General features: G+C 26.4%; 74 protein-coding genes and 2 pseudogenes (1 of these 76 only partly in view). 13 read left to right on the top strand and 63 right to left on the bottom strand.

All coding sequences use genetic code 11. The features are described 5' to 3' along the window. The 15 genes and pseudogenes from NG901_RS13390 to NG901_RS13325 form a co-directional block, all read right to left on the bottom strand. Positions 1–412 carry the 5' portion of an alpha/beta fold hydrolase gene (locus NG901_RS13390; RefSeq protein WP_252215524.1) on the bottom strand. The gene continues 404 nt to the left of window position 1, outside the view, so the window shows 412 of its 816 coding nt (coding positions 1–412); the start codon lies at positions 410–412; its stop codon lies off the left edge, out of view. A gap of 261 nt (positions 413–673) precedes the next feature. Then, on the bottom strand, positions 674–1,288 hold the full coding sequence (locus NG901_RS13385; RefSeq protein ID WP_252215522.1) for a DUF3267 domain-containing protein: 615 nt from the start codon (positions 1,286–1,288) through the stop codon (positions 674–676). A 377-nt stretch (positions 1,289–1,665) separates the two neighbouring features. Next, on the bottom strand, positions 1,666–2,331 hold the full coding sequence (locus NG901_RS13380; protein ID WP_252215519.1) for a 3-oxoacid CoA-transferase subunit B: 666 nt from the start codon (positions 2,329–2,331) through the stop codon (positions 1,666–1,668). Next, positions 2,332–2,985, bottom strand: a complete 654-nt coding sequence (gene ctfA / locus NG901_RS13375) for a butyrate--acetoacetate CoA-transferase subunit A (RefSeq protein ID WP_252215517.1) — start codon at positions 2,983–2,985, stop codon at positions 2,332–2,334. An 86-nt stretch (positions 2,986–3,071) separates the two neighbouring features. Continuing rightward, positions 3,072–3,497 carry an aldehyde dehydrogenase family protein gene (locus NG901_RS13370; protein WP_252215657.1) on the bottom strand — a complete coding sequence of 142 codons (426 nt, stop codon included), beginning with the start codon at positions 3,495–3,497 and terminating at the stop codon, positions 3,072–3,074. Positions 3,498–4,258: 761 nt separating this feature from the next. Continuing rightward, the gene (gene adc, locus NG901_RS13365; RefSeq protein WP_252215515.1) at positions 4,259–4,999 is read right to left on the bottom strand and encodes an acetoacetate decarboxylase; all 741 of its coding nucleotides are present in this window, start codon (positions 4,997–4,999) and stop codon (positions 4,259–4,261) included. A gap of 397 nt (positions 5,000–5,396) precedes the next feature. Continuing rightward, positions 5,397–5,897 (bottom strand): hypothetical protein, encoded by a 501-nt coding sequence (locus tag NG901_RS13360; RefSeq protein ID WP_252215513.1) that lies wholly within the window; start codon positions 5,895–5,897, stop codon positions 5,397–5,399. 104 nt (positions 5,898–6,001) lie between these two features. Further along, positions 6,002–6,514: a GrpB family protein gene (locus NG901_RS13355; protein WP_252215655.1), complete on the bottom strand. Its 513-nt coding sequence runs from the start codon at positions 6,512–6,514 to the stop codon at positions 6,002–6,004. A gap of 19 nt (positions 6,515–6,533) precedes the next feature. After that, a complete protein-coding gene (locus NG901_RS13350; RefSeq protein ID WP_252215511.1) occupies positions 6,534–7,076 on the bottom strand; it encodes a GNAT family N-acetyltransferase in 543 nt (180 codons plus the stop codon). Positions 7,077–7,190: 114 nt separating this feature from the next. Continuing rightward, positions 7,191–7,526, bottom strand: a complete 336-nt coding sequence (locus NG901_RS13345; RefSeq protein WP_252215507.1) for a hypothetical protein — start codon at positions 7,524–7,526, stop codon at positions 7,191–7,193. Between the two features lie 142 nt (positions 7,527–7,668). Then, positions 7,669–7,800: a hypothetical protein gene (locus NG901_RS17195; RefSeq protein ID WP_286673915.1), complete on the bottom strand. Its 132-nt coding sequence runs from the start codon at positions 7,798–7,800 to the stop codon at positions 7,669–7,671. 42 nt (positions 7,801–7,842) lie between these two features. After that, positions 7,843–7,944: pseudogene (locus NG901_RS13340) on the bottom strand (metallophosphoesterase); the annotation flags it as partial. A 116-nt stretch (positions 7,945–8,060) separates the two neighbouring features. Further along, entirely contained in the window at positions 8,061–8,582 is a 522-nt protein-coding gene (locus NG901_RS13335) for a cysteine hydrolase family protein (protein ID WP_252215505.1), read from the bottom strand. 92 nt (positions 8,583–8,674) lie between these two features. Further along, a complete protein-coding gene (locus NG901_RS13330) occupies positions 8,675–9,541 on the bottom strand; it encodes a DUF2262 domain-containing protein (RefSeq protein WP_252215503.1) in 867 nt (288 codons plus the stop codon). Between the two features lie 132 nt (positions 9,542–9,673). After that, positions 9,674–9,994 carry a TfoX/Sxy family protein gene (locus tag NG901_RS13325; protein WP_252215501.1) on the bottom strand — a complete coding sequence of 107 codons (321 nt, stop codon included), beginning with the start codon at positions 9,992–9,994 and terminating at the stop codon, positions 9,674–9,676. 241 nt (positions 9,995–10,235) lie between these two features. Between NG901_RS13325 and NG901_RS13320 the strand changes: the two genes are divergently transcribed. After that, complete coding sequence (locus NG901_RS13320; protein ID WP_252215500.1) at positions 10,236–10,562, top strand: hypothetical protein; 327 nt, start codon at positions 10,236–10,238, stop codon at positions 10,560–10,562. 109 nt (positions 10,563–10,671) lie between these two features. Here the strand turns inward: NG901_RS13320 and NG901_RS13315 are convergent, their stop codons facing one another. Together NG901_RS13315 and NG901_RS13310 are read right to left on the bottom strand one after the other, a co-directional pair. Then, positions 10,672–10,959 (bottom strand): stage II sporulation protein P, encoded by a 288-nt coding sequence (locus NG901_RS13315; RefSeq protein WP_252215499.1) that lies wholly within the window; start codon positions 10,957–10,959, stop codon positions 10,672–10,674. Beyond that, positions 10,925–11,035 (bottom strand): hypothetical protein, encoded by a 111-nt coding sequence (locus NG901_RS13310; RefSeq protein WP_252215653.1) that lies wholly within the window; start codon positions 11,033–11,035, stop codon positions 10,925–10,927. The genes NG901_RS13315 and NG901_RS13310 overlap by 35 nt, the downstream gene beginning before the upstream one ends. A gap of 142 nt (positions 11,036–11,177) precedes the next feature. On the opposite strand from NG901_RS13310, the gene NG901_RS13305 reads away from it, so the two are divergent. Further along, a complete protein-coding gene (locus NG901_RS13305) occupies positions 11,178–11,387 on the top strand; it encodes a helix-turn-helix transcriptional regulator (RefSeq protein WP_017353070.1) in 210 nt (69 codons plus the stop codon). After that, positions 11,380–11,847, top strand: a complete 468-nt coding sequence (locus NG901_RS13300; RefSeq protein ID WP_252215651.1) for a DUF6773 family protein — start codon at positions 11,380–11,382, stop codon at positions 11,845–11,847. Before NG901_RS13305 ends, NG901_RS13300 begins: the two co-directional genes overlap by 8 nt. Here NG901_RS13300 and NG901_RS13295 read toward each other — a convergent pair. From NG901_RS13295 to NG901_RS13225, 15 genes and pseudogenes are all read right to left on the bottom strand, one after another. Next, entirely contained in the window at positions 11,840–12,007 is a 168-nt protein-coding gene (locus NG901_RS13295; protein WP_252215498.1) for a hypothetical protein, read from the bottom strand. The two genes, NG901_RS13300 and NG901_RS13295, sit on opposite strands and share 8 nt — an antisense overlap. 1 nt (position 12,008) lies before the next feature. Next, complete coding sequence (lepB, locus tag NG901_RS13290; protein ID WP_252215496.1) at positions 12,009–12,557, bottom strand: signal peptidase I; 549 nt, start codon at positions 12,555–12,557, stop codon at positions 12,009–12,011. Positions 12,558–12,606: 49 nt separating this feature from the next. After that, positions 12,607–13,053: a hypothetical protein gene (locus tag NG901_RS13285; protein WP_252215495.1), complete on the bottom strand. Its 447-nt coding sequence runs from the start codon at positions 13,051–13,053 to the stop codon at positions 12,607–12,609. Continuing rightward, the gene (locus NG901_RS13280) at positions 13,050–13,253 is read right to left on the bottom strand and encodes a helix-turn-helix transcriptional regulator (RefSeq protein ID WP_061314725.1); all 204 of its coding nucleotides are present in this window, start codon (positions 13,251–13,253) and stop codon (positions 13,050–13,052) included. The genes NG901_RS13285 and NG901_RS13280 overlap by 4 nt, the downstream gene beginning before the upstream one ends. A 274-nt stretch (positions 13,254–13,527) precedes the next feature. After that, positions 13,528–13,917 (bottom strand): carboxymuconolactone decarboxylase family protein, encoded by a 390-nt coding sequence (locus NG901_RS13275; protein ID WP_252215493.1) that lies wholly within the window; start codon positions 13,915–13,917, stop codon positions 13,528–13,530. A gap of 60 nt (positions 13,918–13,977) precedes the next feature. Next, a complete protein-coding gene (locus NG901_RS13270) occupies positions 13,978–14,130 on the bottom strand; it encodes a hypothetical protein (RefSeq protein WP_252215490.1) in 153 nt (50 codons plus the stop codon). Next, positions 14,118–14,567 (bottom strand): annotated as a pseudogene (locus NG901_RS13265) (VOC family protein). Before NG901_RS13265 ends, NG901_RS13270 begins: the two are co-directional and overlap by 13 nt. A gap of 256 nt (positions 14,568–14,823) precedes the next feature. Continuing rightward, the gene (locus NG901_RS13260) at positions 14,824–15,381 is read right to left on the bottom strand and encodes a flavodoxin family protein (RefSeq protein ID WP_252215487.1); all 558 of its coding nucleotides are present in this window, start codon (positions 15,379–15,381) and stop codon (positions 14,824–14,826) included. Between the two features lie 21 nt (positions 15,382–15,402). Then, complete coding sequence (locus NG901_RS13255; protein WP_252215477.1) at positions 15,403–15,972, bottom strand: transglutaminase domain-containing protein; 570 nt, start codon at positions 15,970–15,972, stop codon at positions 15,403–15,405. Between the two features lie 56 nt (positions 15,973–16,028). Further along, positions 16,029–16,661 carry an RpiB/LacA/LacB family sugar-phosphate isomerase gene (locus NG901_RS13250; protein WP_252215475.1) on the bottom strand — a complete coding sequence of 211 codons (633 nt, stop codon included), beginning with the start codon at positions 16,659–16,661 and terminating at the stop codon, positions 16,029–16,031. A 614-nt stretch (positions 16,662–17,275) separates the two neighbouring features. Continuing rightward, a complete protein-coding gene (locus tag NG901_RS13245; RefSeq protein WP_502800137.1) occupies positions 17,276–17,596 on the bottom strand; it encodes a GNAT family N-acetyltransferase in 321 nt (106 codons plus the stop codon). Positions 17,597–17,884: 288 nt separating this feature from the next. After that, on the bottom strand, positions 17,885–18,934 hold the full coding sequence (locus NG901_RS13240; protein ID WP_252215472.1) for a galactose ABC transporter substrate-binding protein: 1,050 nt from the start codon (positions 18,932–18,934) through the stop codon (positions 17,885–17,887). A gap of 61 nt (positions 18,935–18,995) precedes the next feature. Beyond that, positions 18,996–21,089: a serine hydrolase domain-containing protein gene (locus NG901_RS13235; protein ID WP_252215470.1), complete on the bottom strand. Its 2,094-nt coding sequence runs from the start codon at positions 21,087–21,089 to the stop codon at positions 18,996–18,998. Positions 21,090–21,616: 527 nt separating this feature from the next. Beyond that, complete coding sequence (locus tag NG901_RS13230) at positions 21,617–21,817, bottom strand: GNAT family N-acetyltransferase (protein WP_252215467.1); 201 nt, start codon at positions 21,815–21,817, stop codon at positions 21,617–21,619. A gap of 17 nt (positions 21,818–21,834) precedes the next feature. Continuing rightward, the gene (locus NG901_RS13225; protein WP_252215466.1) at positions 21,835–22,176 is read right to left on the bottom strand and encodes a hypothetical protein; all 342 of its coding nucleotides are present in this window, start codon (positions 22,174–22,176) and stop codon (positions 21,835–21,837) included. Between the two features lie 332 nt (positions 22,177–22,508). Between NG901_RS13225 and NG901_RS13220 the strand changes: the two genes are divergently transcribed. After that, a complete protein-coding gene (locus tag NG901_RS13220) occupies positions 22,509–22,952 on the top strand; it encodes a hypothetical protein (protein ID WP_252215464.1) in 444 nt (147 codons plus the stop codon). A gap of 215 nt (positions 22,953–23,167) precedes the next feature. Here the strand turns inward: NG901_RS13220 and NG901_RS13215 are convergent, their stop codons facing one another. Then, entirely contained in the window at positions 23,168–23,656 is a 489-nt protein-coding gene (locus NG901_RS13215) for a GNAT family N-acetyltransferase (RefSeq protein ID WP_252215460.1), read from the bottom strand. A gap of 396 nt (positions 23,657–24,052) precedes the next feature. Further along, on the bottom strand, positions 24,053–24,511 hold the full coding sequence (locus NG901_RS13210; protein WP_252215458.1) for a hypothetical protein: 459 nt from the start codon (positions 24,509–24,511) through the stop codon (positions 24,053–24,055). Positions 24,512–24,929: 418 nt separating this feature from the next. On the opposite strand from NG901_RS13210, the gene NG901_RS13205 reads away from it, so the two are divergent. Continuing rightward, entirely contained in the window at positions 24,930–25,256 is a 327-nt protein-coding gene (locus NG901_RS13205; protein WP_252215455.1) for a hypothetical protein, read from the top strand. A 160-nt stretch (positions 25,257–25,416) separates the two neighbouring features. Here NG901_RS13205 and def read toward each other — a convergent pair whose 3' ends face one another. The 6 genes from def to NG901_RS13175 all read right to left on the bottom strand — a co-directional run bounded on the left by def (position 25,417) and on the right by NG901_RS13175 (position 28,641). Beyond that, positions 25,417–25,866 carry a peptide deformylase gene (gene def / locus NG901_RS13200; RefSeq protein WP_252215453.1) on the bottom strand — a complete coding sequence of 150 codons (450 nt, stop codon included), beginning with the start codon at positions 25,864–25,866 and terminating at the stop codon, positions 25,417–25,419. Beyond that, entirely contained in the window at positions 25,867–26,103 is a 237-nt protein-coding gene (locus NG901_RS13195; protein ID WP_252215450.1) for a helix-turn-helix transcriptional regulator, read from the bottom strand. A gap of 112 nt (positions 26,104–26,215) precedes the next feature. Then, entirely contained in the window at positions 26,216–26,638 is a 423-nt protein-coding gene (locus NG901_RS13190; RefSeq protein WP_252215448.1) for a GNAT family N-acetyltransferase, read from the bottom strand. A gap of 243 nt (positions 26,639–26,881) precedes the next feature. Beyond that, positions 26,882–27,148: a hypothetical protein gene (locus NG901_RS13185; protein WP_353735864.1), complete on the bottom strand. Its 267-nt coding sequence runs from the start codon at positions 27,146–27,148 to the stop codon at positions 26,882–26,884. A 307-nt stretch (positions 27,149–27,455) separates the two neighbouring features. Then, on the bottom strand, positions 27,456–27,998 hold the full coding sequence (locus tag NG901_RS13180) for a hypothetical protein (RefSeq protein WP_252215444.1): 543 nt from the start codon (positions 27,996–27,998) through the stop codon (positions 27,456–27,458). A 76-nt stretch (positions 27,999–28,074) separates the two neighbouring features. Next, positions 28,075–28,641, bottom strand: a complete 567-nt coding sequence (locus NG901_RS13175; protein WP_252215442.1) for a DUF4303 domain-containing protein — start codon at positions 28,639–28,641, stop codon at positions 28,075–28,077. A 299-nt stretch (positions 28,642–28,940) separates the two neighbouring features. On the opposite strand from NG901_RS13175, the gene NG901_RS13170 reads away from it, so the two are divergent. The 3 genes from NG901_RS13170 (at position 28,941) to NG901_RS13160 (ending at position 31,409) form a co-directional block, all read left to right on the top strand. Next, the gene (locus NG901_RS13170; RefSeq protein ID WP_003371939.1) at positions 28,941–29,222 is read left to right on the top strand and encodes an autorepressor SdpR family transcription factor; all 282 of its coding nucleotides are present in this window, start codon (positions 28,941–28,943) and stop codon (positions 29,220–29,222) included. Positions 29,223–29,226: 4 nt separating this feature from the next. Then, a complete protein-coding gene (locus NG901_RS13165) occupies positions 29,227–29,865 on the top strand; it encodes an SdpI family protein (protein WP_252215440.1) in 639 nt (212 codons plus the stop codon). A 311-nt stretch (positions 29,866–30,176) separates the two neighbouring features. After that, positions 30,177–31,409 carry a cation:proton antiporter gene (locus NG901_RS13160; protein ID WP_252215438.1) on the top strand — a complete coding sequence of 411 codons (1,233 nt, stop codon included), beginning with the start codon at positions 30,177–30,179 and terminating at the stop codon, positions 31,407–31,409. 26 nt (positions 31,410–31,435) lie between these two features. Here the strand turns inward: NG901_RS13160 and NG901_RS13155 are convergent, their stop codons facing one another. The 11 genes from NG901_RS13155 to NG901_RS13105 form a co-directional block, all read right to left on the bottom strand. Beyond that, positions 31,436–32,092, bottom strand: coding sequence for a pentapeptide repeat-containing protein (locus NG901_RS13155; protein ID WP_252215436.1), 657 nt, complete (start codon positions 32,090–32,092; stop codon positions 31,436–31,438). Between the two features lie 83 nt (positions 32,093–32,175). Then, positions 32,176–32,601 (bottom strand): hypothetical protein, encoded by a 426-nt coding sequence (locus NG901_RS13150; RefSeq protein WP_252215433.1) that lies wholly within the window; start codon positions 32,599–32,601, stop codon positions 32,176–32,178. Then, the gene (gene mntA, locus NG901_RS13145; protein ID WP_252215430.1) at positions 32,594–32,965 is read right to left on the bottom strand and encodes a type VII toxin-antitoxin system MntA family adenylyltransferase antitoxin; all 372 of its coding nucleotides are present in this window, start codon (positions 32,963–32,965) and stop codon (positions 32,594–32,596) included. Before mntA ends, NG901_RS13150 begins: the two co-directional genes overlap by 8 nt. A gap of 241 nt (positions 32,966–33,206) precedes the next feature. Further along, complete coding sequence (locus tag NG901_RS13140) at positions 33,207–34,223, bottom strand: hypothetical protein (protein ID WP_252215427.1); 1,017 nt, start codon at positions 34,221–34,223, stop codon at positions 33,207–33,209. 285 nt (positions 34,224–34,508) lie between these two features. Continuing rightward, on the bottom strand, positions 34,509–35,792 hold the full coding sequence (locus NG901_RS13135; protein WP_252215424.1) for a sensor histidine kinase: 1,284 nt from the start codon (positions 35,790–35,792) through the stop codon (positions 34,509–34,511). A 121-nt stretch (positions 35,793–35,913) separates the two neighbouring features. Beyond that, on the bottom strand, positions 35,914–36,600 hold the full coding sequence (locus NG901_RS13130) for a response regulator transcription factor (protein ID WP_252215422.1): 687 nt from the start codon (positions 36,598–36,600) through the stop codon (positions 35,914–35,916). Positions 36,601–36,897: 297 nt separating this feature from the next. Next, on the bottom strand, positions 36,898–39,528 hold the full coding sequence (adhE, locus tag NG901_RS13125; protein WP_252215413.1) for a bifunctional acetaldehyde-CoA/alcohol dehydrogenase: 2,631 nt from the start codon (positions 39,526–39,528) through the stop codon (positions 36,898–36,900). Between the two features lie 463 nt (positions 39,529–39,991). After that, positions 39,992–41,056: a DUF4179 domain-containing protein gene (locus NG901_RS13120; protein WP_252215411.1), complete on the bottom strand. Its 1,065-nt coding sequence runs from the start codon at positions 41,054–41,056 to the stop codon at positions 39,992–39,994. A gap of 4 nt (positions 41,057–41,060) precedes the next feature. Further along, positions 41,061–41,615, bottom strand: a complete 555-nt coding sequence (locus NG901_RS13115; protein WP_252215409.1) for a sigma-70 family RNA polymerase sigma factor — start codon at positions 41,613–41,615, stop codon at positions 41,061–41,063. 340 nt (positions 41,616–41,955) lie between these two features. Next, positions 41,956–42,486 (bottom strand): 2'-5' RNA ligase family protein, encoded by a 531-nt coding sequence (locus NG901_RS13110; protein ID WP_252215407.1) that lies wholly within the window; start codon positions 42,484–42,486, stop codon positions 41,956–41,958. A gap of 20 nt (positions 42,487–42,506) precedes the next feature. Further along, a complete protein-coding gene (locus NG901_RS13105) occupies positions 42,507–43,790 on the bottom strand; it encodes a DUF4179 domain-containing protein (RefSeq protein ID WP_252215405.1) in 1,284 nt (427 codons plus the stop codon). 179 nt (positions 43,791–43,969) lie between these two features. On the opposite strand from NG901_RS13105, the gene NG901_RS13100 reads away from it, so the two are divergent. After that, a complete protein-coding gene (locus tag NG901_RS13100; RefSeq protein WP_252215403.1) occupies positions 43,970–44,587 on the top strand; it encodes a hypothetical protein in 618 nt (205 codons plus the stop codon). Positions 44,588–44,601: 14 nt separating this feature from the next. Here the strand turns inward: NG901_RS13100 and NG901_RS13095 are convergent, their stop codons facing one another. Beyond that, a complete protein-coding gene (locus NG901_RS13095; RefSeq protein ID WP_252215401.1) occupies positions 44,602–45,249 on the bottom strand; it encodes an FMN-dependent NADH-azoreductase in 648 nt (215 codons plus the stop codon). A gap of 316 nt (positions 45,250–45,565) precedes the next feature. Here NG901_RS13095 and NG901_RS13090 point away from each other — a divergent pair, with 316 nt between their 5' ends. Next, positions 45,566–45,913 carry a TIGR04076 family protein gene (locus tag NG901_RS13090; RefSeq protein WP_252215398.1) on the top strand — a complete coding sequence of 116 codons (348 nt, stop codon included), beginning with the start codon at positions 45,566–45,568 and terminating at the stop codon, positions 45,911–45,913. 188 nt (positions 45,914–46,101) lie between these two features. Here the strand turns inward: NG901_RS13090 and NG901_RS13085 are convergent, their stop codons facing one another. From NG901_RS13085 to NG901_RS13050, 8 genes are all read right to left on the bottom strand, one after another. Continuing rightward, positions 46,102–47,463, bottom strand: a complete 1,362-nt coding sequence (locus tag NG901_RS13085) for a sensor histidine kinase (protein ID WP_252215395.1) — start codon at positions 47,461–47,463, stop codon at positions 46,102–46,104. Next, positions 47,451–48,113, bottom strand: coding sequence for a response regulator transcription factor (locus NG901_RS13080; RefSeq protein WP_252215392.1), 663 nt, complete (start codon positions 48,111–48,113; stop codon positions 47,451–47,453). Before NG901_RS13080 ends, NG901_RS13085 begins: the two co-directional genes overlap by 13 nt. 120 nt (positions 48,114–48,233) lie before the next feature. Beyond that, positions 48,234–48,992 (bottom strand): lantibiotic immunity ABC transporter MutG family permease subunit, encoded by a 759-nt coding sequence (locus tag NG901_RS13075; protein ID WP_252215389.1) that lies wholly within the window; start codon positions 48,990–48,992, stop codon positions 48,234–48,236. Positions 48,993–48,997: 5 nt separating this feature from the next. Then, positions 48,998–49,744: a lantibiotic immunity ABC transporter MutE/EpiE family permease subunit gene (locus NG901_RS13070; protein WP_252215386.1), complete on the bottom strand. Its 747-nt coding sequence runs from the start codon at positions 49,742–49,744 to the stop codon at positions 48,998–49,000. A 3-nt stretch (positions 49,745–49,747) separates the two neighbouring features. Further along, entirely contained in the window at positions 49,748–50,452 is a 705-nt protein-coding gene (locus tag NG901_RS13065; RefSeq protein ID WP_252215383.1) for a lantibiotic protection ABC transporter ATP-binding protein, read from the bottom strand. A 351-nt stretch (positions 50,453–50,803) separates the two neighbouring features. Then, complete coding sequence (locus tag NG901_RS13060; protein WP_252215380.1) at positions 50,804–51,544, bottom strand: M48 family metallopeptidase; 741 nt, start codon at positions 51,542–51,544, stop codon at positions 50,804–50,806. 67 nt (positions 51,545–51,611) lie between these two features. Beyond that, the gene (locus tag NG901_RS13055) at positions 51,612–51,920 is read right to left on the bottom strand and encodes a hypothetical protein (protein ID WP_252215378.1); all 309 of its coding nucleotides are present in this window, start codon (positions 51,918–51,920) and stop codon (positions 51,612–51,614) included. Positions 51,921–52,021: 101 nt separating this feature from the next. Further along, positions 52,022–52,504, bottom strand: a complete 483-nt coding sequence (locus tag NG901_RS13050; RefSeq protein WP_252215376.1) for a flavodoxin family protein — start codon at positions 52,502–52,504, stop codon at positions 52,022–52,024. Between the two features lie 402 nt (positions 52,505–52,906). Between NG901_RS13050 and NG901_RS13045 the strand changes: the two genes are divergently transcribed. Then, the gene (locus NG901_RS13045; RefSeq protein ID WP_252215374.1) at positions 52,907–53,179 is read left to right on the top strand and encodes a hypothetical protein; all 273 of its coding nucleotides are present in this window, start codon (positions 52,907–52,909) and stop codon (positions 53,177–53,179) included. Positions 53,180–53,288: 109 nt separating this feature from the next. Here NG901_RS13045 and NG901_RS13040 read toward each other — a convergent pair whose 3' ends face one another. Then, positions 53,289–54,290 carry a C40 family peptidase gene (locus NG901_RS13040; protein WP_252215372.1) on the bottom strand — a complete coding sequence of 334 codons (1,002 nt, stop codon included), beginning with the start codon at positions 54,288–54,290 and terminating at the stop codon, positions 53,289–53,291. A gap of 275 nt (positions 54,291–54,565) precedes the next feature. Then, on the bottom strand, positions 54,566–54,940 hold the full coding sequence (locus NG901_RS13035) for a hypothetical protein (RefSeq protein WP_252215369.1): 375 nt from the start codon (positions 54,938–54,940) through the stop codon (positions 54,566–54,568). Between the two features lie 364 nt (positions 54,941–55,304). Here NG901_RS13035 and NG901_RS13030 point away from each other — a divergent pair, with 364 nt between their 5' ends. Further along, positions 55,305–55,571 (top strand): hypothetical protein, encoded by a 267-nt coding sequence (locus tag NG901_RS13030; RefSeq protein WP_252215366.1) that lies wholly within the window; start codon positions 55,305–55,307, stop codon positions 55,569–55,571. A 265-nt stretch (positions 55,572–55,836) separates the two neighbouring features. Next, positions 55,837–56,232: a thioesterase family protein gene (locus NG901_RS13025; protein ID WP_252215364.1), complete on the top strand. Its 396-nt coding sequence runs from the start codon at positions 55,837–55,839 to the stop codon at positions 56,230–56,232. A 167-nt stretch (positions 56,233–56,399) separates the two neighbouring features. On the opposite strand, the gene NG901_RS13020 is transcribed toward NG901_RS13025, so the two are convergent. After that, on the bottom strand, positions 56,400–57,221 hold the full coding sequence (locus NG901_RS13020) for a rhomboid family intramembrane serine protease (protein ID WP_252215361.1): 822 nt from the start codon (positions 57,219–57,221) through the stop codon (positions 56,400–56,402). Between the last annotated feature and the right edge of the window lie 214 nt (positions 57,222–57,435).

Genomic DNA, 57,435 nt, shown 5'->3' with positions numbered 1-57,435 from the left:
CATATGGAAAATATGAACGTTTTATAAGACTAGGAGCTGCTGCTGCAAAAAGTGCAAGTTTAGACACTCCATATTCATTATGTCTGGCCATGTATCTAATAGCAATGGCTCCCCCAGTAGAATGTCCTGCTAATATAAAATTTTTTAAATTAAGTACTTCAACTACAGCTCGAACATCATCTGATAACCTATCGTAGCAATATCCTGTAAAAGGCTTGTCTGATTGTCCAAATCCTCTCTGATCTATGCCAATACATCGATATCCCATTTTAGGTAGCTGATTAAACTGATACTCAAACAGTTTATGACTTCCAGGCCACCCATGTAGAAATATGATTGTCTTTTTGCCCTCTGGATTAAGATCCTCTACATAAACTTTTACATCTGATTCTACTCTAACATAATATCCCATTCAAATACCTCTTTTAATAAAATTTCTTCATTATCAGCTTATTCTCTGTGGAACAAATAGGTGAATCACATATTTGATTTTAATATAATTTCGTTCAAGCATTTACTAACACAGTGATACATATCTCTATAATTTTCACTTTCACTTGATGGATTATGAATCAGTTACTCAATCATACACTAAAATTCCTGTGAATCTTTTTGTATTATATTGTCAAAGAAATATCCTACAATAACAAGTAATTTTTCTTATTTTTCCAAACTACTTAAAATATGTTTCAAATCCATTATTTAATATATAAGCTCCATTTGGGACTTGTGCTGTTATCAAACACATATTTAAACAATCTACACATGACCCCATTGCATTCAATAAGCAAAGAAAAATTGTATACCCATTTAACCACCCAAGTGCATTTAAAATAAATGGTAATACAATAGATAAAAGTAACAGTGGCATAATTGAAATAATCAAAAATCTGCTTTTCTTTATTTTTTCAGAAGTGGCAACAAATCCGCAAATGCCATTTATTCCCCAATATGTTTTATCTGATTTTAAAACATTTGGAATAAAACAAGCATGTAAGAATTCATGTATTGTCATAAAAATAAAGATAACAGGGATAAATAATAATGTTACTAAATGTAATTCCAATGTAATGTTGAATCCTTCATTGCTTTTTAAGAAATCTTGTAGTGGTGTATATAAGTTATAGAAAATAAACATTTCAATTGCGCCATTTATCAACATAAATGGTGTGGATAATAAAATAGTCCATGTAAAATTAGATGGCTCTTTTATTTTTTTCCAATTGTTTAATGTAAGTTTTTCACTTAACGCCTTATCTGTATGTGGAAGTTTTTTTATGTATTTCATTTAAAGCAATTCCTTTCATTAACAGCTCGTCTACAATTTACTAAGCCATATGTAACCTTTATTTAATTATATCATGTATTTAATACCAAATTATTCAATTCACAAAGAACATTTTTTATTACTTCTAATATCATATATTTTACCTATATCTTATGTAAATTGTTTATTTAGGATAATTATAACATATTGTAAATATCACATTATTATATTGTTTTACCAACTTATTATTATAATAAAAGTATTCTGTAATAAACGCTTTATTCATATTGGATTTATGTCTAAATATATAAACATAAATCCAAACTAAATAGTGGATAATTTTGTTTTTACATAAAATTATCTAAACTCTCATAAAAAAAGCCATCATGTTATAAATTTTATACAGCCATACGTTTTATATCATCTGGAATAATTAAATTTGCTTCTGTTAAAGATTTAATTTCATCGATTGTTGTATAATCACTAATCTCCCTTAAAAATAATCCCTTATCTGTTACTTCAATTACACAAAATTCTGTAATAATTAAGTTTACTTGTGATTTTGCAGTTAATGGTAATCTACATTTTTTAAGAATTTTAGGTTTTCCCTTTCCAGTATGCTGCATGGCCACAATTACTTTTTTAGCACCTGTTACTAAATCCATAGCGCCCCCCATACCTGGTACCATTTTACCTGGAATAATCCAATTAGCTAGACTACCTTCCTCATCCACTTCTAAAGCTCCAAGTACAGTAACATCAACATGTCCACCTCTAATTAATGCAAAGGACATAGAACTATCAAAAAATGCTGCTTCTGGTAATGCTGTTACACATTGTCCACCTGCATTTATTATATTTGCATCTTCATGTCCTAATGTTGGTACTGCCCCCATTCCAATCATTCCATTTTCAGATTGAAAGAATACATGCTTGTCTTTTGGTACATAATTTGCAACCAATGTTGGAAGTCCTATTCCAAGATTTACAAGTTGTCCTTCCTTTAATTCCTTTGCAACTCTTTTTGCAATTATTTGTCTTGCCAATTTACTATCTGTAATCATTTAAATTGCCTCCTTTATTATATAATTTACTAATACACCTGGAGTCATTATATCTTCCCTATTTAATTCTTCAAATTTAACTAAATTTTCAGCTTCCATTATTACAGTATCAGCTGCCATTGCAATATAAGGATTAAAGTTTTTTGTAGTTCCTTTATAACAAGTGTTTCCGAATTCATCTACTATACTTCCCTTTACTAGTGAAACATCTGCTTTTAATGGAAGTTCTAATAAATATTCTTTACCATCAATTAAAATCTTACGTTTTCCCTTTTCTACAATTGTTCCTATTCCTGTTGATGTTAGTACTCCACCTAAACCAGAACCTGCCGCACGTATTCTTTCAATTAATGTTCCTTGTGGAGAAAGTTCCACCCCCATTTCCCCACTATTCATTCTCCTTCCGGTCTCAGGATTTGTCCCTATATGAGAAGCTATTACCTTTTTTACCTGACCATTTACAACTAATTTACCTATGCCTTTATCTGGATATCCGGTATCGTTTCCTATTATAGTTAAATCTTTTACATTTAAATTTACCAACATATCAATTATGGTTTCAGGACTTCCACAATCTAAGAAACCACCAATCATAATTGTCATTCCATCTTTAAAAATAGACTTTAGATCTTCAAGCTTAACTATTTTATTCATGTTAATATCTCCTTCTTTTTTTTAGAATATATAATACTTCATATAAAACTGCTAAATATATTGAAATGATTGTATTGATCTATCATCTAACCTGCAAGTACACATCTTCTTTGTTTTGTAAAATTCCTTGCAGAAGTTATAACTTCACCTGTAGGTCCTGCAATAGTAAAAGTTGTAAAGCCTTCTGTACCTGGAGTATATTTATCTACCAATTCATGCTTTAATATTTTATCTTCATATCTTCCCATGTGTGTTTCATCTACAATCATTTTTGCTAATATTTCTTTATTCTCCAATGTAGCCTTTCTTATACCTTTTATAATTCTTTCCCTATCTTCTTTTGTATAATAAAGACTTAATTTCTTTTGTACATAAATTGCCTTTGTAATAGGATTTTCAACTTTTTTAAATACTCCTAGATATGATTCTTTATTATTAGATTTGTCACCTTCAGTTCTTTTTGTAATTTTTAAATCTTTTGTTTGCGATAATACTGATAAGTTTCTTTCCATATTGCTCCTCCTCATAGTTATAAAATTTTCACACAAAAACCTATAAGAGCTTTTGATTTCTATCTTTTATTAATTAGACTATATTTTTAAACCATGTAATATTGTATTATAATGGAGAGTTGGCATTTGAATTTAATTAAAACAAATTATTAATTAAAGCTTTTATTAATTTTTACTATATTGAACTACTTTAGTAAAAATTTCTATAAGATTAAAAAATTTAAGTTATTTGGATATATGGTGCTACTTGGAAATAGTAAGATGTTATAAAAAAGCTTTATTAATTCTAAAAATACTGTAGTTGTTTTATTTAATTATCTCTCTGTAAATTTATTGAAATATTTGTATAAATAGTATATTATCACTAAATTATCCAAAATCAATATTTAAATTCCATAAAATTACTCACAGCTAGATAAAACGTTAACAAAACGAGAGTTGGTTATATATTTTGATATCATAAATTCTAAAGAACAATTATAGGAAAATTAAAAATAATATCGAATTTTTCTATTTTTTCTGAAAACCTTTTAATAGATATTAATAATTTTAAGAATTCGTAGTATAAATTGTAGTTTGATAATTCTTTATTATTGTTTTCAAAAATGGCTATGTTTTAAACATTTATTAAAATTTCTCTAATTTTGTAAATACTAAAAAAAGAATATGATCTCTATACTAAATAGAAATCATATTCTTAACTTAGATTTTTTAATTATTTATAACAGTTTGTAATTTATTTTATTTATTAATATATTAAACTACTTTTTAAGATAATCATATATAACATCGGGAGATGGAAGTGTTAAGTCTGTGAGAATATGAGAACTTGAAACTATTTCTTTTACAGGTAAGTCATTAAATGGTGCCATAGCATGATCAAATAATTGTAATCTTGCAGGACCAGTCCATGCCTCATGTACAGTAATGTCTTTAATTTGTGCAGATATTAGCTCACATATTCTTGGAGTTCCATCATAGTTAGGTATAATTTTTAACATAAAATTAGGACGACAAATTTGTTCCTTTGCTTCATTTAAATCTAATTGTTTATGCTTATATCCCATAGTTGCTATTGCTACTCTTAATTTTCCATAGTCTAATGTACCAACTAGTGTGTCTGAATCAACAAATAGCTTAGGATAACCAAGTTTTTTAGGATACGCACTAAGTTCTCTTCCAACGGCAATAGCTGGCTGATTATCTAAATACATCATATGCAAATAGTCACCCTTTTTACCATTATAGCTTACTGGTATAGCCTGTCCACATTCTGTATAAGATCCTAATCCACTTGTGTCAGGCATAGCCATCATTTCAAATCTAACTAAAGGATCATCTCCTAATTCTAAAGGTTCTGGTACAATTTTACGTAAAGCATCAGCATCAGTATGGTATATAATATTAAAATATTCACGGTTATGGAACCTGTAAGGTCCTCTTGGGAATGCTGGAGCTGTTAGTGGTGTTGTAATTTGTTTAGATACTTCACTTTTTAACATAACTATTCATCTTCTTACCTTAAATATTTGACATTCTCATTTTAACTTAATTGTATTTTTAAATTATAATGTCATTATAGTATAAATGCTATAGATAGATACTAAATCTTAATACTACAATTTCATATTACTCTAAAACACAGCTTATAATTAAAATTGAGATTTAAGATTTATTAAATGGAAATGAATCTTTGGATATGTCATTACCCTTTAAAAAGATTAATACATAATGTAACATATTAGTCTTATTAAAATATATCATAATATCCATTTAAAGTAAAATAATAAATTAATTTACAAATAAAACATCTATATTTTAAGTTAATAAACTTTATTGTTCCATTCATATAGTTTCCAAATCCATATTCTTGCCAAAGTTCAATAATTCAGATTATAATTATTCTATTTCCATTGCTAATTCTTCTAAAGAATATTTTTTATTGCATTTTGAACAATAATAAAAAATTTTAACTTCATATGTTTCTACATCTGATACATACCCATCTATATTTGTATTCCTTACTATACCTTTATACTCTTCACTAGTATTTTTTTTCATTTTTGCTCCACAAACTTTACAATTTTTCTTATATACTAAAAAATATTTTAATTCTCCAAATCCAAATGACCATTCTTTTCCTTTTACTTTTGGTACATTACACCTTGCATAAAACATATTGCAAACCCTAACTCCAATAAATATTAAAGTTCCCATAAGTGCAGTTGCCCCTAATATCGTCAAAAGCAGCAAACCATATTGACTAAGCGTTAATCTACGTGTATTTTCAAACAACACTTTCTTTATATAGTTGATTCGAAAAATATAGAGTATAAATGTGAATTTCAAGATTTTCTTATATTCTTTATTGTTTATTATCTTCTTTATTAAATTATTCATAATTATTTTGTTCTCCCTGTTACTTCTTATAACTTTACTTAAATTGTAAGCCTTTCTCTTTTAACTGTTTATTTAATTTATAACACTCAATCTTAACTTAAAACTTATTTTTCTAATCCACATTTCTTATATATTTCTAAAATTATTGGTTGTTTTCCTTTAATATAAGAATCTATATCTTCAGGATATTTTAATGCCATCTTTTTTTTAATAACACTATACCTATCTTTATCTTCTTTATGCTTTCTTAGATAATCTCTAAAAGTAACATGACGATATAATTCTTTATTGTCTTTACCACATACATATAAATGATGTACCATCAAATGTGGTTTATTTGAATATTTAAACGCTTCTCTACCATATATTCCCAAGTCGCCTTCATGAATATAACCAAGGGTTTCCAATGCTTTTTTAACTTCATCAAAATTTCTATCAATCACAATATCAATATCTATAATTGGCTTTGCTGATAATCCTTCAACTGATGTACTACCAATATGCTCAATTGAAATAATTTTTCCAGATAAAACTGCTAATAATTCATCTTTTATACTTTTAAAACTCTCTTTCCATTTTGGATTATAATCTTCTACTATTACATGTTTAGTTATCATCAAAAATTTTCCTTCCAAATTAGAATTTATATAAATCTACTAATTTAATCCAATATCTTTGAGTTATAGTATTATCATTTGGGTCAAATACTTCGTTTTCTAATACTCCACCATTTGAAATAATAGTCTTAGCAGATGCAATATTCTCTTTATCACAAGTAATTAGAACTTCTTTTATGTTCAATTCAATGGATTTTTTTAATGCCAATTTTAACATTTCTGTTGCATATCCTTTTCTTCTTTCTAATTTTCTAACACTATATCCGATATGCCCTCCAAAATTTAATAAATATTCATTTAACCTATGTCTAATATCAATCATTCCAATTAATTTTCCACTTTCATCTAAAGCGAGATATGTTGTCGCTGGTACCAAACCATCTCTAACAGTTTCCTCATTTAAATTGTCCTTAAAAGCCTTATACCACTCTTCAAATGATTTTGAATTTGCCAATCCTGCTGAACCATCTATACTATCTCCATTTTTAATAAACTCTTTTTTATAGTCCATTAAAATTTCTTTATATTCGACATTTGGCAAAACTAATTTCAGTCTATTCATTTTATTACCTCCAAATCCATTATTACTTGTAACACTTTAAAATAATTATTGTTCGTACTTAATTAAACTATTCTACAAATTTACTATTTATATACTCAACCTAAAACTATTGTTTTAATTAGTGTCTATGGCTAACTTATCAAAAACTTTCATCACATATGGGTTTCCATCTTTTTGCTTTGAATAAAAAATAAAAGTTTCCCAAAAATCTAAATTTATAATAAACTGATACTCTCCTATTGAAAATTCCTGCAAATACTCATCTTGCATAGCCAGATTCATATCAATTGATCCTTCTAAAACTTTATTTTTATATAAAAATTGTAATACTTCTATTAATTTATTTATATCCTGATGATTTGCACTGTACTTTACAATGGAAATCGTATCACTTCCTGCAACTTTATGTACTTCCCAACCATTATTAGCTTTTTTAATTATCTTATACATGCTATATCACCTACAACTTACTGTTTGTATTTTAATAAATTATATCATATATTGTAAATTAAGGAATTAGATCTCTGTACAAAAATAAAAAGTCATAACAATTAAAAATCATTACAACTTTTTATATTTCTAATCAACTTATTTAACTTTGATAGTATCCCAACTTATGAAACCTATACCATTCATTAATTTTATCTTCAGGTTTAGCATTTAAATATAACATAATTTCTTTAGCAAATTCTAATGTATTGCTTGAATGTTTTCTATTATTCATATAACCAAATCTACAATACAATCTAAAGCACTAACTTGGAATATTATATATTCCACTTGTATACTTAGGAAATATTCCTTGATTTGGAGCAAATAATCCACCTATCCCAGGAATTCTAACTTGTCCTCCATGCCCTTGAAATATAGCACTCACCATCTATTTCTTCTATTTTGTCCATATCACTTAACATAAGGTTTCTATAATATACTCTATACCTCTCCTTCTCTATTTATAAAGTTTTGACAGATTTAAATTAAAATCTATCTCATCATTTTGAGTGTTTGTTCCAGAGGAATACATTCTGCATATCTACCATTCCAAATAAATTCATTATAATATCTGTATGTTTGCTGTGCTGACATAAACTTATTGTCAACTGTTGTATTTGAATAAGCTGGAACTATCATGTGAAATCCATGTTCAAATCCACACTTTATAGTAGCATCAATACAATAATCTATTTGAAGTCCTACAATAATTATATCCTTTTCGCCTTTACTTATTAAATATTCTAACAAACCAGTATCTTTAAAAGCACTATTTACTTTTTTATCAAATATTTTTTCTTCTTTAGATGGTATAAATTTTTCATATATTTCAAAACCTTCAGTTCCTTTTGTTAATTCATTTTTAGCACCATCATCATGGCGTACATATATTATTTCTATATTATTTTGCCTCGCTGTAGCAATTATTTTTTCTACATTTGACACAAATTCATTGAATTTATATAAATTTTCATTTGTTATTAATTTCTGTGTATCAACAACTAATAAGACCATTTATTTATCCCCCTTACAAATTGGAATTTGTATAACTATTATTTATTTATAACTTAACATAAAAATTAATAATAATTTTCTATCCAACCATTTTATATTTCAGCATACTCAAACTCGCCATTAATATTGCCAGATATATGTATACAGTGTCCACAAAACATATCTCCATCTAGGCATTCTATATAAAATTCTCCATTTGACTCAATACTTATATAAACAATCTTCATAAGATTCATAAATCTTTCTTTTGTGATTTCATCATATTTATAATACTCATCTTCTTCATCAAATTCTTCGTCAAAAGATTCATAATACTCTTCCTTACCTTCTTTAAACCAGTCATTTACAAGATCCAAGAGTTCATCAGCAGCATAACTATGGATTTTTGCATCCCACTCTTTCTGGTTATTATAAAGTGTATGAGCAGTTGAAAGATAGTCCTTTATAACATTTTCATCTTTATCATAATTAAATGATAAACTAACCCCTGAATTCATCCAGTTAATTGTTGTATCAAAACTATTAGTTGCTTTTTCAAATGTAAATTTTCCAAGAACTTCATCTTTATAAAATACAGGTTTTAATTCTTCGCGTAAAATATTTTCTAATTCAGAATCTTTATAACATGTATCAATAATTTGAATAAGCATAAAATCATGTTTAGAATTATCTTTAGACATACGTACCTTTAACCTTATAATAGAATTTCTATTTACTGTTTTTTGAAGAATCTTTAACTGTTCATAATCAACTAAAGCTTCAAGACAGTATTTTTCTTGTACTACAGGTTTATTGCTGTCATATATTTTCCAAGCTATCACATACATAGATGCGCTCCACATAATATTATCGCATCCTTGTCCTCCTCCAAAGCCTGATGGACCTGTTACAACAGCTATTTCAATAATTTCTTCTGAAAATCTACTTTCAAATCTTTCAATTTCAGATTGTTTACTCATTATAATTCCTCCATAAATTCTGAATAATAAATATAATATCACGTAGATAAATCACTATTTATCTGTTGATTATATAAATCAAGTTTTATTAAAGATAATTTTATATTAGCTTAATAAATTTAAATTTAAAAATTATTTTTTCTTTTTTACCTTTGGAGTAGGAAGTTCTTCATACATCTCCGTAATCAATCTACATAAGAATTCTTTGTTATCAACATTATCAATCAAAAGCATTGGTTTTGCACCATCATAAGGCAATTCCTCAGTTGCCTCTGTCATCAACTGTCTACTCACTTTGGTTATCTTAACCAAAAAACGATCATCATATATTCCTCCAAAAATCTTTCCTTGAAAATATAAAATATATTCTCCCATCATTTTTCTATAAGAAATATTGTTCAATATATCTAATTGTTCAATAATGAAATCTAAATATTCTTGACTAGAAGCCATATCTTATTTCCTCCACAAATTACTATTTGTCTGTGAATTATATAAAAAATATTTTATTCACACTTTATTTAAATCTACTATTCCGAATTAATTATAACATATATTGTAATTTAAATATTATTCATATATTGATTAATTATATTTATTATGTATATAATTAATCAATATATGAATAAACAAAGGGGAGGGGATCTCCATAAAAAAGAAAAATATAATTATAATTTTCTTTCCAGCAATATTAATGAGCCTATTAACAGTAATCTCATTTACTAATATGGATGTCTACAATACAAAGGGAATAGATTTTAAAGGACTTTTTATAATATCATTACTTTTACTATTTCCATTATTATTTTTAATACAAGGAATTTTATGTGCTGTAAATAATACAAATATAGTTAATCTAATATTTTCATTTGGAGTGTCTATATTAGATTATATAATATTAATGAAAATATATTTAAATGATTCAGCATTTGAATATGTTTTAATTTACTCAGTATTATGGATAATTGGATATACAATAACTTATATTGTTAAAAAAATAAAATCATCTAAAAGTAACTAAATTTACATAAGTAAAATTCTTAAAGTGGACAATCATGTGATTGTCCACTTTAATCATAATTCATTTATCAACATTGCTTTAAAATACACCCTAATTTAAAAACATTTAATTAATATTCATAACTATTCTTTTGAGTTTTCTTTAAAGCTGAAACAAGTACATTTACGCACTTTTCTATATCACTGTCACTAGACATGTTATTTCCCAAATTAATAAGTAACGCATTTTTAGATAAATCCTGATTAAAGCATAACTTACCACGATTATACGAAATTATTTCTGCTTTAATTTCATTTGAACTATTTATATTTTGTAATAAATTTTCAGAAAATATCTTATTGTTCTCATAATAAGGACTATTTTTAGCAAGAACTAATGTTATATTTTTTTGTATCACATTTAGTACTATTTACTGCATCTCCATGTATATCCAATAAAATATTATTTGAATAATCTTTAACATCTGCTTTTATTAAATCACGTGAATTTTGATATGATTCAGTATATTCTTTTGGTGCCTTGCACTTGATAAAATTAAAATATTTATTTATATATGTCGTATATATTTGACATAAAGTAATTTTTATAATAATATAGAAATATGGAGGTGATTATATGGGACGAAATATTCCTATAAAAGTTGCTCGTGCTCAACTTGATATGACGCAAAAACAACTTGCTGAAAAAGTTGGAATTTCTAGGCAAACAATGAATGCTATTGAACAGGGCGATTATAATCCAACGATTAAGCTATGCCGAGCCATTTGCAGAGCATTGGGAAAAGGACTAGATGATTTATTTTGGGAGGAAGAAAATGATGAATAAAAGAAAAAATAAATTAGATGAAATGCAAGAACAAAAACTTTTAAAAATTGAACGAAATGGCATGTGGTTTGCATTTTGGGGACTCTTTGCCACTATCCTCATTCAATCATCAATTGGTAAAGGAGATATTATAGGTGAGTTGATTGTATTCATGTGCCTTTCTATATACATTGTTTTTGCATGCTTGAAAAATGGAATTTGGGATAGAAAATTAGAAGCAAACATAAAAACTAATATAATTGTCAGTTCAATATCAGGTATTTTATGTGGTATAACATTTTTTATATCCTCATATTTAAAATATCATAAATTGCTAGGTTCAATCGCTACAGGAATAATTATGTTAAGTTCAGTTTTTGCTTTAGCTTTTGTTACATTAACTGTATTTTCATCAATCTATAAAAAAAGAATCAAAAAGATTGAAGAGAGTTGTGAATCAAAATCTGATGAGGCTAATTAAAAAAACATAAAAGGACGGTAATTAATTTCCATCCTTTTATGTTTTTAACTATATTATTTTGCCTCGCTGTAGCAATTATTTTTTCTCCATTCTCTTCAAACTCACTAATCAAACTTTCCCACTCAGTTTTATAACTACTTGTTAATGTAATAAATTTCAATTTAATACATCCCCTGCTGTAAATAATCCGTGCAATAAATTAAAAATCCTAAATTATCAAAAGGATAAAACCTAAAGATAGCTTTTCCTTGAATATCTTCTTTATCTATATAAGGATTATTCCAACGTCGTGCATCACATGAATTTGCACGATTATCACCTAAAAAGAAAAACTTATCTTCTGGTACATCAAATACTCCATCATATTTTTCATTATTTTTCACATAATCTTCTTTAATATCAGTTCCATTTATATTTGTAATACCATCATGTATTACAATATGATCTCCAGGTAATCCAATAACTCTTTTAACAAGCCTTTTTCCTAATTCATCTGAATTAAATACAATAATATTTCCTCTTTCTATATTTTCTGTATTGTATATCCTCGTTACAATTAGCTTATCCCATTTATTTATTGTAGGTACCATTGATGTAGACGGAACATATACACTTAAAAATAAATACTGTTTTATTAAAAGTGCTACTGCTATTGCCAAAAATACTGGTACTACCCAATCTTTTAAAAATTGTTTCTTATTAATATTCATAATTTATTATTCCTTTCACCTTTAAATTTACGTTTCAAGTTTCTTATGTTTATAATCTTTTATTAAGATAATTAAATACAAAAATCCCACAGAAATACTGAAAAACAAGTAAAATAACAAAAGTGATAACAATATATGTTGATAGTGGTTTAAAATCTCCAACCATATTAATTATAGAAAATATTATTATTAATATAGAATATATAAGCAGCATTATTTTATAAGTAATACATCCACTTTTATCTCTTATCATAATCTTTCTCTCATCTTCTAATTCTATCTTTTCAATCTTCAATCTTTTATTATACTCATCCTGATTTTTTGGTTTTGACCAGTGCATATATTTCAAAATAGAAACTATTCCACAACTAACACCAGCACCTCCAAATCCACATAATAATCCTTCAAATTTAAATTCAGTAAAGAGAGCAACTGCAATGAATGTAATTCCACATAGCAAATACCCAATACCTGTATATAACACAGATTTCTTCATTTATTCTCCTCCTCATAAATAAAAATTTCTTCTATACTCATATTAAAATATCTAGCAATTTTAAAAGCTAATATAATTGATGGATTATACCTTCCATTTTCAAGAGAGCCAATTGTTTGCCTTGAAACTTCAAGAGCATTAGCTAAATCTTCTTGCTTTATTCCTCTTTGCTTTCTTATTTCTTCTAAACGATTTTTCAAAGTACTCCTCCTTTCTAGGGAAAGTAAACTTTCCATAATTATTATACAAATTATTCCATTTAATGTCAAGCAAACTTTCCATAAAAAATAGCAGACTATATTCTAAGTCTGCTAAATACTATATAAATAGTCTTAATTATATATTTAGATTTTCTCTTAAACTCCCCTGCAAATTACTATTTAAATTTACTTATTTTAACTTATCTAAAAAAATCGCACATTTATTTCTAAATAATACGACTTTTCAATAGATGTTTTATTTTTGATTATAATATTATGTTTGACTTTCATTAGTTAAATTTATATCATGTAATCTTTTTTCTGCTGCTTTAATTACTTCAACACCTGTTTTGCATAATACATTAATTCCTTTAACAATAGTTACAATTACAAACGCCTCTACTAATTCTTCCATTGTTAATCCTGCTTCTATAGCAGCAATAGCATGTGACTTTGCTCCACTTACTTCATCATCTAAGCTATCTAATATAGTAAAAATTAATTCTCTAGTCTTTTTAGACAAATGTCCACTTTCAATGGATTCACGCATCATTAAATATCCATTTAATCCATTTGGAGAATATTTAGAAAGCACCTCTGCAAATGGTGGGTTCCACTTCAATTCACTTTTATAATAGTTAAGTATACTTTCAAAATCATTCATAATTAAATTACCCCTTACTTCTATCTTATTTATTATTAGTTCTTCTATTATCTTCTTATTTCAAAAAGCATTATTCTCATATTTATTAAATATTTTATTATTTACAACAGATAACTCATTTACAATATCTGCTTCATGACTTTCATTGAATGCCTTAAATAAAGCACATTTATCACTTAAATTATTAAACTTGTAATTTGCTATTGTAAGCATGATTTTATATAATGAAATGGTACCTCTATTCTTACTGCAATCTCTTCAGCTGAAAGTCCATTTTTAGCAAACCTTTTAATAACAATTGTAATATTTTCTCCCACCTCAATTATATGCTTATCCAAATCATAAAACATTACTACTTGTTGCCTCCATTTATGCTCAATTAATCCATGTACATAATCTATATCATTAAAGGTATTTAGCTTTTTAATAAAAGCATCCATATCATCTTCTTCAAAGTATCATTCAAATGTATTATTTTTATCTTTATGAATAAAACCTTTCTACATTTCTAATGTTTGTAAAGCAATACCTCCTGTTAAAGTTACATTTGCACCAAAATCATCAATAACATCTAATCCTAGTATCTTATTATAAAACCTTTTAGATTTTTCTATATCTACTACAGCTATTAAAGTACTTGTGTATCTCATATTACAAGTTTCTCCTTTCAAATTACCATTTATCTATTGGTTAATTATAACATAACTTGTAAATATAATATTATTCAGTTTCATAAGCAAAAATAAAGAGTCATAACAATTAAAATCATTACAACTCTTTGTTTTTGCTTATAATTTTATATTTGACTTTTTAAAACTTATTTTCCTACTAAGTAAATTCTAAAATTGAAATATATCGTTTAAATTTCTAGATATATCGTTAAAAATCGTACTTACGCAACTATCTTTATTCTTTTGGATCATTAAAAAATTTTGTAATACCATTTATCCCTTTTATAGCATTAATATCAGTAATTGCTGAATTACTATTTGTATTATGACTATATACAAGTGGAAATATGTCATGTGAATTCATATTATGAAGTAAAGTACATGCTGTTTCATATGGTTTGTTTATGCTTCCATCTCCCCCACCAACGACAATAACGGCACCTTTTTTAGGCTTTTTAATTGGAATCTCTTTACGAAAGAACTTTCCACAGAAATAAGTTTGAAGCCTACTTCCAACACTCAGCAATGCTCCTGTTAATTCTGAAAAATAAATGGGAGATGCAATTAAAATATTGTCACACTCCTGTATATACTTATAAATTTCCTGCATTTCATCATTAACACAACACCCTTCATTTTTCCAACAAAACCTACAGTCAATACACGGATTTATTTTACAATTATATGCATTAACTATTCTATACTCACCATTTAACTGCTTAACCAATTCATTTATTAAACTAACAGTATCTCCATCTTTCCTTGGAGAACCATTGAATATTAATGTTTTCATAATATCCCTTTCATATTTTAATTATAAATTTAGATTTTCTCTTAGCCTCTTATTTCCTCTTAACTCATTAACATGATTAATGTACTTATTAAACTCTTTAAAAGATAACCCTTCTTTTACTTTATAAAATTCTGCTATTGGACTATCTTTTCCACCTCTTAATTCTCTGTAATAATTAACAATATGATTAATTGCTACTTCCTCATTATCATATTCATATATACCTTTTTTCTCAAAATTAGGGTGTTCCATATGATAAACCTTATTGTTTAAATAGTAAAGTAAAAAACAATGCATATGTTCATCATTTTCTAAGTTAAAATAATCATCAGGTTCATAAATTCTACAACAAAACATTTTATTTTTGACCTTTAATTTGTTTAGCAAATTATGCATTAAAGAAACCTGTTCAATGCATGTCCCTAATCCGCTATCTATTGTTTCTTCTATAGATGATATTTTATATATTTTTCTAAAATCCTTCATGGTTTTAATATGTTTTTCACCATTTATATCAATCCATCCATACTCTATGTGATCATTCATATACTGAAATATATCTTTAGGAGATTTTATTTTATTAATATCCATATATCTCTCCAATTCCCCCTCATTCAAATTACTATTTTAATTATTAAAATTGAAATTTAACGATATAATCGGAGTAGTGCTTTCAATTCTTCATTTTCACCATTTTTAATAACATAATAGTAAATATTATCTCGTTGAAGTACATGTTTCATGAAATCTAGATTTACTTTTGGTAGCACTTCTACAAGGCTTCTTTTCGTAATATTGTTTAAAACTTTTAACATTTTGGTGTCTTTTTGCTTTCTTACTGAATCTTGCTTAGGATATCCAATTCCAAATGGTTCATCAAATAGTTTTTCTAATGTACATTGCAGATTAATTTCACCAGCCCATCCAAAATTCAATCCAAGAGGAAATGAAACAGCATTACCATTATTAATCCTACCAAATAAATATGCATCTGATGGATTTTCAATATATCCACACAGAATATTTGGCAAACTATTACAAGCTAACATCATTCCTTGCCCAGATGAACACCCAGTAACTATGAAATCTATAGATTTACTTTCTAATAAAATGCTTATACAAATTGCAATTTCAATATAAGAATATTCACCTTCTTCATCTTGAAAAACACCAAAATTAATAACCTCATATCCTTTATCTTTTACAACCTTTTTTACACAATTATATAACAAATCATTTTTATTTTTTTGAGAACTAGCTTGTATAATACCAATTTTCATATAAAATACCTCATTTAAATTACTATTTATATTCTGGTTAATTATAACATAAATTGTAAATATAATATTATTCATTTTTTTGTAAAAAATAAAGAGTCATAACAATTAAAAATTATTACAACTCTTTATGTTACTAATCCCCTTATTTAAATACATTATCAAGTTATCATTAATATTAATTTTATTGATTCAATTTTCACTTACCATTACGAATAAATTGTAAATTTACTGTTTATCTTTAAAAATCAAAGATAGTAATTTAGTATTTATCTATAACAAGGCTGTGATTTTTCCACCTATTGTCAAGTATTTTCTATATTTAAATTATATTTTTTTCCTGCCAACAAAATGATAAATACTAGCAGACTCAGACAGTTAAATAATCAACTTTATAAATTAACTGAAAAATATTTAGTTATAATGGGAAGTATCGCTAATGAAATAATCAAATCTAAGAAAGTGGAGGCAAAATAAATTCCTCTATTTTTTTATAAGGTAGATACTTTCTAGATACTATGGCTGCCGCTACACTAGCAACAATATAACTAATAAGAATAGCTACCCAAATACATGATAAACCAAAATTAAAATATGGTGATATTGATTTAATTTTCCTATTTCTCCATAACATAGTTTATTAATATAATACCTTTTCTCTCAATCTGCTGTTCTTTAATAACTTTATAACCTCGTTTTTCAAAAAAAGGTTTTGCAGTAATTGAAGCATGGGTACTAATTTTATCCGTGCAAACATATTTTTCCAGTTTATCGCAAATTGCTGTTGCAATTCCTTTGTTTTGGTAATCCTTATGAACAAACAGTCTATCTAAATATCCATTATTATCGATATCTCCGAATCCGACTATAACATTATCTTCAATGGCAACAACTGTAAAATGTTCTAAAAAGGATTTATTCCATTCCTTTAAATCTATACTTCCCGTTGCTCATACATTTAACTGTTCTTCTGTATAGTCTTTTGCATTGACTAAATGAACTGTATTGTAAAATAATTCGGCTAATACCATACAATCTAATGGTTTATATTTTCTTATAATCATGTCTTTTCCTTTCCGAATACCGATTTGCCAGATTAATATACTTGAATTGGCAGTTTAGTATTATGTTTATATTGTAAAACTATGAAATTAAATAATAATAATTAACTACTTTTTATTTTTTAATAATTCTAATTGGAGAAAAAATTTAAGGAGTAAATATTTTTATTCCTTTTTATATTCTTTGTAAGGCAACCGAATTACAGCTCCTGTATCATCAAATTTATAATTTGTATTCTCAATAGGAGGCTTTCTATAAGCTAGATTCATTCCAACCTTATAAAGAGCTTCAGCATTAGCACCAGGATCTTGGATAACTGTACCTGTCATATATCCTTTATTAACCAATTCAATAGCTTCTGGTATTCCATCAATTCCAACAACTGGAATAGTCATTGATTTATTACCTTTGTTATAGCCATATTTTTGTAAGGCTTCAACAGCACCTATTGCCATAGAATCATTATTTGAAATTATAGCTTCAATTTTGTTGCCATATTTTAAAAATAGAGATTCAATAGCCTCTTTAGCTAAATCTTTACTCCACTCACCATTGACTGATGCAAGTTCTTCTGTTTTTATTCCAGCTTCATTAAGTGTTGAAAGAGCATACTTTGTTCTTTGATTTACTATTGGGTCACCAATTCTACCTTTTAACATAATATACTGCAATATGTTATCGCGATTTTTATCTATAGTTTCTTTATGATCCATCCATTCATCAGCAAGAATTTTTCCCTCTAGAATACCAGAGTTTTCACCAGAACTTGCTATAAAGACACCATAACGTCCAATAAACTTTATTAAATTTTCATCTGGCTCTCCAAATAAAATTAATGGAATATTTTCTTTAATTATTTTATATAGAGTATCTCCTACTTCATCTAATTTTAAAGTATGTAAATTCACAATTAAAAGATCAAAATTTTCTTTAATAGCTTTATCAATACTTTCATTTTGTATAGCTTGATTTTCTTTTGCATTAAAAAAAGTAAATTCAACTTTATCTTGATTTTCTTTTTGAATAGTTTCTAAATTTTGTTTTACAAGAGAAAGATAGTCATCAAAACTATGTAGGAATACTCCTATTTTAATAGGAGCTCTTTTATTAAAATTTGAATTAGCACATGCATTATTTTTAGAAATTTCTATTGGTAAAACCATTATAATAACTAAAATCATAATAAATATTAATAATTTCTTTAAAATTTTCATTGCAATCCTCCATAATATTTATTTAATTAATCTTATAATGTGTTTTTAATGAGAAAATATTCTACTCTATTGTAATATCAATTTTACTACCTTTTTCACCGCCAAACATTATATAACCACCACCTGATAATGTTGCAGTATTATTTTTAGTTAATGCGCTTTGATTTGTACATACACCGTCTTTTGTATATACTAAAAATCCACTATTTTCAGGTAATTCTACTGTAAGTTTTTTTCCTTCTAAATTATCATTGACCTTATACCATATATTGTATCCATCATCTTTTATAGTACAACTGCTGTTACCTTTTATGATTTCTTTTAGACCATCTTGACTAATTAATATATTTTCAGCTGCTTTCATATATTCAATATTATTTTCTTTAAAGAAATTACAATCAAATGTATCCCTTCCTGCCATTACAGGAACTTCAATAACACTAATAGAATTATTTGCATCTATGATTTTGTTAGACATTTGATAACCATTATTAAAATTAACAGTTATAAAAGCTGGCAAAGCACTAAATATTTCAGAATTATACTTATCTGTTAGATTAAAATATTTATTGTTATTTCTATCTTCCCAGGCTTTACTTACTTCTGCTGTCAACTTATTTTCCTCTAATTTTTGTCCCATATATTGTGCCACTGCTGTTTCTCCAACTCCTGGCAATTTTATATACGAATCAGATCTTAAGTAAATCTTACCGTCCTTACTTTCAAAAGTAATTTTTTCACTACCATCTTGTTTCAAAAATACTCCGTTACCATTATAAATATATTCTGTATTCTGTGCTTTCGCTAAAAGTGATGTATTTGAAACTGTCATTGTACCATTTTCATTCATCTTTACATTGATAATTTGTCCTGATGCACCATATGTTCCTTCATACTTTTTAATATCATCATCTATTAAGGTTTTAGTTGGCTTATCAAAAGATTTATCACTTTTTATTTCTTGAATAATACCCTTTTCTTTTAAAGCATCAAGTAACATATTGCAAGCTAAGACCTCATTATATAAGCTACTTCCACCTGTTGAGGATACTGCTGCAACCATATTATACTCTGGTAATATAACAGTAGCATTGTGATAAAGTAATGTATCTCCGCCTTTTGCAATAGCTTTTATACAATATTGGCTAAATGGAAATATATCTGTTCCATCAAAGCCAAGTCCATAGTTAAAAATATTTTCAGTATTATCTATGTTATCTAACCACAAACCGTTTTTGTATTCACCACTTATCATCTGATTAACAGAATTTGCTGAAAGCAATGTACCATTCTTTGTGAATATATTCCCAAATTTACACAAGTCTTGTGTTGTTGAATATATCCCACCTGCACCAATTATGTTTGTACTATCTGGTGGTGTATCTACTGTAGGTGCAATTGTACTATAAGTTTTTGCAAGCTTATCTCTATTAAATCCATCTTGTGTAGTTTTTGTATTATCCATTTTTAATGGGATTGTTATATTATCATGAATGAAATCTGTAAAGCTTTGTCCACTTACTTTTTCAACCAATATTTCCGCAAGTGTAAATCCATCATTACAATACACAGAAAATTTACCTGGTTCAGCTTTTAATCTTTGAGTTTTTAATTGCTCTAATAATTTATCATGGGCAATTGTATCATTATCATCCCATAAGATTGTTCTTGAATATGCACTCCCCATAATTCCTGATGAATGATTAAGCAACATTCTAGTCGTTATTTTTTTATATCTTTCATCTTTCATTACAAACTCTGGAATATAATTTACAATAGGCTTGTCTAAATCAACTTTTTTCATATCTACTAATTTCATTATAGCAGCTGCTGTAAAAGTCTTAGATGTTGAACCAATCCCATACATAGTATCACTAGCTATACTCCTATTACTATTTTTACTATATACTCCACTACTTCCTGATGATATTATATTACCATCATCCATAATTGTATATTGAACACTTGTTACACCATACTTTTCAACAAGCGTATTTGCCTTTTCTTTAATTGTTCCATTTACATTAATAGAATAATTAGAATCACTCTTTTCTAATGTGTTGATTGCGGCATTAACAGGTTTATTTCTATCTCCACATACTAAAGTAAGTTGCGTTGCTAGAAGTAGTGCTAACAGTTTTGAAAATTTTTTCATTAAGTTTACCTCCGAACTTTCTATATGTTTAATTTGTTATTTAATTTTAATAATTGTATTTATTTAATATTCCATTAATTTGAGTAATTTGAATAAATACCTATATTTTTATATTATTAATTTTACCATATAATATATTTTTTGTATGTATAGGTTTATAACGTAAAAGTTATCTATGTGTATGTAAATCTATCACTATAAATCGTAAATCTATAATAAAACAAAAGGTAGAGACCTTTTATTTAATCTCTACCTTTCATTAAACGACCTTAAAAACAAATTCTTAATATATTCATTTTAATATAACAATTGTCTCTTTATCCATAAAGTTCACTACTTTTCCATAAGTATCAATCATTTCTTTCTCCTCTTCTCTCAGAGATTCATAGTTCTTTATTGCCCCACGCAAATTAAAAATCTTAATTGTATTTTTCATTTCTTCTGGAAGAACTTTATTTAGCCCTTCTCTTATACCTTTTACATTAATTTCATCTTTAGGGTCAGCTAATCCACAAGTAAATCTAATATCATTTTAAATTCCTATACTCACTTTCAAGAATGCTCATATTGAGCAATGACCAATATTGTTCATTTATTTTTCTACATTCTCTAAAACTTCCTTCAATATTAAATCCTGCTTTTTTATAACACGTAATTGCAGATACATTAAAATCGAATACCCCTAAATCAATTCTATGAAGATTTAATTTATTAAATGCAGTGTCCAAAATTTCTATCTTTTTCTTTAATATTTTTCTTCTTTAATTATATATCTTAAAAGAATTATAAATGAAAATATGATAAGTGTATTTTGAAAAATATAAAATATAGATCCCTTAGCTTCAGATTCTTCATCTAATAAATGTGACGCTGGCCAAAATGAAATAAATGTAAGAACACCATAAGTTCCTACAATTATTTTAAGAATTAAGTTCATATTAGACAAATATGTCCAAGAAAAAGCTCCAAAACTTAGAGTAAATGCAAATATATAATTTAATATTCTTACAAAAATATTAGATTTCTCTATATCTTGCCACCAAAATATTATTAAAAGTTTCTTTACAACTAAAAGTGCTCTTTTCATACTGTCCTCCATTTTTATCTAAATATTATTAGTACTATTCCTAAAATACTTACTGATTTTAAATTCACTTAACTTCTCCAATTCGTTTAGAATACAGTTCTGCCCACGCTTTTATTTTCATTAATACTTTTATTTCACTACTGAATATGCGGTTCAGTTCCTACAATTTTATATTTACGTTCTTCTTTTATACTTAAATACATTACATTTTGTAAATATAGATAATTTACTTTTTAGTTTACTTCGCTCTATTTTTATATTACTAATTATTACAAAATATGTTATACTTGTATAGCAACTTTTTTAATTTATGTAAATACAAGGAGGTAATTATGGAAGAAAAACTTAATCAAAGCCTTCCAGAACCAGAATTAATTGCAGAAAGTAGACGAACCTTAAACATTATACAAGCTGTATTAATAGCTTTTAGGGTTATAATCATTTTATTTTATGTTATATTATCAATTTTTGGATTAGAAGATATGTATGGTGGCATTGCACAAGGCCTTTTAGAAATAGGCGTACTATTCTTCTTTTTACATACAATAAAAAATGGACATAAAAAAATTGCTATACTTCCTCTACTAGGTGGTATCGTATCTTTTAAATTTATATCCGAAAGTTTTAGTTCATCTAATGGTGATATTTTTTTAACACTTCTTAGTTGTTACATAGCACTTATGGGAATGTTCCAATTAGTATCTATGGCTTACATTCTTATAAGTAAAAGAATTGAATTTTATTGTTATTATGTTTTATATAATAAGAAAAATTAAAAATCACATAATTTAAACTTGTTCATTATGTAAACAAGCAGTCTACTGTTTTATTAAAAACTTAGACTGCTTATTTAAATTTAAATATAAGATATAAAATATAAGATATGAGATAATTTTACCTATATTTATTTTTATAAACCTTAAGACATATACACCTAATTTTCTATATTATTCAATTATAAAAAATATTTTTATATTTTGCCTCATCAAATTTAAAATTCTAAAATCATATCATACCATTCAGCTCCACCATGTACTGATTTAGATATACCTTGATTTTTATATCCAAACTTTGTGTAATAATGAATAAGCTTTTCTTTACAAGTTAAAATAACACCTTTTCTCCCTGCTAATCTTGATATTTCTATCATATAGTTCATCAACTTAGCTGCAATTCCTTGATTACGATACTCTGGTATAACATCAAGTCCAAAAACTGTTTGGTAATCTCCATATGGAATATGTAATCTAGAATCTTCAAAGAGTTCATCATATATAACAGTTCCATTTATGACACACCCATTAATAAAACCAATTATTCTTCTATCTATTTCTGCTACAAAAAAACTTTCAGGAAATGTTTTAATACGTTCTTCAAAAGATTCTTTAGTCGCTGCTTCTGTATGTGGAAAACAGATTGCCTCCACTTTTGTTACCGAATCTAAATCCTCTACAGATACTTGTCTAATTTTAATATCCATTAATGCTCTTCCTCTCATTCTTATTGTTTTATTACTAATATTATGCTTATCACTATATTTTATTAAAACTATATATTGACTAATAATTTAGATAATTCACCATCTACTATTTCTAAATGTATATACCATGAACTTTTTCCTTTATATTATCAATCTCTTTTTTCTATTCTGTAATAACATAATTTATGATTTTTTCATCTTTAATCCTAGTGCTATAAATTACTATTACAAATTAATTATAACATATATTGTAAATATATTATTATTTAATAAATATTGTGAAACAGAAAATGCAAATTCATATTATCAACTTACTTATATCGCTTACTAAAAAATACCACATTATTCATTTATAAAAATCAAATAATATGGTATCTCCCCTTATCTCTAAAAAGATTAATAATATCTTGTGCAAACTTCTCTTGTAAAACCATAATCAATTATTACAAGTCTTCCATTAATCATTCCCCAGCTACTTTCCCTCTTCAAATCATTCAATAGTAAATGATAGTGCCTCAAAATATTGTTTAGTTCTTTTAAACTAAACAATCCTCTTTTCCCTCTAACATTGAAGTACTTCCATACATCTGAAATGTTATATATCTTGTCTGCCTTTTCCATTATTAACAGATTAAAGTTATTTGAAACATCTACAACTTTTGCAAATAGACCTGAATTATCATAATGCGAAATATTATACTCAGATTTATTTTGTGCAATTCCGGCTCTATTTTTTGCTACTTTGATTACATATCCATTTCCCAAATCAAATACATCTCTACTAGAACCAGAACCAATATATCTATAATATCCTCGCTTTATATTAAACACAATTCCATTAAACATACTATTCATTTTAGACACCTGCTTTATGGTAATCACTTTATATTCATTAGTAAATATTCTATATATTATATATTATTCGGTCTACAAACAATTGGTTCAACCTGCTATTATAACACATTTTGTAAATATCACATTATTCAATTTTCCAAGAACATTTTTTGATTTACTCCACAAAATCTACATCTATTTGCTATTCCAGCACACTACAAGCATATTTTTTATATAGTAATCATACTATCTACTATGAATTATTATTTATAAGTAGGTGTAATAATGACATTTTTAGATAATATTAAAAGTATGTATTATACCTTATTAAAAATTTCATAACATATTAATTATCTTTTACCACTCCAATTATTTCCTTAATAATATCTGTTTTTTAGATTAAACTATTATTAATAGAAATAAGTGAGGTGTCTATATTATGAAATTCTCAAAAATTATAATATTAACTATGGTATTTATGTTGATATTTTTAGATAATGTTAATGCTACTGTTATTGGTCCAACATCAGCATCTTATAAAGAAGGTGTTTATACCATTAATCACGTTAACGAATATACGATGACTGCTAAACTAATTACCCCTAATAGTATTACAAGTTTAGCAATAGTGGATGCTCATGGAAATCAAAAAATATTTAGAAAATTTAATAAAGCATATATTCCTACATCAGAAATATTACTTGAAGAAAGTGACTATATAGTTATTATTGGTAGTGGTGAAGTATCTCTTAATTTTTCTAAATAATGTTCCATTAAATTTTTTGTTTACTTAGGATTAACCTAACATAAGATGTATTTAAATTCTCCAAATCTATCTTTCAACATATATTATTAAAATACCACATTATTAAGAAATACAATATATTTATTTCTTAATAATGTGGTATTTTAAAATTTAATATTTATTATATATATTCAGTAACTAAATCAGTAAACAAAATGCCCTCTAAATGGTCAATTTCATGACAGAAACATTTTGCTAAATCTCCCGTACCTGTCAATTGAATTTCTTCCCCATTTTCATTTAGTGCTTGTACTATTACTTCATATGGTCTTTTTAGTTTTCCAAATACATTGGGATTACTTAAACATCCCTCTATAACTTGTTGACTTCCTTCCTTTTTAATTATCCTTGGATTAATCAGTTTAATAAGGCCTTGTCCCATATCTATTACAACTAATCTTTTTAGTATACCTACTTGTGGTGCTGCCAAACCTCCACCATTTTCTGTATTATACATAGTCTCTACCATATCATTTAGTATATCTCTTATCTTATCATCTACAACTTCAACTTGTTTACTTTTCTTCCTAAGAATAGGATCATCAAAAAGTCTAATTTGTCTTAATGCCATTTAAATCACACCCCTACTTTGATCTGCTCTTGATTTTCTTTTACTTTCCTCAAAAAGAAAAACTTCTTCTATTGAACAATTGAATACTTTTGAAATATCATATGCTAACCATATTGATGGTTCATATTTTTCTGTTTCAATAGCATTTATAGCTTGTCTTGATGTCCCTACAAGTTTTCCCAATTGTTCTTGAGTTAATTTATTTGTTTCACGAAATTCTTTTAATCGATTTTTCACTTACACTCACCTCTGTAATGTTTGCCTTACTTATAAGTATATTTTTATCTTATCTATATGTCAAGCTAACATTACAATAATAAAACCGTTTCTATAAAGGGCGCATTTTAGTTTATTCAATAAAACCTTTTATTTTCATTTTTTCTGCATTATAAAATAATGCCATTCCTGTTTTCATTTTTTTAAAGTTTAGTTTTTCATAAAAACTTTCTTTACCAGGTGAAGCATATAATATAAAACTACATTGTGGTAGACATTTCATAATGCTATTAACAATTGTTCTACCAACATTTTTCCCTTGATATTCTGGTAATACTGCTACATCATAGATTGCAGCTTGATAGATTCCATCTGAAATTGCACGTCCAAAACCAATAAGTTCATTATTGTCAAAAACAAAAACAACAGTGTGACTATTTTCAAATGCTTTTTTATGCACCTCTTGATCAAAATATGCCATTCCAACCTTTTTTAATATTTCAGATACATAATTCCAATTAATATTTAAACAGTTATATTGAATTCTTAATTCCATTTTATCATCTCCTTAAAATAACAATATGAATTAACTATAGTATAATTCCTTACCTTAGGTAAGATGCAAGTACAATTTCAATAAATTCATCTCTTAGTTATAATAATTTATTATATCATTTTATATTATGCAAAATAAAAATAAGTGCAAGTACTAATCATCTATACTTGATTAAGCACCTGCACTTATATAATTATATTTTAATTCAACACTGTAAACACTCTACTTAATTATAGTATATAACTAATAGGGATAGTATGGATAATATGGATATGGTGGTTGGATAAGGTAAGGATAAGGTAATAATGATACTGCTGCTAAAGTAGCAAATGGAATCGATTTACGCTTAAAACGTCTAAATCTTCGTGGACGATTATAACCATAATACTGCCTTTGTTGATCAATTTGATTTTCATTTTCTGGTTCCATTACATCCTCACCAACCAACACATTAATGTAATCCATATCTACACTTTCAATAATTCCATCAACTGTACTGCCCTCTGTCATTGTTAAAGTAATGTGATAGTATAAGTACCTTTTACATTTATCTTGTAACATCTGTAAATCCCGAAAATTTCTATAACAACAATCTTTTTCTAAATTCATTTTTAAACATCTCCTTTCGAATACTATAATATTCATCTATAAGGAAAATGTTCTATTGTGTTTCTCTCTATTTGTTCCATTATATCTACAATTAGTTCTTGCTAAACATACACTTACTAAGTACATGTAGTATCATCCACTTTTGTAATATAAAAATCTTTAATTACATAATTTCACTATTATACATTACTTCTAATATATAATTAGTTTACATTAAGAAATTTTTATCTAAGCTTTCGCCTAAAGCATAATAGAATGCTATTATATCACTATCTTCATTACTCTGTATTCTTCTTCCTATACAATTGTACACAAATGCATTAACTCCATTTACTTGAATCGCTGGGCCTAAATTAGAATCTGCCCAGTTCCCTTTATAATTTGAAAGAATCACAAGGCCAAAATATCCACTGCATTTTTTTAATAGATCATTAAGTACTTCTTCTCTTAATCCATTTTTTATATACATTTGATATATATCTTCTAGTACTGTATCAAATTCACTTAGACTGTCCTCACCTAATGTAAGTTCTATTTTAAATACTTCTTTAATCCATTCAATAAAATCAATTCCATAACCAAGCATCATTAGTTCTAAAGTAGCTAATTCATTTGTTCCTTGTTTAATTAATTCTAATTGTTCATCATAATATATCGTTAATTCTTCAATTGATTTTGAATAATCAACTAGGCCCTCTTTTACTTCACCAATTTCAATATTCACTTCTTTTTTTCCGTTAAATATATTCATACTTTCTCCTCATATAAAATTATAATTATCAATAAATTTCTTAAATACATAGTAAACAACTTTTATTTATAATATTTTATAAAATTTCTTCTATATGTTCTTTATACTCGTCTACTGTATTTTTATCATTTAGCTTACTAAATATATCTATAGATTCTTCTTCATCCAAAAACTCACTAACCCAAAAATTAAGTTCGATACCTTCTTTTGAGTTATTTGCAAAAAATTCTTCTTCTTTTAATTCTAATAATGCATCTATACATACATCAAAAATTTTTTCTCTAAATTCCTGAAAAAAATATGTATAAACATTAGTCTCTGAATCACTTATTCTATCTTTATTGTCCTCTTGAAACGCTTTTAATTTGTTTCCAATTCTATAAAATTCATCATCTGCACCATTCCAAATTTTCCATTCTTCTGGGCAAAATCTATAATACCAAAAATCATTATCAGATCCATCGACAATATCATTAAGTGCACTCTTTGTATTTGCTATAATTCCAATTGATCTAACATCAGCTGAACAATTTAATGAAAAAGCATATACAGTATCCTCTTTATTAGTTTTTACAATTTCTAAAAAAGCACTTTTTGTAGCCAAAATAATATTTTGTTTAAATTCATTAAAATCAAAATTCATCACAGTCACCCTTTCTCATATATCTCATGAAATTTTAATATTAAGCTTTGCTTATGCATATATCACCCACGCTACTTAAACATAGCCATATTGTCTATGATTAAAATAGCTATATTCTTCTTAAACAACATTTTATTTTCTATTTTACCATAGTTAATGATAAATATAGATTTTATTTTTCATTTATATGGAATTTCCACTAAAATATATCTATTGATAAATATATATATTTCGTGTATATTCTTATTAGATATTTAGATAATTATCTAAATATCTAATTTATTGAAAGGAGTGATTACTTGTCATTTAATGATGCTTTTAAAGCTCTTTCTGATAACACAAGAAGAAAAATTTTAGATCTACTAAATGAAAAAGATATGACTGCTGGTGATATTGCCGATTATTTTCAAATTACCAAGCCTAGTATATCTCATCATTTAAGTATTCTCAAGCAAGCTGGACTAGTAAGTGATGAAAGAAAAGGTCAATATATATATTACTCACTAAATACATCTGTTTTTGAGGATGTTGTAAAATGGTTCATATCATTTTTAGGTAATACTAATGAAGGAAAGGAATAAACTAATGAAAAATAAAACTAGTATTTATAATATTACATTAATAACTCTTGCATTTTTAGTAAGTATTGTATTATACAATAAACTACCTAATGAAATGCCTATACATTGGAATACAGCTGGTGAAATTGACAACTATGGTCCTAAACTATTTGCAGCTTTTTTACCACCTTTAATTATGCTTTTTATATGGGGTGGGATGTTATTTACTCCTAAAATTGATCCTAAAAGAAACAATTATTCAAAATTTAATACAAGTTATACTATTATCACAAATGTTATGGTAACTTTCTTTTTTATTTTACATATTGTAGTTATAATATCATCACTAGGATACAACGTTCCAATAAATAAAGTTATCCCATTTATGGTTGGTTTATTATTTATTGTAATTGGAAATTATCTTCCAAAATCCAAGAGTAACTTTTTCTTTGGAATTAAAACGCCTTGGACATTAACTAATGAAGATACTTGGAAAAAAACTCATAGATTAGGTGGAAAATTATTTGTATTATCAGGACTAGCTATAATGATAAGTTCATTATTTTTTGAAGGAAATATACAGTTTATAATTTTAATGATTTCAATATTTGTTGCAGGTATAATTCCAATAATAGCAAGTTATTTTTATTCTAAAACAGTATAAGTTAATTTTAAACATAAAAAAGATCAGGCTTTAATTTTAAAAACCTGATCTTTTTTATTTGCTTTATATAATCTATACCTATTAACAATTTCAATTTTATAATTAGCGAATTTTACAATCTTATCTTTCTTTATGCTTTAAATTTCATTACATTTTTGTATAAATATTATAAAATAAATATCACCTTATTATATAATTTATAAAACATTTTCTTAATCTTTTATACTAATTAGTACTATTTCCAATAATATCATATACTATATATAGGAGTTTTTATTTAATATTTCAATTTAGAAAGAGAGGATATTATTATGAATTCTTATGATTTTTTATTTGATTTAGCCTTAATACTGTTAACTACAAAAGTTTTAGGTATTGCAAATAAAAGATTCCAACTTCCACAAGTTGTTGGAGCTTTAATGGCTGGTGTACTTTTTGGTCCTACCGTTTTTAATCTTTTAAATGAAACAGAGTTTATAACACAACTTTCTGAGATTGGAGTAATTGTCTTAATGTTTTGCGCCGGTCTTGAAACTGATATAAACGAGTTAAAGAAAAGTAGACATTCTTCATTTATTATTGCTTTAATAGGTGTTCTTATACCTCTTATTGGCGGGTTTTTAGTTAGCTTTTTCTTTAATAATGACCCTTCTATTTCAGATGCATCTTCAAGTATAATATTACAAAATATATTCATTGGAGTTATACTTACTGCCACTTCTGTTAGCATAACTGTTGAAACTTTAAAAGAAATGGGCAAGCTTAGCACAAATGTTGGCAGTGCAATTTTAGGTGCTGCAATTATAGATGATATTTTAGGCATAATTGCACTTACTATAGTTACAAGTTTTGCAGATTCAAATGTAAATGTTTGGGTGGTTTTATTTAAAATTTTCGCTTTCTTTGTTTTTGCAGCTATTTGTTGTTTTATATTTTATAAATTCTTTTCAAATGTTCAGTTAAAACATGGTAAAGGTATGCGTAGATTTGTAATACTTTCTTTTGTATATTGCTTAATACTTTCTTACTGTGCAGAAGTATTTTTTGGAGTTGCTGATATAACTGGTGCATTTATAGCCGGACTTATAATTTCAAAAACTACTTACTCTAAATATATAGCTTCGCGCTTTGAAACACTTTCTTATATGTTCCTTTCACCTGTATTTTTTGCAAGTATAGGAATAAAATTTAAATTACCAGCAATGACTTTATCAATGATTATATTTTCTATAGTTCTTGTAATAGTTGCTATTTTAACTAAAATTATAGGTTGTGGAGCTGCTGCTAAATTATGTAAATTTTCTTCTTTAGAATCTATTCAAATAGGCACTGGAATGGTATCAAGAGGTGAGGTCGCTTTGATAGTTGCAAATAAGGGTGCTGCCTTAGGACTAATGTCATCTGTATTTTTTGGTCCTATGATAATAATGATAATTGTAACAACAGTAATTACACCCTTACTTTTAAAAATAGTATTTTCAGACAAATTTAATAAACTCAAAAGCACTAAAAATGTCATTACTACTAATTCTACTATAAAATAAAAGCGTGGTTATGCCACGCTTTTATTTTATAATATACCTTCTTTTTGATATGTTTGTATAGATTTTATTATGTAACTCAATGTACAAAAATCTCTATCTGCTCTATCACAAAGAATTTTCAAGCCTGATATTAAACTTTTCTCATTAAATTTTTCTAAAAGAATCATTATGCTTAAAGTGTTAATATCTCCATCTTTATTATCCAAAAGTCTTGATCTTTTTATTTTTTCATTTTCTAGTGCTGAATCTATAGCTTTTTTTAGATTTTCACTTATATCAATTGCTGGTGCTTCTTCAAATATTCTAACTGCTGATTTATCAAATTCTAAATTTTTTGCAGTACTTAAATCAGTTCCTACAAATATTACATTTTTAAATTTTGCATCTCTAAAATCTGCTCCACTTAAATTTGCACCTTCAAATACAGTATCTTCGAATTTTGCTCTTTTAAATCTACTTTTCTTAAGATTACTTCCTACAAACTCAGCAGACTTAAATGTACATTCAAAAAAATTACAGTCTTTAAAGTGAGCTCCTCTAAAACTTGTAAAATTGAAATTTGATCCTGTGAAATCACAATTATAACAGTTACTTCTTTTTAAATCATTATACATAAAATTTTTGTTTTGTTTTATTGCCTTATTATAGTTTAATCCAATACTTGGTTTTTTATTTTTATCCATTCATTCATCCATCTCTTCTATTTATTATTTCAATATATGATAGCATAGTTTCAAACACAGTTGTAGTAAAATAATATATATTTTTAATTTATATTATTTTTTATGCTTAGTTCAAGTTCATCAATAAATTTTAAATTACTTTTCATATTTAATAAAATTTCTTCATCTTTTGGCATTTTATATCTATGCGCTAATCTATTTCTATACCTTCTAGACACACAGTAAAATTTGAAGAAATCTTCACTTATTCTATTGTTTTCTTTAATTACTTCCATTCCTTCTATTGCAGAAATGTCAATTTTATATTTGTTTATATCTTTTAAATTAATAGAAATATAGTCTTCACATAATATATGAAAATCTAAAAAATAAGCTCGAACACTATGATATAATACTTTTTTTAAAATCTCATCATCACAATTTTCCAAAGAATTTAAGCATTCACGAAAGTCTATACTCCATTCTTTAAAATCTTTTAATAATTTTATAATTCTATCTCTATTAATCAAGTAAATCTCTCTCCCTTAATTTTAAAAAATCACTATTTTCTATAAAAAAATTTTCAACGAATCGATATATATTTTCAAATGCATTATTTTTATTATAAAGAATAGTGCCCTCATTAACTATATTTTTCAATAAAATTCTATCCATATCTTCTTTCAAATTTATTACATCAATATTATTGTCTAATAGTTGTTCTAACTCTGCTTCAATTTCTAACTCTTCTTCCATACTTATATCTGCTATTATAAATATATCATAATCTGAGCTATCTAAATAATCTCCTCTTGCTCTACTTCCAAACAATCCCACACATTCAATATTATGATTGCTAATTATATTAGATACAGCTTTATTTAAATCCATCATACTCACCACCATATTATATCTAGTGTATACTAAGCCACTAGATTTAAAATATATTATCTTTATTATATATTATAGGCATATCTACTACAAATTAATATTTTATTTTTACATTTTTATACACAAAAAATAAGTGTAGATGTTTAAATCATATTTCTACGATTTTCATCTACACTTATACAGTACCAAAAGACTAGCTACTTTAAATTTGTAAATAGTCCTTAATGTACTTATTTATTTCTTTTTATTTTTTTCCTGCTTTATGAGTTTCTTTTTTTTCTTTATGATTTTCCTTCATTGTTTCTTTTACTTGTTTGCGAGCTTCCTTTATTGTTTCCTTTGTTTCTTTGTGAGCTTGCTTTGTTGTTTCCCTTGTTTCTTTCTGAACTTCTTTAATTTTATCTTTTGCTTCTTTATTAGTAAGTCCTGTGATATCGACTCCTAAATTTGTAGCTCTTTCAGCAAATTTTGCAAGCTGTTTTGCTTCAATAGCTGCTTTTACTTTAGCTTTTGCATCTTCTTTTGATAATCCTGTTATATCTACACCAAGCTTTTCAGCTATCTTTGCAAGTCTTTCTGGTGTATTTAAGTTATTCTCATCAATAGTTGCTTTTATTTTAGCTTTTAAATCTTCTTTTGATAATCCTGTAACATCTATTCCAAGTTTTGTAGCTGTTTCAGTAAGTTTTGCAAGCTGTTTTGCTTCCATAGCTGATTTTATTTTAGCTTTTGCATCTTCTTTTGATAATCCTGTTATATCAACACCAAGTTTTTCAGCTATTTTTGTAATACCTTCTGGTGTATTTAATTTATTTTCGTGCATAACAGCTTTTATTTTAGCTTGTATTTCTTCTTTTGATAATCCTGTTATATCGATTCCAAGTTGTAATGCTAATGCTTCTCTTATCTTAGTTCTTGCATCTTCATTTGATAATCCTGTTATATCAACGCCAAGTTCTGTTGCTCTTTGAACTAACTTTGCATTTATTTCTGTTTCACTAATTTGTTGTACTTCTTCATCTGTTTCTACATTTGCTTCAACATCACCATCAATATTATTATAAGTATCTGATTCAATAGTTGATTCAACACTTGCCTCAGTTGTTGTTCCGGTAGTTGGTACCCCTGGCAAAGTAGTTTCAGCTACGCTTATACCAGTAGTTACATCTTGAGATATAATTTCACTTGCAAATACTGGAACAACAGTTGACATTGTCATTATAGTTGCAACAGAAATTGCTAATATTTTATTTTTTTTCATAATTTTCTCTCCTTTAATCCATTATTTTACTGATTTGAATTTAAACGCATTCGTTAATGATTAATTTAAATATATAATAAAACTTTTTTGTGAAATTTATGTGAAATCTATAAATAATATACTTTTTGCTACAACTTTCAATTTATATTAGAAATATCTTGAAAATCTTCATTAACAGAAGCAAGTATAAAGCGTTTATTTTTTTAGTTCATTAAATAAATACACTTTTTTAAAATAATTTTTTGACAATTCATTTGACGAATTTTATTTAAAGTCTTTATTTATCTAATTTATAATACAATTTGGTATTTCAAGAGAAAAAATTACACCATCTTCTGTATTTTTCACTTCAGTTGTACCTCCATGAAACTCTACTATTAATTTTACAATTGATAATCCTAATCCATGACCTCCATATGTTCTACCCCTTGCTTTATCCACCTTATAATATACATCCCAAATTTTTTCTAAATCTTTCATTTGTATGTGGCTTCCTGTGTTAAAAACATTTATTTTTATTCCATCTTCTTTATTTTCAACAGTTAATTCAATAATTCTTCTTTCATCTACATGATCAATAGCATTTGTAATAAAATTATTTACAGCTTTTTCTAGCATATGGCTATCAGCAGATATCACATAATTATTTACGCACTTTAAATCAAAATCAATGCATTTATCAATAAATGTTTGATTAAATCGTTCTACTATATTAGATATAAGATCACTAATATCAAAACTCGTCTTATTTATTTTAACCATTCCAGATTCCATCATAGAATGATTTAAAAGTTCCTGTACCAGTTTATCCATCCTGTCGCATTCTTCAACTAGAACTGAACAATACGTATCCATCTTTTCCTTATCATAAGCCACACCATATTTAAGTCCTTCAGCATATCCTTTAATTATACCTATTGGAGTTTTTAATTCATGGGACATATCCCTTACAAGTTGTTTTCGTTTCTCTACATCTTGCTTAAGTTCATTTATACTAGTGCTTAATTTTTCAGAAATTTTATTAATGCTTTTTCCTAAATTTCCAATTTCATCGTGTAAATTAATATCTACACGTTTATCAAAGTTAAGATTTGATATATTTTCTGCAACATTACTCATTTCTATAATTGGTTTTGTTATCTTTTTTGAAAAAATAAGTATAAATATACCTCCAATAGCAATTACTATTGCTGCTGCAAACATATAAAATTGATTTGCTATTGAGGCACTCTCATAAATACCCTTAAGAGATTTATTTAAAATAATAAATTTCCCATTATTCATTCGTGAAATAAAAATTAATTTATTCATATTATCATCATGTTTTTGCTCAATATAATATACATATTTATTTGAAAGTTTATCTTCATTTTCTAAAATAGTTTGTTTGATTTCTTTAGATAACCCTCTATCTTTATTAGGTTCTTTTTTAGGAAAAGAATTATGTTCTATGTTAAGATTTTCATTAACAATAATAGTTCTTATATTATCAATACTATCTATCATATTTATATACTCATCTATATTTTCTTTATCATCAATATACTTATTACTAATTTTTTCATTCATTGATAGAAAAATTCTTTTATTTTTATAAATATAATATGATTCTAAAAATATTGAATTTAAAAATATCCCACATAGAACTAAAAAAATCATAACTACTGTAAATATGAAAAGTAACTTTGTCCTAATTGTTTTCATTGTCTTTTCCTTCAAACATATATCCACTACCTCGTACTGTCTTTATATATTTTCCACAGTCTAAAAGTTTAGCCCTTAAAGTTTTTATATGTGTATCTACAGTTCTTGCATCTCCACAAAAGTCATATCCCCATACTTTATTTAATATTTGATCACGTGATAATACTCTTTCACTATTTTTTATAAAACAAATTAGAATATTATATTCTTTATGGTTTAACTTAACTTCCACATTATCTACTATTACTTTATGTGTTTCTTGATTTACTTTTATCTTTCCTTGAATTACTTGATAAAAGTTTTTTTTCTTTAATTTTCTTACAATTGTGTTAATTCGAGCAATAAATATTTCATAACTAAAAGGCTTTGCAATATAATCATCTGCACCTTTTTTAAGTCCAATAACCTCATGTTTTTCATCTCCCAAGGCTGTAAGCATTATTATAGGCACATCTGAATATTCCCTAATTTCTTTAAGGACTTCTAAGCCATCATATATAGGCATCATTACATCTAATATAATAAGATCAATATCCTTTGAACTAAAAAAGATATCTATTGCTTGTTTGCCATCACAGGCTTCCACTGGTATGTATCCTTCTTTTCTTACAATATCACATATAAGTTCTCTAAAGACTCTATCATCCTCTGCTATAAGAATTTTGATATCCATAATTACACCTTCTTATCTTTAGTTTTTATTACTATAATAACATAATCAAGAATATTTTTTTATCCTTTATTAATATTTCAAAAAACGTAAACAAAGTGACTATACCACGTTTCAATGAACAATTTATAATTGACAATGTACAATTAAGGTTGAAAGCCATTGGCTTTCTTGAAAAATATATATTTAGAAATCACGTTGTGATTTCATCTTAAATTGTCAATAAAAAAACACCCCGATATTTCTACCGAGGTATTATATAGTCTAGATTCGTAATTTTTAACTTTTTATTTTAATCTATTATTTCTTTTTATTCTTTTTTTTATCTATTTCTTGTTTTTTGGGTTTAATTCCATAAGCGTTTATATACATTTCTTTTATTTCACTCATTAATGGATATCTTGGATTAGCTCCAGTACATTGATCATCAAATGCTTGCTCAACCATTTCATCTAGTGAATTATAGAATTTATCTTCACTTACGCCAGCTTCTTTTATTGTCATTGGCATATTAACTTTTCTTTGTAATTCTTCTACTGCCTTAATTAATAATTCAACTTTTTCGCCATCAGAATCTCCTCCTAAATGTAAATAATCTGCAATTCTTGCAAATCTATATTCAGCATTTGGATATTTGTATTGAGCAAATGCTGCTTGTTTAGTTGGAGCATCACTTGCATTAAATCTTATTACTTCATTTAATAATAATGAATTTGCCATACCATGTGGTAAGTGATGGAAAGCTCCTAATTTATGAGCCATTGAGTGACAAATTCCTAAGAATGCATTTGAGAATGCCATACCTGCCATACATGAAGCATGCGCCATTTTTTCTCTAGCTTTAATATTAGTTAAACCTTCATTATATGCTTGTGGTAAATATTTAAATACTAATCTTATAGCTTCTAAAGCTAATCCATTAGTAAATTCAGATGCCATTATTGAAACATAAGCTTCTATAGAGTGAACTAATACATCTATACCTGCACAAGCAGTTAATCCCTTAGGAGAAGTCATCATAAGTTCTGCATCAACTATAGCCATATCTGGAGTTAATTCATAATCAGCTAATGGATATTTTACTCCACTTTCTTCGTCAGTTATAACAGCAAATGGTGTTACTTCTGATCCTGTACCTGCTGATGTAGCAACTGCAACCATCATAGCTTTTTCGCCTAAAACAGGGAATTTAAATACTCTCTTTCTTATATCCATAAATCTCATGGCTAAGTCTTCGAATCTAATTTCTGGATGTTCGTACATAACCCACATGATTTTAGCAGCATCCATAGCTGAGCCTCCACCAAGAGAAATTATAACATCTGGATCAAAACTTAACATTTCTTTTGCTCCGGCTTTAGCACATCTTAAAGTCGGATCTGGTTCAACCTCAGAGAATATCTTATATTGAATCTTATTTCTTTCTAATACTTCTGTAACTTTATCAGTATATCCTAAATTAAATAATACTTTATCAGTTACAATGAATGCCTTTTTCTTACCCATATCATGTAATTCTTGTAACGCTATTGGTAAACATCCATATTTAAAATAAGTTTTTTCAGGAACTCTAAACCAAAGCATATTTTCTCTCCTTTTAGCTACAGTTTTAACATTAATCAAATGCTTAGGTCCAACATTTTCTGAAACTGAGTTTCCACCCCATGAACCACAGCCTAGAGTTAAAGATGGAGCTAACTTAAAGTTAAATAAATCTCCAATAGCACCTTGAGATGCTGGCATATTTATAAGTGTTCTAGCAGTTTTCATTCTAGCGCCAAATGCAGCTATTCTGTCTTTACATTTTATTTCATCCGTATAAAGTATAGAAGTGTGACCCATACCACCTAATATTATTAGTCTATCAGCTTTTTCTAATGCCTCTTCATAAGATTTAGCTCTGTACATAGCAAGTACTGGTGATAATTTTTCATGAGAGAAAGGTTCTTCTAGTTCTACAGATTCAACTTCTGCAACTAATACCTTTGCACTTTCTGGAATATTAACACCACCCATAGCAGCTATTTTATATGCTGGTTGGCCTACCATATCAGCATTTAAGCCTCCCTTTTCATTTAAAATAATTTTTCTTACTTTATCTACTTCATCACCTTTTAGAATATAAGCTCCTCTTGCAGCTAATTCCTTTTTAACTTCATCATAAACTTCATCTAATACAACAAGTGATTGTTCTGATGCACAAATTACTCCATTATCAAAAGTCTTAGATAAAAGAATTGAGTTAACAGCCATCTTGATATGAGCTGTTTCATCTATAATTGCTGGAGTATTTCCTGCTCCAACGCCTAATGCTGGTCTTCCTGATGAATATGCTGCTTTAACCATTGCAGGTCCACCTGTTGCAAGGATTATGTCACATTCTCTCATAACATTTTGAGATAATTCAACTGAAGGTTCATCTATCCAACCAATTATTCCACTTGGCGCTCCTGCTTTAACTGCTGCATCTAAAACTATTTTTGCAGCTGCAATTGTAGCATTTTTAGCTCTTGGATGTGGTGATATTATTATTGCATTTCTAGTTTTTAAAGCTATTAAAGTTTTAAAAATAGCTGTTGAGGTAGGGTTTGTTGTTGGAACAATAGCTGCTATAACTCCTATTGGTTCTGCAACCTTTGTAACTCCATATGTAAGATCTTCTTCCAGCACTCCACAAGTTTTCATATCTTTGTATTGATTATATATGTATTCAGCTGCGAAGTGATTCTTTACAACTTTATCTTCTACAATACCCATGCCGGTTTCTTCTACAGCCATCTTAGCTAACTTAATTCTATTATCATTAGCTGCCATAGCTGCTTGCCTAAAAATTTCATCTACTTGTTCTTGTGTAAACTGAGCATATTTCTTCTGTGCTTCTCTTAATTCTTTAATTTTTTGAGTTAATTCTTCAGGGTTTGTTACCTTCATTACTTATTCCTCCTAAAGCAAATATGTTTTTTTAATTTTAAAAAAAATAATAAAATATTATTATATTTTCTTATTAATTTTTAAATAATCCTAATTAATTTACACTATATATTGTTCTATTATTTGCTTTTAATTATCCAAGTAAAATAAAGTTTTTATATAATTATTAGCTCTGTTTTTAATGTATTTTGATATATACAATAGGTAAAGTGGCATTGTAATTGGACTTTGAGAATTCTTAAGTGAGAATCTAAATTTTATATTTAGCTTTTTGAACTTACTCAGCTAAGTCGAGTTTCCTTTTTATATTCATATTTACTGCTTATCTCAATTTTATATTGGGAGCAAGCTAAAATGTGACTATAATCATTTTAGTATTCCTAAGTTCAATTACTCAGTCCAGCTTTACTTATGAATATATCAACATTATCTTAAAATATACCCTTATAAAAACATTTAAGTTTTATTTTAATTTAGATAAATCTATTGTAAATTCTTCTCCTACTTGTTTGTATTCACCATCCATCTTTCCACTATTTTCTGGATATTTAGCTGCATATGGAGTTAATTTTAATAATTTTGCATTTTCATTAAGATTTCCATCAATATTTTGTATTTTAAATAGTCCCGAATTATTATTGCCATAAGATAAATAAAATTCTACTTTATTCCCTAAATCATCAGTTCCTTTTAACTCAACAGCATAATCTGATTTTATTTTAGGTGTATTTATTGAAGCATAAATCTTTTGACCAAGTGAATTGTCTGTATATTTTTCTAATATATATTCATTACCATTTTCTAGTGTGAATTTATTGTTAAGTGACATTTCCTTAGTATCTATTCTTAATTGATCACCATTAGTCTTAAATTCAAAATTCCACTTTCCTTTTTGTTCTTTATCATTTATCATTACATTTGAACTTACAAATTTTATATTTAACTCTCCATTTAAATCGCAATTTTTTAAACTATAAGTAATTACTGATTGTGTAGTATAGTCATCAATGTTTCTAGATCTCCCACTAGATCCAGTATTCAATTCTTTTCCATTTACAGAAATACTATTAAATCCGTGCCAAGATTCATCTTTTTCTAACTTTTTATCATAAATTACATCTAACTTTTTATCATAAATTACATTATAAGAAACTGTCATTTCATCTCCATCTAATATTACTTCATTTAATTGAACTGTTATTCCTTTATCTGTTATTGATTTATTTATAACAGTTTTATATTCATCTAAGTTTCTTTCTATTCCTAAAAAACTAGCTATATCATTACTAATTATATAACTGACCTTTGATAGTGCAGAGACTCCTATATTACTTCCCAACATCCCTATTGTTAATGCTACAATAATAGTAGCTGTTATCATCCCTCTTTTTCTAGGTTTCTTTTTTGAGATTGACTTTCTAAAATTAGATTTTATTTTTTTCTTCTCTAAGTCATTAAAGTCTTCTTTCTCATAATCATCAATATTTATATTAACTTCATTCAACATATCATATATATCTTTATTCATATTTCTACCCTCTACTTTCTAATATCTTAAATATTTTTTGAATCTTTTTCTTTCCTCTCGATAATCTGTTATATACGACTTCTCTCTTAATTCCCATTTCTTTTGTTATATCACTTATATCTTTCTCATCAACATATAACTTATAAAATAGATCTCTATCTTTTTCTTTTAAACAACTTAACATCTCTTCAATATCAGATTCTAATTCACTCTTTACAATCTCTTCATGAACATTATCTGGAGTACTTATATTTAAATCATCTATATTTTCATATTCTAATCCTTTTAAATATTTTCTCTTATAATCAATACACTTAAACTTGGCTATTCCAGCAACCCAATTTTTAAAATCACCTTTGTTTTCATCAAAACTTTCAATATTATTCCAAATACCCAAAAGTATATCGTTAATACATTCATCTTGAATACTTTGTAGATTATATAAATGCTTTTTAACTATAGATTTAATAATCCACCCATAATTATCAATGACATAATCTAAAGCTTTTTCATTTTTCTTTCTTAATTCAAAAATAAAGTTTCCTTCTTCAATTTTCATTTTTAACCTTCTCCCTAAAGCAAGCTTGCAATATTAATTTAGGCATATTAAAAATAATATTTATTCAACTAACTTTAAACATGCCTTATCCCTTACACTTAATACTTCGTTTAAAATGTACTATATCTATCATCTCTTATATAAATTTCTATTTAATTTATAGTTTTAAATAACAAAATGCATATAAAAATAGGACTATATGTATATCTTAAATATACAATATAGTCCTGTTTAGCCTTTATTATTAGTTTTATTCTCTATTTTAATAAAGTGTTGATGTATCCATAAGTAAACCATGATAAAATAATTGCATATACCAACACATATTTAAAAACAGAGCCTATTTTTTAAACTTAAATTCTTTATATACTTTCCAAGTTCCTTCAGTCCAATTATATATTGTAACATTATCAAACAAACATTCAAATTCACAGGAATACTGATTTATATATTCCCATATCTTTGTATAAATAGATCTTATTCTTTTTGATGCTAAAGTTATATGAAATATTTTATCTTTTCCATCACTTTTGTCAAATTCAATATATGGAACTAAGCTCATTTTTTCTATTATTTTATCATGAATTATTTTACCTTCATCAGACATCTCTACATTCATATACACTACTCTATCACCAAAATGATCATAACCACTTATTTTAAAAGGTGCCGTCTTTTCTGTTTGAGTTACTTCTTCAAGAATATTAATTAATTCTGTAATATCCCCATCATATTCAAAAGGAGCTTTAATAGTAAAATGAGCTGGTAATTTAGACGATTTTGCCTTTAAATTCTTAAAAAGCTCTCGCCTTAAATTATTATTAAAATCTCCTGCTTCTCCTTTTACTACGCATACTACTACATACCTCATAAAACTTCTCCTTTTCTTTGTTATTTACTTATTATTACCTCATTTCCTATTTCGTATTTATCTATTTTACTTATATTAAAATCAAAATTCACATCCATAGTTTTATCTTTTGGTACATTGTTAAATTCTACAACATATCCAAACTCATCATTTAGGTCTTTATAAAAACTCATATTCTTTCTACTCTCATAACTATTTGAATAATTGACATTTTTAATGTCGAATTCATAATTCATAAACATATTACTTGCCATTAAAAGACCTGCTTTATCTGTATTTCCTTTACAATAAACTTTTATTTTATTGTCTTTTCTTTCTATATTATATATCTCTCCCTTAGTTCCATCAGAAAATTCAAATGATTTTAAATATCTAACATTACTAAGAGTTTCTTTATTAGAATTTAATTTTTCATTATTATTTATTTCATCTTCATTATATATTTTGTTTATTTCATCTCGAGACATATAACAAACTATTGGTATTAAGCTTAAATTTTGGTTACCTTTAACTTTATCATAAGTTGCTGATTTACTTTCATATGTTTCTATAATATTTTCATGGTTTGAAGAATGACTGCCTGATTTCTCTGTTTTATACATCCTATCTCCAGCTTTTAATATAATTAAAGAATATTGAGATTCTACAGGATCTTTTCGTCTTTCATCAAAGTCTTGCCATGGTGTAGTATACTCAAATCTTGTTCCCATAACATTAGACTCCAATTTATTTAATGTAAAATCAAATTCTGGTATTTTAGACGATGATTTCATTTCTAATGTATTTTTAAATGATTCTGAAAAATCTACATAAGCATCTATTCCTACATTAATTTTATAACTTGGAATTACTATATCCACTCTTAACTCTCCCTTTTCTGGAAATTCTTCATCGTCATCAATTTCTTTTTCTATAGTTAATAATAAAGTTTTATCGTTTATATAATCCTCTGATCCGCCTCCACCCCAGCAATCACTTTTTCCAAATGTAACTTCTGATATTATATTATTATAATTTTCTGTATCAAAAGGCTTATCACTTTGAATTTTCACTTGTACTTTTAAATCATGTTTTGTTCCAATAACATTATCTAATGTTACTTTAAAACCATTTTGTTCAACAGTTTTATTAATATTGATAGAATAATCTTTCTCTTTTTCGGAAATTGTATTTTCACAAATTACTGAAGCCTTATTTATATTATCATCTGCTAAAGCTTTAACTTGTCCTAGCCCTAAGCTTGTCATAAACACCATAACACCAAGTATTGGTCCTAATATTCTGCTTAATTTTTTATTTAACATTAAAATTCCCCCTTAATCATTTACTTATTTTTACTTTATAATTATATTCTACCATATCAAATCTTTTTATGCATATGTCTATACACATATCTCTCACCTTTCTAATACCTTGTAATTTATATTTAGAACAATTATTTTATGATATAATGTATATATTAATGCCAATTGGAGTGAAATGTATGAATAAGATTAAGTTAAGAAATTGTCAGTTAAATTTTAATAAATTAAAAGACATTATATGTATTGCAACTTTTGGAAGTTATAATGAAACTTGTTTTGATAAAAACAGAAGTGATATAGATGTTATGATCTTATCTATTAATGAACTTGAATGGGAAGATGAAATTGAAATTGAAGATTACTTAACTCCAATTCTAAAAAATTATTTTCAACATGATAATATACATATTACATTTATAACTGGTTTTGTTTATCCATTTGGTGAACTACTTATAAATAGTAATGATAAGATAATTATTTTAGAAGAAAAATATTTAGATTACGTTCTTGGATACTCTACTTTTAAAAGAGATAGAGAGTACTTAGAAATAATACGCGAAGAAAATTTAAAAGATTTAAAGGAGTATGAAATGGTTTATTATAAATACAAAAAAGAAAAACTAGAAGAAAATTTTTCTGAAAGTAAGGTTTTTTTAGTTAGAATAAGGGAATGTCTAAAAAGAAGTCCCAATAGTGAAGATGAAATAATTGATGAAGCTATGATATCTTATTTCAATTCTTTTTGTGAATTTATAATTGAAATAATTAATTTACAAACTGCACAAAAATATCTATAGCATCATCGAAAGATTTACCATATACTATCTATTACAGAATCTATCTTTTCAATAGCTTTTTCTATGGCCTTGGTTTTTTCTTCTTCTGTTGTTCCTGTTCCATCTACTAATAATTCTTTAAATTTTTCAATCCCCATAAATTTCATTATACTTTCTATATAATGAACACCTTTATCCATCACCATCTTTAGTAATACATTCATTTTTGCTCCAGATGATTGTATATATACAGCACCTCTTGGTTTATCATTTAATAACCCCTCTGGTTTTTCTCCATCTTTTATATCAACTGTTTTTCCATCCATAACTATACAATCAATGTATTCTTTTAATGGAGCTGGAAAAGACATACTCCACATTGGTGCAGCAATTACATATACATCTGCTTCTTTAAATTGATCTGTTAGTTTAACTATTTTATGAACTTCTTCTTGTTGTTTTTTGTCCAGTTTATTAAATGCTTCTTTATCTACTAGACAGCTTCTCTTTTCAAAATATTCATACTCAAGTCTTGGTATATGACACTTATATAAATCTAATTCCTCCATTTCAAAGTCATCATGTCTCTCTAAAAATCTATTTACAAAAGCTCTTCCTACAGTTTTACTTGCAGACAAATTTTCAGGCTTTGAGTTTACAGTTATATAAAGTAATTTTTTCATAAGAACACTCCTTGCACTCACCTATTTATTTTATTATTTGCAATTTAGTGTACTTAATACATTTAGCACAAATAAAGAAACTGTAAAAACTAAAAACTTGATAGTTCACAGTAATATACCTCATAGTTATACTATGGTAAAGGATTTTAAGAGAAAATAATCTATATTTGTATAAATTTAATTTTATTTACATAATTACTGGAATTATAATCCATAAATTATGTATAATAAGAATATAAAGTATTGAACACTCGTATTATTATGCGAGTGAGTTGTTTATTAAACTGTTTGATAAATTAGAATTTGGAGGTTAATCATGAAAAAATGGTATGATGAGGAGTACAAATTTGAAATTGAAGTAACTGGGTTTCTTCGCAGTGACCATACAGAGCGGTATTGCCGAAACGGCGAGGAAGTTGGGGATAAGTATACCTGCACCTATGGATGTCCCATAAATTCGGATGGACAGGGTATCTGTTCCAAGGTTATGATGATTATGTTCCCAATCATGGAGTCAGTCAGAAGTGGTGGAGATTTAGAGAATATTGGTGGCAATAGTAAATATAGCAAGGACATTGTATGCCCAGATGGCTGCGTCATGTTCAGGCTGACAGCAAAGAAACTTGACAATGAGAATTTTTATAAGGGAAAGTTTTTTGATTAGTTTTGATTTTTATTGTGCTAAGTTTGAAGATAACCGAAATATATAAATTCCAATTTATCAATTAGAATTTATGAACAATTTAAAATTATTAGGATTAAGAAGTAAAGTGGACAAATTAATTTGTCCACTTTTATACATTCTATTGTCAACACTGATTTTAAACAGAGCTGTAACTCTATTGTTATCTTCTATAATGGTAACTTAATAACGACCTTTGCTCCACCCATTTCCTTTGAATTTTCTAATATAAGATTTCCACCATGTTTTTTTATAATATTTCTAGTTATATATAAACCCATACCATAATGATTTTTAGAATTTCTACTTTTATCACCTTGATAAAACTGTTCTGTTGCTGAATCTAATTCTTCCTTAGTAAAACCTCTTCCATTATCTTCAATTGTAAAACTTATATACTTATTATTAGAATCAACACTAAATAAAATTTCACCTTTTACAGGACAATAATCAATTGCATTGGTAATAATATTTATAATCGCACGTTTTAAAGATACCCTATCAACGATAATTATTTCTATATTTGTTTTAACTTCATTTATAAATTTAATTTGCTTATCTTTTATTAATAAGATTCCTTGCTCTATTATTTCATTTATAAATATCTTTAAATTCACATTTTCCTTTTTAAGCATAATTTCTTTTTCTGATTTCATAATTTCTATTAAAGATTTTATATAATACTCCATATTTTTAATTTCATTTAATATATTTTCATTAAATACCATAGCATCCGAATTTAAATTTAATTCCCTTAGTAGTTCTGAATTACCTTTAATTATAGTTAATGGTGTTTTTATGTCATGTGCTAAAGCTGCTATCTGATCTTTTCGTGATTTTTCTAAATTCCACTGTTTATTAAGTGATACATTTAATTCTAATCTCATTTTGTCTAAAGCCGATAGTACTTCGTTAACTTCAGTTATACTTGATTCTTCTGTCTCAAAATTTAGATTCTCTACCTTTATGCTTTCAGTAATATTTTTTAAAATCTTCATTTCTTTAGCTACTCTTTTACTAAAGCATTTAGATAATATTATTACTCCTAATATAAATGTTATAATAAATAAAATTACTGGACACCCTTCAGCACTTGGAAGATATTTACGTAAAATTGGATTAGAGAACTGAGCTGTTAATTTATATCTTACAGCACAAATTTCATTGCCTCTTGGTATTATCTTATAATAATTATTACCATAACTAGTTCTATCATCTTTAATCATTTTCCATATTTTTAATGCATTTTTTTCTGATACATTGCTACTAATAATTTTTCCATTTAAATCATATACTACATAGTTACATTCTTCTGGTATAAATTCTGATACTTCTTCTGTAACCATAATCTGGTTTCTGTTTTTTTCTACTGTTTGTTCATAATAATTGGCAGGTAAAATCATTCCACTTCTAAGTCCTATAATAAATACTAATGCGATTATTATAATTTGAAGAACTGTAATTACACAAAATGTAGCTATATACATAGCAAATATTTTAGCTATACTTTTTTGTTTCTTTATTCTTTCCACTTATAGCCAATCCCCCAAACAGTTTCTATGGTATTTATACCTCTTACTTTTAATTTATTTCTTATATTTTTAATATGTTCTACAATGGCAGTTGTATCACTATGACCATCAAATCCAAAGACGCTTTCATAAATTTGCTCCTTTGAAAATACTTGCCCATGATTTAATGCTAAATATTCACATATATTATATTCACTTTTGGTAAATGAAATTAACTCTTCATCATGATATACTTCTTTTGCATTCATATAAAATTTAAGTTCGGAAATATAAAAAGCATTTTGTTTTTCTCTATATTCTCTTCTTAAATGTGCATTTACTCTAGCTCTTAGTTCACTTATGCTAAAAGGTTTTGTTATATAATCATCACCGCCAAAACTAAGTCCCTTAACTATATCTTCTTCCATAGTCTTTGCAGTTAAAAATAAAATAGGGCAATCTACTAAATTCCTTATTTTATTGCACAAAGTAAATCCATCAATTTCTGGCATCATTACATCCAAAAGTATTAAATCGTATTTAGTGTATTGGTTATATGATATTTCATTAGCATTGGAAACAGTAGTTACTATATGGCCTTCTTTTTCTAATGCAACTTTTATAATATTTAATATTCCTAATTCATCATCTATAGCTAAAATAGCAGCCACATTTATTCCCCCTAAAGATTAACAATTTTCTCATTAATATATATTAATTATACTAAAATAAGATATAATTCAAAATATTATAACCATACATAAAGATGTTATTGAAATTTCAACATTATTTTAAACATACTTTGTACCTTCATAAAATTTAAACCAGATTCCAAAAAGTACTCCTAATAAAATAGTTAATACAATGCTATTTTGAGTTCCAACGTAAATGCTTGCAAACTCATTAGAGTTTATTCCACTATTTACCCAATTAACAGTAAAATAATCTACAAGTCTTATTCCCCATGCACATGGTAGCCACTGCCATATTCCATCTCCAAGTCCTGTAATCATCAATGCAGAAATTAAACTTTCAAATATACCCATTCCAATAGATCCGCCGTTGCCTAATATAAAACTTATCCATAAATGAAATAGATAAAGAAAAATCTGACTTCCAAATATAAGTAAAGTTTCATAAGCATAAAAATTTAAAGGTAATACATTTTGCTTTAAAATATATTGAAATCCAATAAAAAAGATCCCTATTGCTAATATAGTAGATAAAAATCCTGTGCAAAGTAATATAAGAACTTTACTTAAAAGGCATCTTCCTTTTCCATATTCAGTTCCTAAAATTTCTTTAAATCCTCCAGCCATAGATTCTTGTTCTACTACCATTGAAGTTACAATACCTATTACCATAGGAAATATTAAGGATATAACTTCTAAATATCCCTGTACCTTACTTAGGCTACTCCATGATGAAAAAGAAAAATACCATAAGAATATAAATGCACCTATAACTGGTACACAAATGTGAACCCAGTAAAATGAGGTACGCTTTAACTTAATAAAATCTGCTTTCATTAAACGTAAAATTGTATCCATAATTATTATACCTCTCTTCTTTCATACCATTTAGCACTTAAATAAGTTAATATTAAAAATAAACTAGTTGAAACTATTATGCTAAATGGAATAGATGAATAAGAAAGTAGTTCTGGAGTAAATGTTTCACTTTCTGGTACTGCTAATAAGCCATTAGGTAAAACCCCTAAAACTGGACACATAATTCTAAATGGATAAGAAAAAGGAATCATCCACCAATAACTTTCTACAGCCATAATTCCAAAGAAAATATTAGCTCCTAAACCTAAAATTATAGTCCCAAATAATCCAATCTTATTTTCTAAAAAAATATTTAATGGAACTTGCCACATAAAAGTAATAATAAGTAATGTTGTAGCATAGAATCTGTTTACTAAAGCAATTTCCTTTATACCATCTATATTGATTAAATATACACCTAACTGACTACATACTAAAATAATAGTACATGAAATAGATAAATTCTTTATTCCAATTAAAATCTTCGCAAACCATACTTTCTTCAAATCTATAGGAAGTGCTATTACTGCTTTATTTTTCATATTTCCATCAATTCTACTTAATAAACAACATCCTAATGACAGTGATCCTGGTAGCATCATATTATACCACCAGTTATAACTATCAACTTGAAAATAATCTACTGCAAAAAACATTGATAACAAAATGGTGAATATAGGGGCTAACCATACAAGTTTGTTAATAAAAGTGTGTTTTGTTTTTTTATTCTCTGCTAAAAAATATTTAAGCATTTTTTATACCTCCCTTCTATACTTTCCAGCAATATCTACAAATAATTTTTCTAATTCTTCACCTTTTCTTAGTTCTCCTTGATATCCTAAAACACCACCACATATAATTCCAATATGATCAGCAATTTGTTCTACTTCGCTTAATATATGACTTGATAATATAACTGTAATTCCTTTGCTAGGAAAAGATTTTATGAGTTCTCTAAGTTCTTGTATTCCAAAAGGATCTAGACCATTAGTTGGTTCATCTAAAATAAGTAGTTTAGGACTATTAAGTAATGCAATGGCAATTCCAAGCCTTTGTTTCATTCCCATTGAAAACTGTCCTGATTTTTTCTTTCCAGTATTTTTAAGCTCTACTATATCAAGGACTTCATCAATTCTTGAATCTGAAAGTCCCAGTACTATGGTTCTAACTTTTAAATTTTCTCTTGCACTTAAATTTTCATATAATGGAGCACTTTCTATCAAAGATCCTATTAACTTCAAATCCTTTCTACTCCACTTATGATCATTAAATAATATTTCTCCAAAGCTAGGCTGAATCATCCCTGTAATCATCTTTAATATAGTTGATTTTCCTGCACCATTAGGCCCTAATAAGCCATAAATAGAATTTCTTTCAACTTTAATAGATATGTCCTTAACTGCCTCTTGTTTTTTAAATGTCTTACTTAAGTTTTTTGTTTCTAATATAATATCTTTCATTTTTTTATTCCTCCCTACAATAAAAGAATAAATCCTAATTATAAGGAAACTATAAGGAAACAAAAAAAGATTCATCACTAAAAATTGATGAATCTTATTATTTTCCTATATTAAATTCTAAATTGTAGGCTTTTTATAGCTTTGTTTAAATATGTGTTTATATATGCGATAGGTAAAGTGGCATTATAATTGGACTTTGAGAATACTTAATGAGTATTGTCATATTTACTGCTTGTCGCAATTTTATATTGGGAGCAAGCTAAAATAGGACTATAATCATTTCTAGTATTCCTAAGTTCAATTACTCCGTCCACTTTACTTATGCATATATAAACAACATCACTAATTTTACTAATCTATAGTAAGATTAATTCCATTTTCTTTTAAATATTCATGACACTTCTTATAATTTGGCATGACTTCTTCTACCCTGTTCCAGAATTGTTTTGAATGATTTCTAAAATCCATATGACACATTTCATGTACAATAATATAATCAATTACTTCAAGCGGAGCCATGCTTATTCGCCAATTGAAGTAAGTTTCATTCTTTCTATTTATACTGGCATATCTTCTTTTTTGCTCTTTAACTGTTACTTTAGTTATCTTATCTTTAAACTCCAATTTGTGTACTCTTATTCTCTCTTTAACTATATCTAAAGTCTTACTTCTATACCAATTTTCTAAGGCTTTTTTTAGTTTGTCATTCTCATATGTATTAGTATTTATAAGAAACTTTGAAATTCCTTCTATATTTGTAGTTGAGCTCTCATTGATAAAATCTATAGATATTTTCTTGACTTTATCATTGAAAATCAAACAAATAGGATATTCCTTTCCTAAATACATAAAAGTACCACCATTTATAAATTCTCTTTTCACTTTCTTATTTAAAACAGTTTTTAATTCCCTCCTCTTTTCAATAATCCAGTCATGTTTTGAATTAACAAAATTTAATATATATTCTTTTGAAGTCCTCATAGGAGCTACAACTTGTACTTCTCCATTTATTTCTATTTTTATACAAATAGATTTTCTTTTTCTTCTTATAATCTGAAACTCAATAATTTCACCTTTGTATTCAAAATTCATTTAAACTCCTCCAACAGTTTAGGTTTTTATTAATCAATATAACTAAAAAGTCAGTAATAATTTTAAATTACTGACTTTTTATTCCTCGTATATTAATATAAAATTTTTTTATTAGCAATAATAAAAAATATATAATTACTACATTAATAAATAGTTCAAATATATTAATATTCATTCCTTTATTACCATTAAATAAATTAACAAATAAATTTAAATTACTCTCATTTAATTGATATATACATAAATATCTAAATGGAAATCCAAATGAATATTCAATTATACTTCCACCTTTTGTGATAGTAGCTGGTATAATAAATGTAATAATTATGGATATCATTATACTTAACTTAAACCCTATAGTTTGTATTCTCCTCATAATTACATCCTCACAGCAAGATATTTTTTCGTATTGTTAAACACCTATCTTTAAACAGTATAAATTATTAATATCTTTTTAACAATTCATTTTAAATAGCGTTACACAAGTATTTCATCTATCCATTTTATTGCCTTTTCTATATTTTCTTCTTTATTATTTTTAATTGGTTCAAGGAAATCAATTTCTCCTATAAAATTATTATTTGGAATTTCCTTCTTTATAATCTTAAAGAATTTTGATGCTCCACCGCCTCCATGGCAAGCGAATAATCCTATGTTTTTGTTTTTTATATTATAAGTATCTAAAAAAGTATTAAATGGCGGTGCATATGTTCCTACCCATATAGGTGTACCAATAAATATATTTTCGTATTTTTCTATATCAATGTCTATGTTCTTTAGCTTTGGCTTTTCTTTAAATAATACACTTTTGCCTCCCCAAAAGAACTTCTTAAATCCTGAATTACAATAATTCTTCTCTGGTATCAATTCTAAAATATCAGCATTCAATCTCCTAGCCATAGCATTTGCTATTAGCTTTGTACTTCCTTCTAATGAATAAAATACTACTAAATTTTTCATATATACTCCCTGCTTTTCACATTTATTTTAGTAAGATACTAATATTTAATTTCTACTATATTTAATATTAGAAATATGTATTAATTACTCAGTTTCTTGATAATTAAATTTTCATAATATCATATTCTTTATACTATTATATCATAAATTTAGACTTTGACTTAATGCAACACTTATATATAATTTTCTAAATTTTACCTAGATATATTTTCTTATATATGTTGTATAATCTAAAGTATATTAAGAAAAAGTATATTATTAAATACAATATATAATTTAATGGTTATTTTAAATATATCAACAAATTACTATAAGAATAAACTAATTTGAAAGATTAGTATTTTATTCTAAGGAATGAGAAAACTCTATATGTAATTTATTTTATACAAAGGAGTATTATTGATGGAGCAAATATTTAATACTATATTATCTAAGCTTGATTCCATTGAGCAAAATCAAAATTCAATAAAATTTGATATTAATGTTTTGCAATCTGATATTAATATATTAAAATCCGATGTTTCTTCTACTAAAATTGATGCAATTAAATTGCAATCTGATGTTTCAAATATAAATAAAAAACTTGATACCATTTACGATCAAACAGCAAATTTAACAGAATTCAGTACGGAAACTAAGGATAATTTAAATTCTATATCAGAAAAGGTAATCTAATATTAAATTTATAAAAATGGGTATAGTAAGTATTGCTTACTACACCCATTTTTATTTTTGCTTTCATTTTAAATATGTGTTTATATAGGCATTCTATTAAGATGTAATCTTAATCTACCTTTAGTACTCTTCCAGCATATTTCATATTAGATGTACTTAATGTACTTATCTTTATAAAATCTCCTGTATGAGGTGCATGAAGAAACTTATCATCCCCTATATACATTCCAATATGTGTTGAATTTGATGATTTATTAAATACCAAGTCCCCTGGTTTTAATTCTGATAAACTAATAGGTTTTGCAAAACTTTGTTGTTCCTCCGACACTCTAGGTAACTCTATTCCTTTTGTATTAAATACATATTGCATAAGACCTGAACAATCGAACCCTTCTGGAGTTGTTCCTCCCCATAAATACGGAATTCCTAAATACTTTTGAGCTTCATTAATTATAGCTTTTGCTTCAGCAGACATGTCAGATGGTAATGTTATTGGTATTATACTGCTTGTACTATCTACTAATATATCACTATTTTCTTGTACATAATCTATAAGTTGTTTCTTTTGGTCTTCTAAATCTGCAATATATTTTTCTATTTCCTCTTTATTTTTTTGTAACTCTTCATTTTCTTTTTCTATTTTCTTTTGCATATCATTAAGATTTTGCTCAGCATTTTTAGCTTCTTTAACAAGATTTTTATCACTCTTACACATTTGAGAAATTACTTCAACTTTCCCTACAGCATCCATTATATTTCCTGAAGTAAATAAAGCTTCTAAATATTTTAATGGTGTCACTTTAAAACCACCATTCATATGAACATTTCTTAACCTTTCAGATAACAGTTCATCCTTTTCTTCTAAATTCTTTTTAGCTATTTCTAGTTCTTCTTCATTTGCTTTTATTTCATTTTCCTTTTCTAGAATTTGCTCTTTATATTTATTTAACTTGTCCATGTTTGTTTCAATTTTACTATCATATTCTTGTATGTTTTGAATAACTTCATTTATACTTAAATTATTTGGAGCTGCAAGGACTGGTATAGTACTACTTACAGAATTTAAAAGTATAACTGCTGATATAATTATAGTTGTAAACTTCTTTTTCATCATATTCTCCTTATATAACTTTATACAATATAAAACCCTAATCTCCACTCCTTCATTTAATAACTATATGAGTAAATTTAATTTTATTAGTATAAAAGGTTACTTTTATTATAAATCAAAGTAAGTTCTTATTTTTTACGAATTTATTAATAATTTATTATTTTAAAAAAAAGTGGCTATATTAGCCACTTTCTACAAAATCTTAGCATTCCTAAGTTCAAATACTCCGCCCACTTTGCTTATGCATATATCAACACGCTACTAAAACAGAGCCATTATTTAAAATATTCTTCTAAAATTCTTCTATCAAGTTCTTCAAATTCATATTTTTCTAAATTATTTTTACTTATCCAATCTGCATCAGCATAACTTTTATCCAAAACATATCTTTCTCTCAGTACTCCAGTATATACCTTTACTGCTTCTTCTTCATTTATACTGAATTCTTTAAATTCTTCAAGTTGAAAAAGTACTGTCTTTAACATTTTATTTGCTGCTTTACTTAAAGATCTTTCACAATCTTTTTTTCCTTTTAAGGGTGTGTTAAGTAATGACCATATTTCCTGTTGTCCTCTTTTAACCTTCTTTTTTAAAACTAAAATGTTGTTAAAATCATCTTTTAATATTAATACACATCCAATAATATTCATAGCTGTATTCTCCCCACATTTAATCTCTTGTATTTTATTTATAAATAAATTATAACTCAATAGTCTAAATTATGAAACATATTTGACATAATTTTTAAATTAATAAAAGTTTTTAATAATGTGAATAGAAAATTTTTCACATCTTACTATTTTTATTAAATCCGATGCAAAATTAATAATTTAATATTATAAATTAAATTTTAAATGTATTCTTAAATATATTCTCATTTTTTTTAAAAATTTTTAATAATCTGCTAATTTAATCAAGATGTAAATATAAAAAAAATAAGTTATATTATACTTAAGAAAAGGTTTTAAACTAAAAAAATTATTATAAAATATTTTTAAAATCGGAGGGATTATTATGAACTATGGAACACTAAAAAAATCTAAATTACACTTAGTAGCTAATGCTACTAAAAATATCTCTCAAAATAAAAGTTTAGAAAATTCATTAGATTTATCAGAAATTTTAACAAAAATATGGAATCGTATTTCTAATTTATTTAATAATAACTCAGAAGCTATTTATGATCGTAACAAGTATTATTCTTATAATCATAATAATAAATATACAGTTGAAGATCCTACTGAGATAACATTAATTTCATCAAGAAGAACTTTTTATTAAAACGAATATTTTACAATTAATATAAATTTTATACAATAATTATTATTGAAGTCTCAAACTGTCTTAAAACAGTCTGAGACTTCCTTTTTTCATCTTTGAATAATCTCTGAATTTATTTAATATTTATACTTTAACTTAATATATTCCACATTTTGAGCTATCTTTTATGTAAAATCAATTGTGCAAAAACTTCCATATTCTCTGGTGTAATCGTATTAAATATGCTATAATTTAACTATACTTTAAATGAAAGGATGAATACATAATGAACGAACCAAAAATCGGACAAATATCTAAAAGAGAACTTATTGTTACAAAAGATACACTAGCAGTTAATGTTGGAAGTGGAAGCGTTGAAGTTTTTGCTACTCCAATGGTTGCAGCTATAATGGAAGGTGCTGCTGCTGATTTAGCTCAAACTTTTTTAGAAGATATTTATACTACTGTTGGTACAAAAATCACAGTAAATCATCTAGCAGCAACTGCAGAAGGTGTTAAAGTTTTTGCTGAAGCTGAACTTACAGCCGTAGACGGTCGTAAATATTCTTTTTCATTAAAGGCATTTGATAATAAAGGCTTAATTGCTACTGGTGAGCATGAGCGTGTATGTATAAAAAAAGATAGCTTTATAAACAAAGCAATTGAACGTAAAAATTCATAGTTTTGTTTTATATATTCCCAAAATCTTATTTAACCAAAAAGAGCCTAACAAAATGATTGCAAAAATCAATTTGTTAGGCTCTTTTCTACCCCTGAGGTCCAAAAAATGGTAATAAGAAAGGTTATTGCATTATATTAACAAGATCTCTAAAATCATCTCAAATTTTTTTACTCTATAATATGCTCATGATCATATATATGTTTTTCACAATATGCATAATCACCTTTACATTTACTACAATATCTAAACAACATATTAGGATCATCTTTATCCGTCATTCCACATACTGCACATTTATGTCTGTATTGTTTTTTATTTGCTTTTATTGACTTTTTATATTCACTCATTCTTATTACAGAACCTTTTCTAACTCTTGTTTCTTTATAATCACTTTTTCCAAAGAACAACAAGTAGTTAATTATTGGTACTATACATACAATTACACCTATAAATCCTCCACCATTAATTAATGAAGAAACTATATCAAATACTATTTTGGCCCATGCTAGATACCCTAACCATTTCATTTTTACAGGTATTATAAAAAATAATAATATAGTATATTCAGGAAATAGTTTTGCAAATGCTAAGAAAATTGATAATGTAACTGCTGCACCTGTTGCAGGAATTCCTGTTAAAAATGATATTATTATAGTACTTAACATTCCAACAAAAAAATAAACATTAAATTTAAATCCACCCCATACATTCTCTAATGTGGTGCCTACAATATAATCAAAATACAGACCTAATGCTACCATAAATATACTTCCACTTAAAGGCGGTATTAATACAAATGTAATAAGTCTCCAAATTTCACCATTCATTATAGCTTGTGGAGATAAAACTAATTTATTTACATAACTAAAGTTACCTAAAATAATGTATGTTACCGCATACACAAAAGCACTTAAGCTAATAACTAACCACATTAAATTAGGTATATAATATTTACCAAACTTTCTTTCTAGTTTATTAAGCCATTTCATTTGTGAACTTCCTTTCTAAAAATACTATTTGCTTTCTTATAATTTTACCATAAAGCTTTCCATAATAAAACAAAAAGCAGAGCCTTCCCAAACTCTGCTTTTCTTTTTCTATTGTATCTTAAGATACAATACTTTAAATTATGGCTATGTTTTAAATGTGTGTTGATATATGCAATAGGTAAAGTGGCATTGTAATTGGACTTTGAGAATTCTT

This window comes from Clostridium sp. CMCC3677 (assembly GCF_023845585.1).
Classification (GTDB): domain Bacteria; phylum Bacillota; class Clostridia; order Clostridiales; family Clostridiaceae; genus Clostridium; species Clostridium aquiflavi.
The sequence above is the reverse complement of the archived record's forward strand: the minus strand, read 5'-3'. Positions and strand labels throughout refer to the sequence as shown.

What these genes read in the sequence shown, in the direction of transcription:
- NG901_RS13135 (WP_252215424.1), bottom strand. Translation starts at nt 35,792, where the DNA reads ATGAATGAAAAAATTAGTAATAAGTATATTGATGATAAAGAAAATATA.
- NG901_RS13025 (WP_252215364.1), top strand. Translation starts at nt 55,837, where the DNA reads ATGAACGAACCAAAAATCGGACAAATATCTAAAAGAGAACTTATTGTT.
- NG901_RS13305 (WP_017353070.1), top strand. Translation starts at nt 11,178, where the DNA reads ATGGGACGAAATATTCCTATAAAAGTTGCTCGTGCTCAACTTGATATG.
- NG901_RS13050 (WP_252215376.1), bottom strand. Translation starts at nt 52,504, where the DNA reads ATGAAAAATTTAGTAGTATTTTATTCATTAGAAGGAAGTACAAAGCTA.
- NG901_RS13385 (WP_252215522.1), bottom strand. Translation starts at nt 1,288, where the DNA reads ATGAAATACATAAAAAAACTTCCACATACAGATAAGGCGTTAAGTGAA.
- NG901_RS13380 (WP_252215519.1), bottom strand. Translation starts at nt 2,331, where the DNA reads ATGATTACAGATAGTAAATTGGCAAGACAAATAATTGCAAAAAGAGTT.
- NG901_RS13190 (WP_252215448.1), bottom strand. Translation starts at nt 26,638, where the DNA reads ATGGAATTAAGAATTCAATATAACTGTTTAAATATTAATTGGAATTAT.
- NG901_RS13045 (WP_252215374.1), top strand. Translation starts at nt 52,907, where the DNA reads ATGGAGCAAATATTTAATACTATATTATCTAAGCTTGATTCCATTGAG.
- NG901_RS13090 (WP_252215398.1), top strand. Translation starts at nt 45,566, where the DNA reads ATGAAAAAATGGTATGATGAGGAGTACAAATTTGAAATTGAAGTAACT.
- NG901_RS13155 (WP_252215436.1), bottom strand. Translation starts at nt 32,092, where the DNA reads ATGGATAAAAATAAAAAACCAAGTATTGGATTAAACTATAATAAGGCA.
- NG901_RS13355 (WP_252215655.1), bottom strand. Translation starts at nt 6,514, where the DNA reads ATGATAACTAAACATGTAATAGTAGAAGATTATAATCCAAAATGGAAA.
- NG901_RS13370 (WP_252215657.1), bottom strand. Translation starts at nt 3,497, where the DNA reads ATGGAAAGAAACTTATCAGTATTATCGCAAACAAAAGATTTAAAAATT.
- def (WP_252215453.1), bottom strand. Translation starts at nt 25,866, where the DNA reads ATGGCATTAAGACAAATTAGACTTTTTGATGATCCTATTCTTAGGAAG.
- NG901_RS13120 (WP_252215411.1), bottom strand. Translation starts at nt 41,056, where the DNA reads ATGAATAAAGATATATATGATATGTTGAATGAAGTTAATATAAATATT.
- NG901_RS13325 (WP_252215501.1), bottom strand. Translation starts at nt 9,994, where the DNA reads ATGGCTTCTAGTCAAGAATATTTAGATTTCATTATTGAACAATTAGAT.
- NG901_RS13215 (WP_252215460.1), bottom strand. Translation starts at nt 23,656, where the DNA reads ATGGATATTAAAATTAGACAAGTATCTGTAGAGGATTTAGATTCGGTA.
- NG901_RS13260 (WP_252215487.1), bottom strand. Translation starts at nt 15,381, where the DNA reads ATGAAAACATTAATATTCAATGGTTCTCCAAGGAAAGATGGAGATACT.
- NG901_RS13100 (WP_252215403.1), top strand. Translation starts at nt 43,970, where the DNA reads ATGAATAAGATTAAGTTAAGAAATTGTCAGTTAAATTTTAATAAATTA.
- NG901_RS13105 (WP_252215405.1), bottom strand. Translation starts at nt 43,790, where the DNA reads ATGTTAAATAAAAAATTAAGCAGAATATTAGGACCAATACTTGGTGTT.
- NG901_RS13270 (WP_252215490.1), bottom strand. Translation starts at nt 14,130, where the DNA reads ATGCTTACAATAGCAAATTACAAGTTTAATAATTTAAGTGATAAATGT.
- NG901_RS17195 (WP_286673915.1), bottom strand. Translation starts at nt 7,800, where the DNA reads ATGAATAATAGAAAACATTCAAGCAATACATTAGAATTTGCTAAAGAA.
- NG901_RS13075 (WP_252215389.1), bottom strand. Translation starts at nt 48,992, where the DNA reads ATGGATACAATTTTACGTTTAATGAAAGCAGATTTTATTAAGTTAAAG.
- NG901_RS13335 (WP_252215505.1), bottom strand. Translation starts at nt 8,582, where the DNA reads ATGGTCTTATTAGTTGTTGATACACAGAAATTAATAACAAATGAAAAT.
- NG901_RS13130 (WP_252215422.1), bottom strand. Translation starts at nt 36,600, where the DNA reads ATGGATATCAAAATTCTTATAGCAGAGGATGATAGAGTCTTTAGAGAA.
- lepB (WP_252215496.1), bottom strand. Translation starts at nt 12,557, where the DNA reads ATGAATATTAATAAGAAACAATTTTTAAAAGATTGGGTAGTACCAGTA.
- NG901_RS13350 (WP_252215511.1), bottom strand. Translation starts at nt 7,076, where the DNA reads ATGAATAGACTGAAATTAGTTTTGCCAAATGTCGAATATAAAGAAATT.
- NG901_RS13255 (WP_252215477.1), bottom strand. Translation starts at nt 15,972, where the DNA reads ATGGATATTAATAAAATAAAATCTCCTAAAGATATATTTCAGTATATG.
- NG901_RS13035 (WP_252215369.1), bottom strand. Translation starts at nt 54,940, where the DNA reads ATGAATATTATTGGATGTGTATTAATATTAAAAGATGATTTTAACAAC.
- NG901_RS13020 (WP_252215361.1), bottom strand. Translation starts at nt 57,221, where the DNA reads ATGAAATGGCTTAATAAACTAGAAAGAAAGTTTGGTAAATATTATATA.
- NG901_RS13040 (WP_252215372.1), bottom strand. Translation starts at nt 54,290, where the DNA reads ATGAAAAAGAAGTTTACAACTATAATTATATCAGCAGTTATACTTTTA.
- NG901_RS13250 (WP_252215475.1), bottom strand. Translation starts at nt 16,661, where the DNA reads ATGAAAATTGGTATTATACAAGCTAGTTCTCAAAAAAATAAAAATGAT.
- adhE (WP_252215413.1), bottom strand. Translation starts at nt 39,528, where the DNA reads ATGAAGGTAACAAACCCTGAAGAATTAACTCAAAAAATTAAAGAATTA.
- NG901_RS13115 (WP_252215409.1), bottom strand. Translation starts at nt 41,615, where the DNA reads ATGAAAATTGAAGAAGGAAACTTTATTTTTGAATTAAGAAAGAAAAAT.
- NG901_RS13225 (WP_252215466.1), bottom strand. Translation starts at nt 22,176, where the DNA reads ATGAAAAGAGCACTTTTAGTTGTAAAGAAACTTTTAATAATATTTTGG.
- NG901_RS13055 (WP_252215378.1), bottom strand. Translation starts at nt 51,920, where the DNA reads ATGAGGAGAATACAAACTATAGGGTTTAAGTTAAGTATAATGATATCC.
- NG901_RS13300 (WP_252215651.1), top strand. Translation starts at nt 11,380, where the DNA reads ATGAATAAAAGAAAAAATAAATTAGATGAAATGCAAGAACAAAAACTT.
- NG901_RS13065 (WP_252215383.1), bottom strand. Translation starts at nt 50,452, where the DNA reads ATGAAAGATATTATATTAGAAACAAAAAACTTAAGTAAGACATTTAAA.
- NG901_RS13110 (WP_252215407.1), bottom strand. Translation starts at nt 42,486, where the DNA reads ATGAGGTATGTAGTAGTATGCGTAGTAAAAGGAGAAGCAGGAGATTTT.
- NG901_RS13175 (WP_252215442.1), bottom strand. Translation starts at nt 28,641, where the DNA reads ATGAATTTTGATTTTAATGAATTTAAACAAAATATTATTTTGGCTACA.
- NG901_RS13095 (WP_252215401.1), bottom strand. Translation starts at nt 45,249, where the DNA reads ATGAAAAAATTACTTTATATAACTGTAAACTCAAAGCCTGAAAATTTG.
- mntA (WP_252215430.1), bottom strand. Translation starts at nt 32,965, where the DNA reads ATGATGGATTTAAATAAAGCTGTATCTAATATAATTAGCAATCATAAT.
- NG901_RS13180 (WP_252215444.1), bottom strand. Translation starts at nt 27,998, where the DNA reads ATGAATATATTTAACGGAAAAAAAGAAGTGAATATTGAAATTGGTGAA.
- NG901_RS13210 (WP_252215458.1), bottom strand. Translation starts at nt 24,511, where the DNA reads ATGAATAGTATGTTTAATGGAATTGTGTTTAATATAAAGCGAGGATAT.
- NG901_RS13185 (WP_353735864.1), bottom strand. Translation starts at nt 27,148, where the DNA reads ATGACAGAGGGCAGTACAGTTGATGGAATTATTGAAAGTGTAGATATG.
- NG901_RS13320 (WP_252215500.1), top strand. Translation starts at nt 10,236, where the DNA reads ATGAGCCTATTAACAGTAATCTCATTTACTAATATGGATGTCTACAAT.
- NG901_RS13030 (WP_252215366.1), top strand. Translation starts at nt 55,305, where the DNA reads ATGAACTATGGAACACTAAAAAAATCTAAATTACACTTAGTAGCTAAT.
- ctfA (WP_252215517.1), bottom strand. Translation starts at nt 2,985, where the DNA reads ATGAATAAAATAGTTAAGCTTGAAGATCTAAAGTCTATTTTTAAAGAT.
- adc (WP_252215515.1), bottom strand. Translation starts at nt 4,999, where the DNA reads ATGTTAAAAAGTGAAGTATCTAAACAAATTACAACACCACTAACAGCT.
- NG901_RS13235 (WP_252215470.1), bottom strand. Translation starts at nt 21,089, where the DNA reads ATGAAAAAATTTTCAAAACTGTTAGCACTACTTCTAGCAACGCAACTT.
- NG901_RS13160 (WP_252215438.1), top strand. Translation starts at nt 30,177, where the DNA reads ATGAATTCTTATGATTTTTTATTTGATTTAGCCTTAATACTGTTAACT.
- NG901_RS13220 (WP_252215464.1), top strand. Translation starts at nt 22,509, where the DNA reads ATGGAAGAAAAACTTAATCAAAGCCTTCCAGAACCAGAATTAATTGCA.
- NG901_RS13240 (WP_252215472.1), bottom strand. Translation starts at nt 18,934, where the DNA reads ATGAAAATTTTAAAGAAATTATTAATATTTATTATGATTTTAGTTATT.
- NG901_RS13140 (WP_252215427.1), bottom strand. Translation starts at nt 34,223, where the DNA reads ATGAAAAAAAATAAAATATTAGCAATTTCTGTTGCAACTATAATGACA.
- NG901_RS13165 (WP_252215440.1), top strand. Translation starts at nt 29,227, where the DNA reads ATGAAAAATAAAACTAGTATTTATAATATTACATTAATAACTCTTGCA.
- NG901_RS13330 (WP_252215503.1), bottom strand. Translation starts at nt 9,541, where the DNA reads ATGAGTAAACAATCTGAAATTGAAAGATTTGAAAGTAGATTTTCAGAA.
- NG901_RS13360 (WP_252215513.1), bottom strand. Translation starts at nt 5,897, where the DNA reads ATGAATAATTTAATAAAGAAGATAATAAACAATAAAGAATATAAGAAA.
- NG901_RS13345 (WP_252215507.1), bottom strand. Translation starts at nt 7,526, where the DNA reads ATGTATAAGATAATTAAAAAAGCTAATAATGGTTGGGAAGTACATAAA.
- NG901_RS13060 (WP_252215380.1), bottom strand. Translation starts at nt 51,544, where the DNA reads ATGAATTTTGAATACAAAGGTGAAATTATTGAGTTTCAGATTATAAGA.
- NG901_RS13205 (WP_252215455.1), top strand. Translation starts at nt 24,930, where the DNA reads ATGAAATTCTCAAAAATTATAATATTAACTATGGTATTTATGTTGATA.
- NG901_RS13070 (WP_252215386.1), bottom strand. Translation starts at nt 49,744, where the DNA reads ATGCTTAAATATTTTTTAGCAGAGAATAAAAAAACAAAACACACTTTT.
- NG901_RS13285 (WP_252215495.1), bottom strand. Translation starts at nt 13,053, where the DNA reads ATGAAGAAATCTGTGTTATATACAGGTATTGGGTATTTGCTATGTGGA.
- NG901_RS13275 (WP_252215493.1), bottom strand. Translation starts at nt 13,917, where the DNA reads ATGAATGATTTTGAAAGTATACTTAACTATTATAAAAGTGAATTGAAG.